This is a genomic window from Lysinibacillus sp. NPDC048646, from assembly GCF_050272295.1.
GTDB lineage: Bacteria > Bacillota > Bacilli > Bacillales_A > Planococcaceae > Lysinibacillus.
This window is the reverse complement of the sequence record NZ_JBNNLZ010000013.1, coordinates 10,600-68,270: the sequence shown is the minus strand read 5'-3', so window position 1 is coordinate 68,270 and position 57,671 is coordinate 10,600. Positions and strand designations below refer to the sequence as shown.

General features: G+C 39.2%; 50 protein-coding genes and 1 riboswitch (1 of these 51 running past the window's edge). Of the genes, 1 reads left to right on the top strand and 49 read right to left on the bottom strand.

Annotated elements, in window-relative coordinates; translation table 11 throughout:
* The 35 genes from atpD to ACQKII_RS14580 form a co-directional block, all read right to left on the bottom strand.
* Window positions 1-787 carry the 5' portion of a F0F1 ATP synthase subunit beta gene (gene atpD / locus ACQKII_RS14750; protein ID WP_427460464.1) on the bottom strand. Its footprint begins 629 nt before the window's first position, so the window shows 787 of its 1,416 coding nt (coding positions 1-787); the start codon lies at window positions 785-787; the stop codon falls past the left edge of the window.
* A gap of 168 nt (window positions 788-955) precedes the next feature.
* Entirely contained in the window at window positions 956-1,813 is an 858-nt protein-coding gene (gene atpG / locus ACQKII_RS14745) for an ATP synthase F1 subunit gamma (RefSeq protein WP_427460462.1), read from the bottom strand.
* A 47-nt stretch (window positions 1,814-1,860) separates the two neighbouring features.
* The gene (gene atpA, locus ACQKII_RS14740) at window positions 1,861-3,369 is read right to left on the bottom strand and encodes a F0F1 ATP synthase subunit alpha (protein WP_427460460.1); all 1,509 of its coding nucleotides are present in this window, start codon (window positions 3,367-3,369) and stop codon (window positions 1,861-1,863) included.
* A 28-nt stretch (window positions 3,370-3,397) separates the two neighbouring features.
* Window positions 3,398-3,934 (bottom strand): F0F1 ATP synthase subunit delta, encoded by a 537-nt coding sequence (locus ACQKII_RS14735; RefSeq protein ID WP_427460458.1) that lies wholly within the window; start codon window positions 3,932-3,934, stop codon window positions 3,398-3,400.
* Window positions 3,931-4,446, bottom strand: coding sequence for a F0F1 ATP synthase subunit B (atpF, locus tag ACQKII_RS14730; protein ID WP_427460456.1), 516 nt, complete (start codon window positions 4,444-4,446; stop codon window positions 3,931-3,933). The genes ACQKII_RS14735 and atpF overlap by 4 nt, the downstream gene beginning before the upstream one ends.
* 173 nt (window positions 4,447-4,619) lie before the next feature.
* Window positions 4,620-4,832, bottom strand: coding sequence for a F0F1 ATP synthase subunit C (gene atpE, locus ACQKII_RS14725; protein WP_010857993.1), 213 nt, complete (start codon window positions 4,830-4,832; stop codon window positions 4,620-4,622).
* A gap of 63 nt (window positions 4,833-4,895) precedes the next feature.
* Window positions 4,896-5,609 (bottom strand): F0F1 ATP synthase subunit A, encoded by a 714-nt coding sequence (atpB, locus tag ACQKII_RS14720; protein ID WP_427460454.1) that lies wholly within the window; start codon window positions 5,607-5,609, stop codon window positions 4,896-4,898.
* A gap of 34 nt (window positions 5,610-5,643) precedes the next feature.
* Entirely contained in the window at window positions 5,644-6,015 is a 372-nt protein-coding gene (locus tag ACQKII_RS14715) for an ATP synthase subunit I (protein ID WP_427460452.1), read from the bottom strand.
* 537 nt (window positions 6,016-6,552) lie between these two features.
* Window positions 6,553-7,674: a non-hydrolyzing UDP-N-acetylglucosamine 2-epimerase gene (wecB, locus tag ACQKII_RS14710; protein ID WP_427460449.1), complete on the bottom strand. Its 1,122-nt coding sequence runs from the start codon at window positions 7,672-7,674 to the stop codon at window positions 6,553-6,555.
* Window positions 7,675-7,852: 178 nt separating this feature from the next.
* Window positions 7,853-8,482, bottom strand: a complete 630-nt coding sequence (gene upp, locus ACQKII_RS14705; RefSeq protein ID WP_427460446.1) for a uracil phosphoribosyltransferase — start codon at window positions 8,480-8,482, stop codon at window positions 7,853-7,855.
* Between the two features lie 268 nt (window positions 8,483-8,750).
* Window positions 8,751-10,910: an EAL domain-containing protein gene (locus tag ACQKII_RS14700; protein WP_427460443.1), complete on the bottom strand. Its 2,160-nt coding sequence runs from the start codon at window positions 10,908-10,910 to the stop codon at window positions 8,751-8,753.
* A 296-nt stretch (window positions 10,911-11,206) separates the two neighbouring features.
* Window positions 11,207-12,448, bottom strand: coding sequence for a serine hydroxymethyltransferase (gene glyA / locus ACQKII_RS14695; protein ID WP_427460441.1), 1,242 nt, complete (start codon window positions 12,446-12,448; stop codon window positions 11,207-11,209).
* A 57-nt stretch (window positions 12,449-12,505) separates the two neighbouring features.
* Window positions 12,506-13,048, bottom strand: coding sequence for a TIGR01440 family protein (locus tag ACQKII_RS14690; RefSeq protein ID WP_427460439.1), 543 nt, complete (start codon window positions 13,046-13,048; stop codon window positions 12,506-12,508).
* 109 nt (window positions 13,049-13,157) lie between these two features.
* Window positions 13,158-13,595: a ribose 5-phosphate isomerase B gene (gene rpiB, locus ACQKII_RS14685; RefSeq protein WP_143997221.1), complete on the bottom strand. Its 438-nt coding sequence runs from the start codon at window positions 13,593-13,595 to the stop codon at window positions 13,158-13,160.
* A 360-nt stretch (window positions 13,596-13,955) separates the two neighbouring features.
* Complete coding sequence (locus ACQKII_RS14680) at window positions 13,956-15,239, bottom strand: methyl-accepting chemotaxis protein (protein WP_427460437.1); 1,284 nt, start codon at window positions 15,237-15,239, stop codon at window positions 13,956-13,958.
* Between the two features lie 8 nt (window positions 15,240-15,247).
* A complete protein-coding gene (locus tag ACQKII_RS14675) occupies window positions 15,248-15,688 on the bottom strand; it encodes a low molecular weight protein arginine phosphatase (protein ID WP_427460435.1) in 441 nt (146 codons plus the stop codon).
* A 16-nt stretch (window positions 15,689-15,704) separates the two neighbouring features.
* Entirely contained in the window at window positions 15,705-16,211 is a 507-nt protein-coding gene (locus ACQKII_RS14670) for a manganese efflux pump MntP family protein (protein ID WP_427460433.1), read from the bottom strand.
* Between the two features lie 141 nt (window positions 16,212-16,352).
* Window positions 16,353-17,387 (bottom strand): L-threonylcarbamoyladenylate synthase, encoded by a 1,035-nt coding sequence (locus ACQKII_RS14665; RefSeq protein ID WP_427460431.1) that lies wholly within the window; start codon window positions 17,385-17,387, stop codon window positions 16,353-16,355.
* A gap of 102 nt (window positions 17,388-17,489) precedes the next feature.
* Window positions 17,490-18,071, bottom strand: a complete 582-nt coding sequence (locus ACQKII_RS14660; protein WP_427460429.1) for a stage II sporulation protein R — start codon at window positions 18,069-18,071, stop codon at window positions 17,490-17,492.
* Window positions 18,072-18,115: 44 nt separating this feature from the next.
* The gene (prmC, locus tag ACQKII_RS14655) at window positions 18,116-18,973 is read right to left on the bottom strand and encodes a peptide chain release factor N(5)-glutamine methyltransferase (protein ID WP_427460427.1); all 858 of its coding nucleotides are present in this window, start codon (window positions 18,971-18,973) and stop codon (window positions 18,116-18,118) included.
* Window positions 18,963-20,039, bottom strand: a complete 1,077-nt coding sequence (gene prfA / locus ACQKII_RS14650) for a peptide chain release factor 1 (protein WP_427460425.1) — start codon at window positions 20,037-20,039, stop codon at window positions 18,963-18,965. The genes prmC and prfA overlap by 11 nt, the downstream gene beginning before the upstream one ends.
* A gap of 278 nt (window positions 20,040-20,317) precedes the next feature.
* Window positions 20,318-20,890 carry a thymidine kinase gene (locus tag ACQKII_RS14645; RefSeq protein WP_427460423.1) on the bottom strand — a complete coding sequence of 191 codons (573 nt, stop codon included), beginning with the start codon at window positions 20,888-20,890 and terminating at the stop codon, window positions 20,318-20,320.
* A gap of 312 nt (window positions 20,891-21,202) precedes the next feature.
* Window positions 21,203-21,406, bottom strand: coding sequence for a 50S ribosomal protein L31 (gene rpmE, locus ACQKII_RS14640; protein WP_010857976.1), 204 nt, complete (start codon window positions 21,404-21,406; stop codon window positions 21,203-21,205).
* A 182-nt stretch (window positions 21,407-21,588) separates the two neighbouring features.
* Window positions 21,589-22,638, bottom strand: a complete 1,050-nt coding sequence (locus ACQKII_RS14635; RefSeq protein WP_427460421.1) for an NAD(P)/FAD-dependent oxidoreductase — start codon at window positions 22,636-22,638, stop codon at window positions 21,589-21,591.
* A 497-nt stretch (window positions 22,639-23,135) separates the two neighbouring features.
* Window positions 23,136-24,173 (bottom strand): FecCD family ABC transporter permease, encoded by a 1,038-nt coding sequence (locus ACQKII_RS14630; protein WP_427460418.1) that lies wholly within the window; start codon window positions 24,171-24,173, stop codon window positions 23,136-23,138.
* Window positions 24,170-25,225: a FecCD family ABC transporter permease gene (locus ACQKII_RS14625; RefSeq protein WP_427460416.1), complete on the bottom strand. Its 1,056-nt coding sequence runs from the start codon at window positions 25,223-25,225 to the stop codon at window positions 24,170-24,172. Before ACQKII_RS14625 ends, ACQKII_RS14630 begins: the two co-directional genes overlap by 4 nt.
* Before the next feature lie 202 nt (window positions 25,226-25,427).
* The gene (locus tag ACQKII_RS14620; RefSeq protein WP_427460414.1) at window positions 25,428-26,231 is read right to left on the bottom strand and encodes an ABC transporter ATP-binding protein; all 804 of its coding nucleotides are present in this window, start codon (window positions 26,229-26,231) and stop codon (window positions 25,428-25,430) included.
* A gap of 111 nt (window positions 26,232-26,342) precedes the next feature.
* Window positions 26,343-28,067 (bottom strand): ABC transporter ATP-binding protein, encoded by a 1,725-nt coding sequence (locus tag ACQKII_RS14615; RefSeq protein WP_427460412.1) that lies wholly within the window; start codon window positions 28,065-28,067, stop codon window positions 26,343-26,345.
* A gap of 363 nt (window positions 28,068-28,430) precedes the next feature.
* Window positions 28,431-30,341 (bottom strand): helix-turn-helix domain-containing protein, encoded by a 1,911-nt coding sequence (locus tag ACQKII_RS14610; RefSeq protein WP_427460410.1) that lies wholly within the window; start codon window positions 30,339-30,341, stop codon window positions 28,431-28,433.
* 126 nt (window positions 30,342-30,467) lie between these two features.
* A complete protein-coding gene (gene rho, locus ACQKII_RS14605; RefSeq protein ID WP_427460408.1) occupies window positions 30,468-31,751 on the bottom strand; it encodes a transcription termination factor Rho in 1,284 nt (427 codons plus the stop codon).
* A gap of 332 nt (window positions 31,752-32,083) precedes the next feature.
* A complete protein-coding gene (gene glpX, locus ACQKII_RS14600) occupies window positions 32,084-33,040 on the bottom strand; it encodes a class II fructose-bisphosphatase (protein WP_010857967.1) in 957 nt (318 codons plus the stop codon).
* A 95-nt stretch (window positions 33,041-33,135) separates the two neighbouring features.
* Complete coding sequence (locus tag ACQKII_RS14595; protein WP_427460406.1) at window positions 33,136-34,422, bottom strand: UDP-N-acetylglucosamine 1-carboxyvinyltransferase; 1,287 nt, start codon at window positions 34,420-34,422, stop codon at window positions 33,136-33,138.
* Window positions 34,423-34,482: 60 nt separating this feature from the next.
* On the bottom strand, window positions 34,483-35,133 hold the full coding sequence (fsa, locus tag ACQKII_RS14590; RefSeq protein WP_427460404.1) for a fructose-6-phosphate aldolase: 651 nt from the start codon (window positions 35,131-35,133) through the stop codon (window positions 34,483-34,485).
* Window positions 35,134-35,284: 151 nt separating this feature from the next.
* Complete coding sequence (locus ACQKII_RS14585) at window positions 35,285-36,139, bottom strand: class II fructose-bisphosphate aldolase (RefSeq protein ID WP_427460402.1); 855 nt, start codon at window positions 36,137-36,139, stop codon at window positions 35,285-35,287.
* 335 nt (window positions 36,140-36,474) lie between these two features.
* Window positions 36,475-36,849: a response regulator gene (locus tag ACQKII_RS14580; protein ID WP_427460400.1), complete on the bottom strand. Its 375-nt coding sequence runs from the start codon at window positions 36,847-36,849 to the stop codon at window positions 36,475-36,477.
* Window positions 36,850-37,006: 157 nt separating this feature from the next.
* Here ACQKII_RS14580 and ACQKII_RS14575 point away from each other — a divergent pair, with 157 nt between their 5' ends.
* Window positions 37,007-37,537, top strand: coding sequence for a DUF2529 family protein (locus tag ACQKII_RS14575; RefSeq protein ID WP_427460397.1), 531 nt, complete (start codon window positions 37,007-37,009; stop codon window positions 37,535-37,537).
* Between the two features lie 559 nt (window positions 37,538-38,096).
* On the opposite strand, the gene ACQKII_RS14570 is transcribed toward ACQKII_RS14575, so the two are convergent.
* The 14 genes from ACQKII_RS14570 to ACQKII_RS14505 all read right to left on the bottom strand — a co-directional run.
* Window positions 38,097-39,689, bottom strand: a complete 1,593-nt coding sequence (locus ACQKII_RS14570) for a CTP synthase (protein ID WP_427460395.1) — start codon at window positions 39,687-39,689, stop codon at window positions 38,097-38,099.
* A 643-nt stretch (window positions 39,690-40,332) separates the two neighbouring features.
* A complete protein-coding gene (gene rpoE, locus ACQKII_RS14565; RefSeq protein ID WP_427460393.1) occupies window positions 40,333-40,857 on the bottom strand; it encodes a DNA-directed RNA polymerase subunit delta in 525 nt (174 codons plus the stop codon).
* Window positions 40,858-41,635: 778 nt separating this feature from the next.
* Complete coding sequence (icmF, locus tag ACQKII_RS14560) at window positions 41,636-44,884, bottom strand: fused isobutyryl-CoA mutase/GTPase IcmF (RefSeq protein WP_427460391.1); 3,249 nt, start codon at window positions 44,882-44,884, stop codon at window positions 41,636-41,638.
* A 200-nt stretch (window positions 44,885-45,084) separates the two neighbouring features.
* Window positions 45,085-45,717 (bottom strand): TetR/AcrR family transcriptional regulator, encoded by a 633-nt coding sequence (locus ACQKII_RS14555; protein WP_427460389.1) that lies wholly within the window; start codon window positions 45,715-45,717, stop codon window positions 45,085-45,087.
* A 3-nt stretch (window positions 45,718-45,720) separates the two neighbouring features.
* Window positions 45,721-46,857 carry an acyl-CoA dehydrogenase gene (locus ACQKII_RS14550; RefSeq protein WP_427460387.1) on the bottom strand — a complete coding sequence of 379 codons (1,137 nt, stop codon included), beginning with the start codon at window positions 46,855-46,857 and terminating at the stop codon, window positions 45,721-45,723.
* Window positions 46,858-46,979: 122 nt separating this feature from the next.
* Complete coding sequence (locus ACQKII_RS14545; protein ID WP_427460385.1) at window positions 46,980-48,113, bottom strand: acyl-CoA dehydrogenase; 1,134 nt, start codon at window positions 48,111-48,113, stop codon at window positions 46,980-46,982.
* A gap of 69 nt (window positions 48,114-48,182) precedes the next feature.
* Window positions 48,183-49,034, bottom strand: a complete 852-nt coding sequence (locus ACQKII_RS14540; protein ID WP_427460543.1) for a 3-hydroxybutyryl-CoA dehydrogenase — start codon at window positions 49,032-49,034, stop codon at window positions 48,183-48,185.
* Entirely contained in the window at window positions 49,034-50,239 is a 1,206-nt protein-coding gene (locus tag ACQKII_RS14535) for an acetyl-CoA C-acetyltransferase (protein WP_427460383.1), read from the bottom strand. The genes ACQKII_RS14540 and ACQKII_RS14535 overlap by 1 nt, the downstream gene beginning before the upstream one ends.
* A gap of 231 nt (window positions 50,240-50,470) precedes the next feature.
* Entirely contained in the window at window positions 50,471-52,687 is a 2,217-nt protein-coding gene (locus tag ACQKII_RS14530; RefSeq protein ID WP_427460381.1) for a heterodisulfide reductase-related iron-sulfur binding cluster, read from the bottom strand.
* Window positions 52,688-52,940: 253 nt separating this feature from the next.
* Window positions 52,941-53,504 (bottom strand): cob(I)yrinic acid a,c-diamide adenosyltransferase, encoded by a 564-nt coding sequence (locus tag ACQKII_RS14525; protein ID WP_427460379.1) that lies wholly within the window; start codon window positions 53,502-53,504, stop codon window positions 52,941-52,943.
* 5 nt (window positions 53,505-53,509) lie between these two features.
* Entirely contained in the window at window positions 53,510-54,976 is a 1,467-nt protein-coding gene (locus ACQKII_RS14520) for an adenosylcobinamide amidohydrolase (protein WP_427460377.1), read from the bottom strand.
* Complete coding sequence (locus ACQKII_RS14515; RefSeq protein WP_427460541.1) at window positions 54,973-55,965, bottom strand: FecCD family ABC transporter permease; 993 nt, start codon at window positions 55,963-55,965, stop codon at window positions 54,973-54,975. The genes ACQKII_RS14520 and ACQKII_RS14515 overlap by 4 nt, the downstream gene beginning before the upstream one ends.
* Before the next feature lie 5 nt (window positions 55,966-55,970).
* Window positions 55,971-56,933: an ABC transporter substrate-binding protein gene (locus tag ACQKII_RS14510; RefSeq protein WP_427460375.1), complete on the bottom strand. Its 963-nt coding sequence runs from the start codon at window positions 56,931-56,933 to the stop codon at window positions 55,971-55,973.
* Window positions 56,934-57,164: 231 nt separating this feature from the next.
* A riboswitch (cobalamin riboswitch) is annotated at window positions 57,165-57,347 on the bottom strand.
* A gap of 142 nt (window positions 57,348-57,489) precedes the next feature.
* The coding region (locus ACQKII_RS14505) for a hypothetical protein (protein WP_427460373.1) at window positions 57,490-57,671 on the bottom strand (182 nt) is incomplete at its 5' end.

Here is a 57,671-nt window from a genome sequence, read left to right as displayed (position 1 = left end):
AAACCTCAGAACCTGCTTGTGTGAAACGGAAGATATTGTCGATGAATAAAAGTACGTCAGCACCTTGCTCATCACGGAAGTATTCTGCCATTGTAAGACCAGTTAAAGCTACACGCATACGTGCACCTGGTGGTTCGTTCATTTGACCGAATACCATCGCTGTTTGCTTGATAACGCCTGAATCGCTCATCTCGAAGAATAAGTCGTTCCCTTCACGAGTACGCTCACCTACACCGGCGAATACAGAGATACCTGAGTGCTCTTGTGCGATGTTATTGATTAATTCTTGGATTAATACTGTTTTACCTACACCAGCACCACCGAATAGACCGATTTTACCACCTTTGATATATGGTGCTAATAAGTCTACTACTTTGATACCTGTTTCAAGAATTTCAACTGTTGTTGAAAGTTCATCGAAAGATGGTGCTTCGCGGTGAATTGAATCACGACGAACGTCAGCAGGAATCTCTTCACCTAAGTCGATTACTTCTCCTAGTACGTTGAATACGCGACCAAGAGTAACTTCACCAACTGGTACTGAGATAGCTTTTCCTGAGTCTGTTACTTCTGCCCCACGTTGTAAGCCATCAGTAGATGACATTGCAATTGTACGAACAGAATCATCACCTAAATGAAGTGCAACTTCTAATGCAAGAATTGTTGGTTCTTCATTAGGACGTTCAATCTTAACTGTTAATGAGTTATAGATTGCTGGTAATTGGCCGTTTTCGAATTTTACGTCAACAACCGGACCCATTACTTGAATAACATGTCCTTTATTCATTACTGTGTACCCTCCTATCGATTGGTGTCTAGCTTTGCGCGTAGCCCGCTCGAGGTTGCTTCGGCTCAGCACCCACATGTAAGCACGCTTTGCTGATTCCAAGCACTTGTCGCGTCTATACGAACGCACTCAGCTTTTCTAACCTTATACGACATTGGTGAACCGAGCCTATTCTAAGGCTGCAGCTCCACCAACGATTTCTGTAATTTCTTGTGTAATTGCTGCTTGACGTGCACGGTTATATTGCAACGAAAGATCTGCAATAAGATCAGATGCATTATCAGTTGCATTTTTCATAGCAGTCATACGAGAAGCATGTTCACTTGCTTTTCCATCTAATAATGCGCCATAAACTAAGCTTTCCGCGTATTGTGGAAGTAATACTTCAAGAATTGCTTCACCAGATGGTTCAAATTCATAAGAAGCCTTACTGTTTACAGGTGCAATATCTGTTAATGGAAGAAGTTTTTTCTCTGTCACTTCGTTAGCAATTGCGCTGACAAAGTGATTGTAGTACATATAAAGTTCATCATACGTACCGTCAATGAACATACCAACAGCATTACGAGCGATTTCTTTAATATCAGCGAATACTGGTTGGTCAGGAAGAGCAACAACACTGCTGATGACATTATGATCACGTTTCACAAAGTAATCACGAACAACACGACCTACTGCTAAAATCACGTATTCGTCTTTTGATTTATGACGCTCGTTGATTGTACGTTGTACTTGACGTAGGATACTTGAGTTGTAAGCACCTGCAAGACCACGGTCAGAACCAATGACTAAGTAAGCTGTTTTCTTTACAGGACGAGCAGTTAACATTGGGTGTCCACTGTCTTTTGTACCTGCTGCGATTGCGCCTACTACGTCCTGGATTTTTTCCATGTAAGGAACGTAAGCTTTAGCATTTTGCTCTGCACGACGTAACTTTGAAGAAGAAACCATCTGCATCGCTTTCGTAATTTGTTTCGTACTCTTTGTAGAATTAATACGACCTTTTATTTCGCGTAAGTTTACCACTGGTATTTCACCACCTTTTGTTTTTTAGTCAAGTGACTATCTCGAGCTTATTCAGATTTAGCGAAAGTTTTTTTGAATGCAGTTAATGCTGCTTCATACTCAGCGTCTGATGCAAGTTCTTTTGTAGTACGAACATGATCTAAAACGTTAGTGTGGTTTGAATCTAACCAGCTTAAGAATTCGTTTTCGAAACGAACGATATCTTGTACTGGAATATCATCTAAATGACCTTTAGTTAATGCATAAAGGATCGCAACTTGTTTTTCAACTTTAAGTGGTTTGTTTAGGTCTTGTTTAAGCACTTCAACCGTACGTTTACCACGCTCAAGTTTAGCAAGTGTAATTTTATCTAAATCTGAACCGAATTGAGCAAATGATTCAAGCTCACGGAATGCAGCTAAGTCAAGACGTAGTGTACCCGCAACTTTTTTCATTGCTTTAATTTGAGCTGATCCACCTACACGTGATACAGAAAGACCTGCGTTGATCGCTGGACGTACACCTGAGTTGAATAAGTCAGATTGTAAGAAGATTTGACCATCAGTAATTGAGATTACGTTAGTTGGGATGTATGCAGAGATATCCCCAGCTTGTGTCTCTACGAATGGAAGAGCTGTGATAGAACCACAGTTGTAAGTTTCATTTAACTTCGCAGCACGTTCAAGTAAGCGGCTGTGTAAGTAGAATACGTCACCAGGGTATGCTTCACGACCTGGAGGACGGCGTAGAAGAAGTGAAAGTTCACGGTAAGCTGATGCTTGTTTAGAAAGATCATCATACACGATTAAAACGTGCTTACCTTGTAACATGAATTCTTCTGCCATAGAAACACCAGCAAATGGTGCTAAGTATAATAATGGAGCAGGTTGAGATGCTGCTGCAGTTACAACGATTGTGTAATCTAATGCACCGTGTTTACGGAAAGTTTCAACTACACCACGTACAGTAGATTCTTTTTGACCGATTGCAACATAGATACAAATCATGTTTTCACCATTTTGGTTTAAGATTGTATCGATTGCTACAGATGTTTTACCTACTTGACGGTCACCAATGATTAACTCACGTTGTCCACGACCGATTGGTACTAAAGCGTCAATCGCTTTGATACCAGTTTGTAATGGTTCATGTACTGATTTACGAGCCATTACACCGAAAGCTGGGCTTTCGATTGGACGAGATTTTGTAGTGTTGATAGGACCTTGTCCATCCACTGGTTGACCAAGTGGGTTTACAACACGGCCAATTAGTTCTTCACCAACTGGTACTTCCATAATACGACCTGTACGACGAACTTCATCGCCTTCTTTGATGTCTGTGTATGGACCTAAGATTACGATACCAACGTTACCTTCTTCTAGGTTTTGAGCCATACCCATAACACCGTTAGAGAACTCTAAAAGTTCTCCAGCCATGGCGTTGTCGAGGCCATGAGCAAGAGCGATACCGTCACCAATACGGATAACTGTACCAACTTCGCTTACTTTAAGTTCAGATTCATAATTCTCAATCTGTTGTTTAATCAGACTGCTTATTTCTTCAGCCTTGATGCCCATGTATGTCACCTCTCACATTTCTAAATTATTAACCGATTAATTCACGTTTTAGACGCTCAAGCTTGTTCACTACTGAGCTATCATAAATATGGTTACCGATTTGAACACGAATACCACCTAATAATGATGGATCGATTTCGTTTGTAATGTTTAATGATTGTTTTCCAACAAGTTTTGCAAACGTTGCAGAAATTTTAGCGCTTTCTTCTGTAGAAAGTGCACGAGTTGAGAATACAGTTGCGTCTGCAGAACCTTGTGCTTGTGCAGCAAGTTCAGCATAAGCGTCTGCAATTAGCGTTACTTCGTTTACACGTTTTTTCTCAACAAGAAGTTGAATTGTGTGTAAAAATTCAGGTGTTGCACCTGCAAAGATAGTAGCTACCAATTGTTTCTTACGTTCGATAGAGAACTTAGGTGCGCTTAAAAGCGTTAAGAAATCTGGCGATTCTTTTACGACTTTTGTTAGCTCGCTTAAGTCTGAACCAACTTCTGCAAGAATACTCTTTTGCTGTGCTAATTCAAAAAGCGCTTGAGCATAACGTTTTGCTACAGTTGAATTACTCATTGAGCTTCCCCTGCCTTCGCAATCGTCTCTTCAATCAGAGCACGGTTGTCTGCCTCAGAAATCTCTTTGCTAAGGACTTTAGATGCTGCAAGTACAGATAATGAAACGACTTCATCACGTACAGCTGCGATAGCTTTTTCTTTTTCAGACTCAATTTCACGTAAAGCCGATTCTTTTAAGCGGTTAGCTTCATTGCGAGCTGCAGTAAGAATATCTTCTTTTTGCATTTCGCCTTGCTTCTTAGCGCCCTCAACAATCGATTGTGCTTCTGTGCGAGCTTCTTTAAGAAGGCTCTTTTGTTCTTCTAAAAATTTGTGCGAATCCTTGCGCGCTTTTTCAGCTGCTTCAATCTCACTAGCTACTAATTCTTCACGTTGTTGCATGATGCCCATAAGTGGACCCCAAGCGAACTTTTTAAGTAGAAGCATTAATACTAAGAAAATCGCTAATGTTGCAACGATGTCACCGCCGTTAAAAGCGCCTGCACCTAGTACAAGATTATCTAAAAACACGATTGTTTCACTCCCTTCAAGAGCTTTGACTTCAACATAATAATTTGTTTCGAAAACTTACCTATTTTAAAAAGCTATATTTGCACATAGCTTTAATCAGTTCCAAAATGAAGGGCGAAGTTTCATCTGGAGAATCCTGCTTCGCCACTACTAAAATTCAGTAGACAACTGAATTATTTGTTCATTACGATGAATGCTACTACTACTGCGATGATCGGAAGGGCTTCAACTAATGCAACCCCGATGAACATTGTTGTTTGAAGAACGCCACGTGCTTCTGGTTGGCGAGCGATACCTTCTACTGTTTTTGAAACGATAAGACCGTTACCGATACCTGCACCAAGTGCACCTAAACCGATTGCGATTGCTGCTGCTAATAAACCCATTTGAAAATTTCCTCCTTGGAATTGTATGTTTTTTTGTTTTAAGCATAAAAATTATGCTTTATATTAATGGTCATCGCTCACTTTATGAGCCATGTAAACCATTGTTAACATTGTGAAGATAAAGGCTTGGATTAAGCCAATGAAAATAGAGAAACCTTGCCATGCCATCATTGGTACGATCGCACCAATTGCACCGACAAATCCAGATGTTGCTAAACCTGCGATTAATGTAAGTAAAATTTCACCCGCATAAATGTTACCGTAAAGACGCAGACCTAGTGTTAATGTGTTTGCAAACTCTTCAATGATTTTAAGTGGGAACATGAATGACATCGGTTTGAAGAATGTACCAACATAATGGCCTGTCCCCTTCATTTTGATACCATAGTATTGCGTTAATACTAAAATCATTGCTGCAAGTGTCATAGTAACAGTTGGGTCAGCTGTTGGTGATTTCCACCAAAGTTTATGGTCATAGACGATAGAGAATGGAAGACCTAATAAGTTAGATACTGCGATAAACATAATAAGTGTGATACCTAAAATATGAAAACGTCCACCTGTTTTCCAGTCCATGTTGCTTTTAATGATATTCTTTACGAAATCCATAATCCATTCCATAAAGTTTTGCATACCGGTTGGTTTCAACTTTAAGCTTCTAGTTGAGATAACTGCGATTAAGAATACGACTGTTGCTGCAACTAGTAGCATCATAACTGTAGATAAGTTAAAAGTTAAGAAACTGACTGGTGTCCATAACGGAGCTTCATGATTCATTGTTATTTTTCACCTCTCTTTCTAATAAAGCACATTAGTGGTTCCTTACATGAGATACAATTCTCTCGACAAAGAGAAAAACGTACGGAATCATTAGCCCTATGACCGTGCTAATTAAGTGAAAATAGTCTGGCAACGAAATGGCTATAGCGACTGCCGCCACACCTGATCCGAAGCGAAGTGCTGAACCAAGCGAGCCTATTTTCTTCCCTTCACTAATGGAACGATCAAACTTCTCCATACGGCGAACTAAAATCCAAAAATTATACGTACCAAAAAATGCTCCGATTGCGATACCCGCAAAAACAGATTGATAGGACGTCAAGCCCCAGCCTAATGCGCAAAGTGCGAGCAAAAAAAATAACGCTCTCTTCTGCACAGCAAAAATGTGATGCAAATCTAGCATTGGTTTGTAGTCTCCTGAATCATTTTTTCGAGTAAAGAAAACGTTTGCTGACCACTTTGTGAAATCAGAAAAGAGCAGTGAAAAACACTACTCACAGCGGAATAGTAATGGGAGCGTTATCATGAAATTACAGGTGTAAATCCCTAATAATGCCTTACACCCCTTACTTACTCGGTGTTAAACCGAAACGCACAAAACGTTGCAAATCGACAGCGTTTGTTTTAACTGTCAATTCAGTAGAAACTTGATATAACAAGTGTTTCAACGTCTATTAACGATTAGAAACCCTTATCATTCTTACCCTTTGTAAGCATACAATAGGTGATATTTGAAGTCAATTAGTAAAGGAGAAAAACTTCACAGCCTCTATACTCTTGTCAAATTGTTGACAAATTTGTGTATGAAATATCATATACTGTGAAATATTTTTCGCATTTATGCATAAAAAAGCTAATTTACGACATAAATATGCTCGTAAATTAGCCTCACAGTTAAAAAAGGTACATTTGACTTATTTTTTGTTTTGAAAATAGTATATTATTTGCTTTTATGCAAAAATTCTAAGAGAACCTTTACTATACGTTCTGAAGCATGTCCATCCCCATAAGGATTCGATGCTTTTGCCATTTCTTCATATACATTTGTATCTACTAATAATTGTTTTGCTAGCGAATAAATCGTTTCCTCTTCAGTTCCTGCTAGCTTTAGAGTTCCTGCCGCAATGCCTTCTGGACGCTCCGTCGTATCACGTAGGACAAGCACTGGCTTCCCTAGTGAAGGTGCTTCCTCCTGAACGCCACCCGAATCAGTTAGAATCATGTACGAGTTTGCCGCAAAGTTATGGAAATCAAATACTTCGAGCGGTTCAATTAAATGCACGCGCTCATTATCTCCTAAAATTTCATTAGCAATTTCTCGAACAGCTGGATTCATATGCACAGGATAGACAACTTGTACATCCTCATGCTCTGATAAAATACGCGTAATCGCTTGGAACATATGGCGCATTGGCTCCCCTAAATTTTCACGTCTATGAGCTGTCAATAAAATCATGCGATCATTGCCTATTTTGTCTAATACAGGATGCGTATAGTTCTCACTAACTGTCGTTGCTAATGCATCTATAGCCGTGTTACCTGTCACAAAAATAGTGTCTTGATTTTTGTTTTCATCTAAAAGATTCTTCTTAGATACTTCCGTTGGTGCGAAGTGAAGATCAGCCATCACGCCCGTTAACTGACGGTTCATCTCTTCGGGGTAAGGTGAATATTTATTCCATGTACGAAGACCCGCTTCCACATGTCCAATTGCAATTTGGTTATAAAACGCGGCTAAACTCGCAATAAAAGTTGTTGCGGTATCACCATGTACTAAAACAATATCAGGCTTTGCTTCCTTCATGACTTTGTCTAAGCCTTGCAAAGCGTTAGTTGTCACGTCAATTAAAGTTTGACGATCCTTCATAATATTTAAATCATAGTCTGGTGTAATTTTAAATGTTTCCAATACTTGATCGAGCATTTGGCGATGTTGTGCCGTTACTGTCACAATCGCTTCTACTTGCTCAGGATGTTTTTGTAATTCCAATACAAGTGGAGCCATTTTAATCGCCTCTGGTCTCGTACCGAATATCGTCATCACTTTCCATTTTTTCGTCAAAACGATTTGCACCGTCCTTTGTTATATTGTACAAAAAAGTTCAATTACGACTATTTCTCCGTTGGTGGCGTAATTGCCTAGATATACTATGAAACGTCCTTCAATTAAGAAGGACGCTTTCAAGAGTTATAAAGTTGCTTTACAAGTCAAACATAGCTATTCGTTTACAAATTACTTCTTACTTTGTACCGAATAGACGGTCTCCTGCATCACCTAAGCCAGGTACAATATAACCATGGTCATCCAACTTTTCATCAAGTGCAGCAATATAGATGTCTACATCTGGATGCTCTTCTTGAATTACTTTTACACCCTCTGGCGCAGCAATTAAGCACATAAATTTAATGCTTTTCGCACCACGTTTTTTCAATGAGTTGATCGCCTCTACTGCTGAACCACCTGTTGCAAGCATTGGGTCTACAATGATGAAATCACGTTCTTCTACGTCTGCTGGCAGTTTTGCATAATACTCTACAGGTTTTAATGTTTCTGGGTCACGATAAAGACCGATATGACCAACTTTCGCTGCTGGAATTAGCTTTAAAACACCGTCTACCATGCCGATACCTGCACGTAAAATCGGTACGATAGCAAGTTTTTTACCAGAAAGAACTTTTGTTTTTGCAACTGTAACCGGTGTCTCAATTTCAATCTCTTCTATTGGCATATCACGTGTGATTTCAAATGCCATTAATGTTGCGACCTCGTCTACTAGCTCACGGAATTCTTTTGTTCCTGTTTTCTTATCACGAATATAAGTTAACTTATGTTGGATTAGTGGATGATCAAATACGTATACTTTGCTCAAAGGGGTTCTCTCCTAACAGTTCGGATTTCATTTTTATCCCGTACTAACGGATGCTAAAACACCACCTCAAAATGAAGTCTAAGCAAGAAGTTTCAGTGGGGATTAAGCATCTGTAAGTACCCGATTTATTTCAACTAATAATCGATGGAATACCCCATCGATTAAAGTTTCATTTTATCTCAACTAGTATAACAGAAAAAAGGAGCCGTCTCAAAATTTAATTCAAGACGGTTCCTTTTCCAGAATGTTAGCTACATGTAAATGCGATTTATACATCTAATATGGCATCAAGTTGCTCAATCGGCATTGGTTTATAATAGAAGTAACCTTGTCCAACCGTACAACCAAGTGCACGTAATATTTCAACCTGTTCCTCGTTTTCTATACCCTCAGCTACGGATGTCATTCCTAGATTTAAAGCAAGTTGAATAATCGAACGGACAATAGCAAGTGTAGCCGCATCATTAATATCGCTAATAAAGCTTCGGTCAATTTTCAATTCAGTAAATGGCAGTCTTTGCAGATAGCTTAGGGAAGAAAAGCCCGTCCCAAAGTCATCCACGGACGTTTTAAAACCATAACTCTTTAGTTCTTGAATAATAGCTAGTGCTGTTTGGAAATCTACTAAACCAATATTTTCAGTTACTTCTAATATAATATAGCTTGGATCAATATTGTATTTTTGGACTAACTGCAATATATCCTGCACAAACTGAGGGTAGTAAAAATGGTCAGGTGAAATATTCACTGCAACCTTCACCAATTTTTTTCCCAATCCTTGCCGTTCCGCTAGCCACGCAAGAACCTGTTCTAATATTTGCGTATCAATTTCTCGCACTTTTCCCGCATTCTCCGCAACTGGTATAAATGCAGCAGGTGATACAAAGCCAAGCGTCGGTGAAATCCAACGAGCGAGTGCTTCAATACTTTGAATCTCCCCTGTTCGTAAATCTACTTTTGGTTGTAGATTCACGGAAATCTCTTTGTTCTTGAGCGCATGGGATAAATGATTCAAAACCTGCATTTGCTGCTCTAATACATCATTTCGTTCCTTTGTAAACACTTCCATATGAGTTCCAGATTTATTGACCGCATAGGATAAAGCGTTATCTGCAAAGCGTATGGCGTCAGCAATTTTAATATCCTTATCGAATGAAGCAATTCCGGTTTTTAACGTAATGTATATTTGCTTACCAACTATCGTGAATGGCTGGCGTATTAATTCTTTTATACGTCTATCATAATTCGTCAAATCTTCATGGGGAGTCATATACGAAATAATGAGACTAGAGCTTGTAAATCGAGCGATATATTCATTATGCTCATTTTTATTTTCATTGAGTCGTTTTGCAATTTGTCTTAATAGCTCGTCCCCAGCTTCTCGACCATATAATTCTACAACTTGATGAAATTCACTAGGCTTTAAGATTTTTATAAAGCCACGTTGTCCCTGCTCTTTCTCATTTTCTATCCTATTTACAAAACTATGGCGATTGGGCAATCCAGTCGTGATATCCATATATGCTAAATCCCATATTTTTTTCTGCGTTTTTGCATAAGCATACGCTAACGCTACAAGTGATCCGATCTTTCCAAACACATTCACAACGAATGTAGGATCACTCGGATAGTGGTTATGGAATATCGCAAACAAGCCTATCACTTGTTGTTGTTGATTGCGAATTGGAACGAAACAGCCTGATCGCTTATTGAATGAAGTGGCAAACTTTTTATGTGCTAGTGGAAGCTCAATTTCTTCTAAATTTTCAGCTAAAATAAATGCTTCTTCCTGCATAGCTCTATGATAAAATTCATTGCAATCACTTATCTCAGATAATTCACTACTGTTACAATTAGCCGTGAAAACCCGAAATTGATTTGCTTCCGTTTTTATAAGTATCATGCTGTTCACATATGGCATAAAAAATTCATTTATAGACTTACAGACAATACCCATTTTTTTATCAAAGGGATTGTCCTTTTCAATTGCCTCATACATCGCTTTCTCAAGACAGATTAAAAATTCCTCAGTATGGTAATACGTAACATCCTTTACAAGTAATAATACAAATAATGTTTCATCCTCATTATTTTGAAAAGGAAGCGCCTGTATTTCCGCCCAAAAAGGAGGCTTTTCAAAGCAATTATGGTGAAGTTTTGCTTTTACCATTGCTCCGTTATGTACTTTTTCCTTAATCATTTCAATTGTTGTCATTTGCATTTTACTAGGAAGCATTGAAAAATAATCTTTGTTTAGTATTTGTGAACTTGTAGCGTTCGTAAGTTTACAAAAAGAATCATTCCAATCTATGATGCTATAATTCTTTTTCGCATCAAATATCACGTAACTCTCTTCAGAGTTATCACCTAATTTACGAATAGTAGTTAATAAAATATTATTTTGTAAGTCTCTCGCTTTAGCAATCATCCAACCCCTCCCGTCTGTAACACATTAACCACCATGTCATTTATATTGTACATAAAAATTCAATATTTTGTCACTTTTATAAAAAATTCTTCTCTATCAGGTCATTATTTGTCCTTCAACCACTTAAATATTTCCTTTCTTATTTATTTTATGTAAAAAAAATCAAAAATAGGATTATTTTACTTAGGTAATTGAATAATTTATACTCTTTATCGTTTTACCTGCTTTTCAAAAAAAAAGAAAGGCTGTGCCTGAAGTGAAATAATACACTTTAGGCACAGCCTTATTGATAATAATTATACGTATAATGGATGTTTGTCAGTTAAAGCTATTACGCGATCTTTAGCTTCTGCTTTCACTGCTTCATCTTCTGGGTTTTTAAGTACCGTAGCGATAATCGCACCAACTTCTTTCATGTCTTCTTCTTTAAAGCCACGAGAAGTAACTGCAGGTGTGCCAATACGGATACCAGAAGTAACGAATGGAGATTCAGTATCGTAAGGGATTGTATTTTTATTTGTTGTGATACCTACTGCATCTAGCGCGTGCTCTGCTACCTTACCAGTTAAGCCAAGAGATTTTACGTTAAGAAGTAATAAGTGGTTATCTGTCCCACCAGAAACGATTTCAACACCTTCTGCAATTAACACTTCTGCTAATGCTTTCGCATTTGCTTTAATCTGTTTTGCGTAGTCTTTGAATTCTGGCAGTAATACTTCGCCGAATGCTACAGCTTTTGCCGCGATTACATGCATTAATGGACCACCTTGTATACCAGGGAAAACAGATTTATTTAACTTTTGTTCCCAATCTTTAGAAGCAAGAATTAAACCACCGCGTGGACCACGTAATGTTTTATGCGTTGTAGAAGTAACAAAATCAGCATATGGTACTGGTGATTGATGCTCACCCGCAGCTACAAGACCTGCAATGTGTGCCATATCTACCATAAAATATGCGCCTACTTCATCAGCAATTTCACGGAATTTAGAGAAGTCAATTTCACGTGGGTAAGCAGATGCACCTGCAACGATTAGTTTTGGTTTATGTTCTAATGCTTTTTGACGTACATCTTCATAGTCGATAACCTGTGTATCTTTTGTTACACCGTATTCCACGAAGTTATAAAGAATACCTGAGAAGTTTACTGGTGAACCATGAGTTAAGTGACCGCCATGAGACAGGTTCATACCAAGAACTGTATCACCTGGTTCTAAGATTGTATGGTATACTGCCATATTTGCTTGTGCACCAGAATGAGGTTGTACGTTTGCATATTCTGCGCCGAAAATTTCTTTTACACGGTCACGTGCGATATCTTCCACAACATCTACGTGTTCACAGCCACCATAGTAGCGTTTGCCAGGGTAGCCTTCCGCATATTTATTTGTAAGAACTGAACCTTGTGCTTCCATAACTGCTTCAGATACAAAGTTTTCTGATGCGATTAACTCAATATTCGCTTGTTGACGTTTTTTTTCTGCTAAAATCCCATCTAATACTGCTTTGTCTTGTACTGCTAATTTTTCGAATGTCATGTTTGAAAAAGCCTCCTAAGTAATGGTTTTTTAATGTACTTCTTAAAAGAAGTAGTGTTACTTATATACAGCACGCTCGCCGCCTATTCGCTTCGGACGTGTTGTTGCAATTGTGACAACAGCTTCTCCCACAGTTCGGACAGTTGTTCGAACAGGAACAGCTACTGCCTTTAAATGCATGCCAATTAGTGTTTGACCAATGTCGATACCTGCATTCGCAAGCACTGTCTCTACTACAACAGGCTTTACAAACTGTGTATACGCATAAGCTGACATGGATCCACCTGCTGTACGGACAGGGACAACAGCTACTGGTTCATAGCCAAATTGTTCTGCTATTGTTGCTTCTATAGTGATAGCGCGATTAATATGCTCACAGCCTTGGAACGCTAAATGCAACTGATGCTTCTTTGCAAATGCCAATAATGGCTCAAAAATTGCCTCTGCGGTTTCAAGTGCGCCTGCTGTGCCAATTTTCTGACCAATCACTTCAGACGTAGAGCAGCCTACGACAAAAATAGTATTCGGTCGTAAGGTTACCTGCTCTTCGAATTCACTGAGTAACTGAGTCAATTGCGTTTGTATTTGCTGTACAATCACTAAGCTCAGCCCCTTATTTAGACGTCTTGGCATTTACGTCACACGCAGAAATCGCCTGACCATATTCAGCCAGCGATTGTCACATGTTAATGATCGTAAATGCTAGTTCTTATTGTTCTAATTCAGCGATTTTTTCTACGCGACGTGTATGACGGCCGCCTTCAAAATCTGTTTCAAGCCATGTTTTGGCGATTTCACGTGCAAGACCAGGGCCAATAACGCGTTCACCCATCGCTAAAATATTCGAATCATTATGGCAACGCGTTGCCTTTGCACTAAATACATCGTGTACTAAAGCACAACGAATTCCTTTTACTTTGTTTGCTGCGATGGACATGCCAATCCCTGTGCCACAAATTAAAATACCTTTATCAAATTCCCCGTTCGCAACACCCTCAGATACTGGCTTTGCATAATCAGGATAGTCTACTGAATCCGCAGATTGTGGACCAAAATCTTCGTAGCTAATATTTAGCTCATCTAACAGTTGCATAATCTCACGTCGTAAGTTATTGCCTCCGTGATCAGAAGAAATTGCTATTCTCACTGGGTTCCCTCATTTCGAATTATAGTCAACACTAGTTTACCACTTCTCTCTCAATAATAACACGATTATTCTTGCATTTTTATGCTGATTTCTCCTGAAAGACGAACATTTCTTGTTATTACATAAAAAAACGTTCATTTTTTAGTTGATTTATCTGTGGATAATGTGAATATCATGTTGATAAATTCGGTTTATGGTCTTTTGTTTTAATATTCCATCTTCTGAAGGTTTTCTACTTTTCTAGCTACAATGGACATACTATTTCAATATTTTTTACAAAAAACTAATTATAGTGAATTTATAACGAGAGCGAAAAAAAAAACGAACTCACTAGTTTATCTAATGAATTCGTTTTTCAAGCTAAGCTTGTCTATCAAATTGTTGAATCATTTTATGAAGTTCTTCGGATTGTTTTTTCAAGTCCTGTGCTAGTTGCTCAACCTGCTCTATTGCATACGCTTGTTCCTCTGCAGCACTGCGAACTTCCTGAGCACCAGCCGAGGTTTCCTGAGCAATTGCTGCTACTTCCTGTGATTGTCTAGCCGTTGTTTCAATATTGTACATTTGTTGTTCTATTAATGAAGAAATTTCCACAATTGACGTCGCCATCTCGTGTACACTTGAGGACATACCCTCTACAGCGGACGTCGTTTCTGAGACACGCGCAGCCTCTTTTGTGGCAAAGGATACCTGTTGATTCATTTGTTTAACGACAACACCAACATTTTGCTGCATTGTTTGGATAAGAGATGTTATTCCTTGTACGGCTTTTGCACTTTCATCCGCTAAGCCACGTACTTCTTCAGCGACAACTGCAAAGCCTTTTCCGTGCTCCCCAGCTCGCGCTGCTTCGATAGATGCATTTAACGCTAGTAAATTTGTTTGTGATGCGATGTCGCCAACCAAGCTAATAATACGTTCTACCTGCACAGCATTATCTTCTAGCGCGCGAATACTTACTAATGCCTCATTGTTGCCAGCCGCAATTTGCTGAATACTATTGACCAATGTTTCAATAGCTTTCGTTGTTGTCGTTAAATTATGTAAAATTTCTTTTGTTTGCGTTGCTGACTGTTCCGCTCTACTATTCACTTTAGTTGCAAGCGCTCGGACATCTTCAATTGCCTCGGCTGTATCCTGTACTGCCGTAGCTGATGCCTCTGCACCAGTGGAAATATGCTTCACTGTAGACGCTATTCCTTCTGCTTTTTTTGTTGCAACCCCTGCTTCGTCAGATAACTGGATAATCGATTGGTTCGTTTGTTGGAAGTTTTGATCGATACTTTCCACCATTTGTCGTAAATTTAGCACCATTTGTTGGAATGCCTCTGCAACCGAGTGAATCTCATCATTCGTTTTCGGCATTTTTACATCCTGTCCAATTTTTCCTTGTGCTACGCGAGAAGCCGAATATTCAAGTTGTTGTAAAGGTTTGATTAATATAACACTGAATATTCCTGCGAGGATACTTGACCAAGCAATCCCTAATATATAAGTAAACACTTCAAACAGCCTACGATTGATTTCTGGGAAAAAGGTAGGTTGTACATATTCAATGAATATAAAACTGATACTATATGTGATTAGCGCAAGAATGCCGACAAATAATATAAGTTTAAGTCGTAAGCCAAACTTTTTTTTCATAGTGCTCCTCAATTCTTTTTAAGTTTTTTTACTAATCGATCTACCAATTCCTTTAACTCTGTAAATGTTTCTTCATAGATTGCTTTACTGCCACCATACGGATCTACAACATTTTCTAAACTACCTACACTTGTATATTCTTTAAGTGTAAAGACCTTCCCTTCTGCATAAGGAAAATTAGCGATGACTGCATCTCTATGAGCTGCTGTCATTGTTAAAATTAAATCTGCCCAGTTCATTTCAGTTCCCGATAATTGCGTTGCTAAATGCTGGTGTGTCATATTCGCTTCATTCAGTATTTGTTGCGCATGTGCAGACATTTCAGCGTTAGGCATAGCATAAATACCTGCTGAACGAACCTCAATATTGTCAATTTGTTTATGTTTCAAAATTACTTCTGCCATTGGACTGCGACAAGTATTTCCTGTGCACACAAATAGTATATTCACACTTATCACCCTCCTACTAATTAACATTTTGCTGGATAGCTAGAATACTCATAATGATAAAAATAATGCCTGCAATAATTTGAATATTCTTTCCCAAAAAAACCTGACTCCTACGGGCAATGACTAACGCCCCATAAGAACAAATAAGAGCACTCATTCCTGCACTAATGATAAAAATCGTTTTCTCTAAATTTAGCATACCAAAAGAAACACTTACTGAAAAGGTATCAAGGCTGGCAGTCACGGCTAAAAGGACAGGTGAAATCGTTACTTTTTCATCTTTATGTGAAACTAATAGTAAATGCAGGCCAATACTAAACAATAAAATACTTGAAATCCATTGCCCCCATTCTAACAAGAAGCGCACTAAATAATTCCCTAATTCAAATCCTAACAATGGGAAAAGCATATGCAATGCCGCCGTCCACACTGACAATAATAATCGATATCTAATATTTGGTATTAATACATATAAACCAATTACATCAACTGACGTTAAAATACCTGCAAGAATTCCCTGCAAGAACGCACTCCCTCGCTACCTAATATTTTATCATTTTATGCTAGAAAATACAGTATTATCATAATTTCCGGCATACATTTATTAAATCTATTGGTAACTAAAAAACTCACCTATTTATTGTAAAATAGATGAGTTTTTATTTTATTTCGCATACCATTTTCCACCAGCTGCTTTTTCAAGTCTATTCATAATGGCTGCACCGACACCTTCAGTCGATGTTGTCGTCGCTAATATCAATGAGGCTTGCGTTTTATCACAAGCACGTAATGCATGGTACAACGCCGCACCCATCTCTTCTTTAATACCCGCTTCGCCAATCGAGAAATAATAATCTGTCTTGATAATACCAAAACTTTCTGGTGCAAGTAGCGCGACTTTATGCCCTTCTAATTGAAGGTGCAAAATGGCCTGTGCCACCTTCTCCTTATCACAATCAATTAAGTATACAGGTGCATTCGGAGCATAATGCGTATATTTCATGCCTGGGGCTTTCGGTGTAGACGCCATTTTCTGTTCTATTTTTGTAGGCTGAATAACTGGTCCAATTACTTCCTCAAGCATTTCCTTCGTAATACCACCAGGACGTAAAATGACCGGTGGTTCGTGCGTAACATCAAGCACAGTTGATTCAAGACCAATGCCTGTAGAACCTCCGTCTAAGATATATGGTATATAGCCTTGTAAATCGTCCTTTACATGAATCGCTTCAGTTGGACTTGGCTTTCCACTACGATTTGCACTTGGCGCAGCAAGTGGTTTTTTAATCTGTTGGAGTAATGCTAATGCAACTGGATGATCTGGCATTCGCATTCCGACAGTGTTCAATCCTGCTGTCACACTTTTCGCTAGCACGTTTGGCTTTACCGGCATAACTAGCGTAAGAGGACCCGGCCAGAATATATCCATGCATTTTAATGCAACTTCTGTAATATCTTCTATATAAAGCTTAACTTCTTCTTTTGTACCAATGTGGACAATGAGTGGGTTATCTGAAGGGCGACCTTTTGCCTCAAATATTTTTTTTACAGCACAATCATTTGTTGCAACAGCGCCTAAACCATAAACCGTTTCAGTGGGAAATGCCACAACCTCACCTGCATTTAAGATATCCACAGCCTGTGTATAATTCGTCTGACTATTCACATTACTGTCCACAATCTTACAAACGGTTTCCATGACGAATACCTTCTTTCAATTGTTCGTATTTACTGAATTTATCCACATTTTGTTAATAACTTACTTAAAATTGTGTATAAGTTATCTGAATTTGTGCACAATTTATTCGAATAAGCCTTTAATCCATTCCCAAATAAAGAATGTCACCTGTTCTTGTTCTTCTTCCACTTCATCCTCTTTTTCTGGTTCACAAACGGACGGAAATATGCTACACCACCAGTTGTCACCACGTGCATCACCTATTTTCACGACGATGGAATGGTACATATTTTGTGGATAAAACATCGCATCTTGTCTCTTTGGTGGAAATAAGTTATCCCCAAGTTCAACCTGTGTACGTACTTGTGGATAATTTACTTTTAATTCTTCTTCAATTTGCTGTTTTAATGTTACAAATTGCTCACTATCCACAGCATTAGTAGCAGCTACTAGATTAAAATAAGGTTTCAAATCTTTCACAAGTTGCTCTTTTTCTAATTGATCGCTAGCCGTATTACTATTTGCAATCACTCTTATACGAAAATCGTTCTCTTGCTCACTATTCGTCGTTCCCTGTGCAGCGCCTATTAATGATGGAATATATAAAATACATAATTGTAAAACTATCGCCATTAATACTAGCCTCACAAAAGCTAGTAAGATATTTTGTTTAGGTAATCTAATAATCTTGTATTCATTCAACATAAAAATCCCTCCTTGCTCCACATTGTTGTCAAGAAGGAGATTCTTTATACATGAATCTCACAAAAAATCATTCTAGGTTTTCCATTAATATCTTTTCCTACGGTAACAGTAGCCTGTGGAAAACTATCCTTAAAAAATTTCGCCACCTGTTCCCCTTGCGTATAACCAATTTCAAGACCAATGAGAGATGGCCTGTTCATAAGTGCAGGCAATTGTTCCGCTAATTTACGATACAACATGAGTCCATCTTCTTCAGCAAAGAGCGCGCTATGCGGCTCATGCTCCAAAACTATATTAGACATTTCCTGCGCTTCATCAAATGCTATATATGGAGGATTCGATAGTACAACATCAAATTTCTCCCCTACAAGTGGCTCCGTTAAATCCCCAAGTCGAAAATCAATATCTGCTGCTAACAATCGTGCATTTTTTTGGGCTGTTGATAGGGCTGCAACCGATAAATCTGTTGCCACTACTATTAATTCAGGGCACTCTAGCTTCATAGAAATAGCTATTGCACCACTACCTGTACCGATATCTGCTAGTTTCAATGCTTTATCTTGAAATATTTGACCGATACGATTTACAGTTCCAAGTACTAACTCCTCTGTTTCCGGTCTAGGAATAAGCACCGATTCATCCACTAAAAACGTACGACCATAAAATTCTTCACTACCGACACAATATTGCACAGGACGTCCGTTGGCATGCTCCTCAATTAGCGCTACAAATTGTTCACCTTGCTCAATACTTAATACATCCTGCAAGTGTAGCATGACACCTGAATATGAAGTGCCTAATATGTGCTGCATCACAATGCGTGCTGCTGTTTCTTCACGCCCATTATCCACTAAAAAAGAAGAAGCCCAATCAAGGGCCTCCATCACATTTTTATAAATCATCGTTTAATCGCTCAAGCTTTGATGCCTGCTCTTCTAAAATAAGTGCATCAATGATTTCGTCCAGTCTACCCTCGACGATTTGATCAAGCTTTTGAATCGTTAAACCAATGCGGTGGTCTGTCACGCGGTTTTGTGGATAATTGTATGTGCGTATACGCTCGGAGCGGTCTCCCGAACCTACTGCTGATTTACGTGTTGCATCGACTTCCTTTTGTGCTTCTTGCAAATACTTATCAGCTACACGCGCTCGAAGAATTTTCATTGCTTTTTCACGGTTTTTAATTTGAGAACGCTCATCTTGCATGGATACGACAACACCTGTTGGTAAGTGAGTCATACGAACAGCTGACATCGTTGTATTTACTGACTGACCACCCGCACCAGAAGATGCAAATGTATCAACACGGATATCTTTCTCATGAATTTCAACGTCTACTTCTTCAACCTCAGGTAAGCACGCAACTGTTGCTGTTGATGTATGAATACGGCCTTGTGATTCTGTTGCTGGCACACGTTGTACGCGGTGTGCACCATTTTCAAATTTGAATTTTGAATACGCACCTTGCCCGTTAATCATAACAATAACTTCTTTATAGCCGCCCATTGGGTTTGGCGTTGCTTCCATAATGTCAATTTTCCAGCCCTGTGTTTCTGCATAACGCGAATACATGCGGAATAAATCCCCTGCAAAAATATTCGCCTCGTCACCACCAGCTGCACCACGAATCTCCATAATAACGTTTTTATTATCATTTGGATCTTTCGGGATTAGTAACACACGTAAGCGTTCTTCTAATTCCTCTTGCTGTTCTTTTAAGGAATTGAACTCTTCCTTCACCATCTCGTGCATGTCAGGATCTTTTTCGTTATCTAACATTTCACGTGCATCTGCTAATTGCGCTTTTACTTCTTTATATTCACGATAGGCATCTACTGTTTCCTGAATATCAGACTGTTCTTTTGAATAATCACGTAATTTTTTATTGTCGTTCACAATATCAGGGTCACTTAAAAGCTCATTCAGCCTTTCATAGCGATCCTCTACGGCTTGCAGTCGATCAAACATGGGGTTTCACCTCTATTTAGTTATTTAGTTTTATTCAGCGGACGACAATTACGCCCTAACGTAATTGAAGTATAGTAATTTTCATTAATTCCACTACTTAGTATAAGAAAAATTTCGCATGTATGCTACTTTTTCTTATTTAGTTAAAGCGTTACCTTCTTTTAAGTCGCTACAACCAATACATACAAAGTCGGGCTCACATTTACCGCAACACTTGCTGTTTTGTAACTGTTGCTATAGCAATGCGACAACAGGCAATTGGCATTTTCACACTTTCTTTATAGTGATGGATGTGCGTGACATTTGCGACATACAGGAAAGTAGGAATCATTGCCGCCAATTTGAATTTGGTCACCTGTGTAGACAGGATGCCCATTTTCATCAACCCGTAAATTCATTGTCGCTTTTTTATGACAGAACCAACAAATTGTTTTCATTTCTTCAATTTTATCTGCATATGTAAGCATATACTGACTGCCTTCAAACAGCTCATTTTGAAAATCATTTTTCAAACCAAAGCCCATCACTGGAATATCCAGCTCGTCCACAATATTCGCTAATTGCAACACATGCGCTTTTTTTAAAAACTGTACTTCATCGACAAGTACACAATATGGTTTCATGACATTATTTTTCACAAGTTCATAAATATTTGTATCTTCATAGACAGGGGTGGCTTGTTGTCGTAACCCCACTCGACTTGAGACATATCCTACCTCATCTCGCGTATCAAGCCCAGATGTAAAGATCATCACTGGCTTTTGTTGTTCCTCATAGTTATGCGCAACTTTTAATATCTCAATTGATTTACCACTATTCATCGCGCCATGCTTAAAGTATAACTGCGCCATTTTGTTTTCTCCCTTTCCTCTATCGATCATGGATTCTCACTTTATGCAGTAGAATTTTCCCATGGTGGTTAGCGACTTTGCTTCATTGACCTGTATCGGTAAAAACGCCACCTTTAGCAATTACAACAAAACGACATCGTGTCGGCTCATATGCATGCTGCTTAAACACTATTCAAAATCCAGACGCCAAATATTTTTGACGTGAAAGCGAAGCGGCAGCAGGCGTAATTGAACAAAAAGACCGTACACACACTCACTATTTACTGAAAAAAATACCTGCCAAGCACATGCTTGGCAGGTATTAAACTAACATTAGTTTTTAAGACCGTATTTTTTGTTGAAACGATCCACGCGACCATCAGCAGACGCGAATTTTTGACGGCCAGTGTAGAATGGGTGACAGTCGTTGCAGAACTCGACAACGATGTTTTCTTTTACTGAACCAGTTTTGAAAGTGTTACCACAAGAGCAAGTTACTGTTGCTTCTTTGTAGTCTGGATGAATTCCTTGTTTCATATTCGTTTTCTCCTCTCGCCCTGAACCATCTGGAACAGAGTATTATCGAACTGCACCTTACATAGCCCGAATATGTCGGCTACATATGTACACGTTACATACTTTAGAAGTATAACATAAATAATTTCTTTATATCAAGAAAGAAAATCGATAAAAAGGTGCTTTAAATGTCAATCTTATACTTATCCGCGAACTTCACGATAATCATGATCTTCTAATCCGATTTTTTTATTACGTTCCTTGAAACGAATGTTATGCGACGAAACATACGCTACTTTTGGTGCATCAGGCTCTAGATATAGTTTTGCACTATTTAATGCTAATACACCATCCGTAAATGCCCCAGCTATTAACCTTACTTTACTAGGATGATCTATAAAGTCACCCGCTCCAAAGAGGCCATCAATATTTGTTTCTCGCTTTTCATTTACAATGGCAACACCGTCTTGTATGTTGATGTCCCATTTTTCTAGTGCTCCATAGTCACATTTTAATCCATGATTAACAATGACTGCATCAACCTTAATACGCTCCATTACGCCCGTTTCTTTATGCTGTATCGAGACGTATTTAATCAAATCTTCATCGCCATGTAACTGAACTACTTCATATGGTGTCCTTACATTTACTGTGGATTCACGCATTCTTAAAACATTCTTTTCATGGCCACCGAACTCATCACGGCGATGGACAATTGTTACACTTGCCGCAATTTGCTCTAACTCATTTGCCCAATCAACAGCTGAATTGCCACCACCAGAAATGAGGACATGTTTGTTACGGAAGACTTCTAATTCTTGTACAGTGTAATGTAAATTGGTTACTTCAAAGCGATCTGCGCCTTCAATCTCTAGTTTTTGCATAGCCAGAACACCATAACCAACGGCTAGAATCACTGTCTTTGAATAATGTTTCTCACCAGTCGATGATGTCAAAACAAATGTACCATCTGCTTGCTTTTCTAAATTTTCAACCTTTTGGTTCAACACAATTGCTGGATCAAATGTTTTCGCCTGTTGAACTAATTGTTCGATTAATTGTCCGCCTAATATAGGTGTTACACCACCTACATCCCAAATCATTTTTTCAGGGTAGATTAACATTCGACCACCTAATTGCGAGCTGTATTCAATAATTTTTGTTTTCAGATCTCGCATACCACTATAAAAAGCAGTATATAGCCCTGCTGGACCACCACCGACAATCGTTACATCATACAGTTCTTCCGACATATACTAAATACCTCATTTCATGTTTTTCATATTTGTTAACAGGTTTTTGTACTAAGCACCGCATCTTATTTTTCATTTATTTTCTTTTCAACCAACATATTTGTCACTTCTTCTACTTGTGCAAGAACAGCAATCAGATCATATGGCCAAAATCAATCCGGATTTAAATAGAAGACTTTGTTATTTTTCACTGCGTCGATTGATAACCATAAAGCATCTTCTTTGTTTAATGCGGCACCTTTTGACTCATCTAGAAAAATATAGTCTCCTGCATATTCAGGTAACACTTCATAAGATACTTGTTTATACGTTTCACCGGTATCGATTAATTCCTTTTGAAAGTAGCGTCTTCTTTACTACTACAACCTACAAGAATCAGTACAAGTATAAGAAAAAAACCTACAAAAAATATATTTAGTTTTTTTCATTATTAATCTCCCCTATCATTGATAATAATATTCATTCTCAATAATAGTCACTAAAAAATGCCTCATACCTTATTCCTTAATGCGTGCTAATAAATATAAGAAATATGGTGCTCCTAATACAGCAACTACAATTCCTGCTGGAATTTCCGAAGGCTCTAAAATAGAACGACCAATTGTATCGGCCATTAAGACGAGTAGCCCTCCTACTAATGCTGATGCTGGCAGTAAAAATTGATGTTTTGCCCCAACGAGCTGACGTGCCAAATGGGGTGCAATTAAACCAACAAAGCCTATACCGCCACTTACTGAAACACTTGCTCCAGCTAGACCTACTGATGCCGCTAATAGCCAACGTCTTTCCTTTTCAATGGAAGCGCCTAAGCCAACTGCTGTTAAATCACCTAAATTCAAAATATTTAATACTCGTGATTTTGCATAAACGAATGGGAATAATATCAATAACCAAGGTAACAATGATAAAACAAATTTCCAATTCGAACCCCAAATACTACCAGCTAACCATGTGGCAACAAATTGATAATTTTCAGGTGATAAACGGAGCGTCAATACAATCATTGCTGAACTTATACCTGCTGCCACAGCAATTCCTGTTAATAATAGACGCATTGGTGTAATCCCTTCGTGGCGTTTATAGGAAAGTGTATATATGACAATTGCTGTAAAACCTGCCCCTACAAAGGCTAACACTGGTAGCAAGTAAACTGGAGCTGCTGTTGTAGCTGGGAAGAACGAAATAAACAACATTACCGCTAAACCAGCACCTGCGTTTATCCCTAAAATACCTGGATCCGCTAATGCATTTTTAGAAATCCCTTGTAAAATAGCACCTGAAACAGCTAAACCCATACCAACCAATACAGCGATAATAATACGCGGAAGTCTAAATTCATATAAAATTAGTTGCTGTTGTGCATCCCCCTGACCAAACAGAGTACGTATGACCTCCATCGGTGTTAGCTTAATAACACCTGTATTCATACTAATCACAAACGTAATGACAATTAACACCACTAGTATGCTTAAAATAAAGAAATTTTTCTTCCTAGCCTTTTGTTGACTGGCTGTTAGAAAACTATTATGACTCATAGTTCTTTTCCTCCTTTACGCGCGAGGTATAGGAAGAATGGAACACCGATAAAGGCAATAATTGCGCCAATTGGTGCTTCGTAAGGTGGATTGATGATACGAGCAGCGAGATCCGCTAACACAACAAGTAAAGCTCCATACACTAACGAACAAGAAATAATCCAACGATAATCATGACCTACTATGTATCTCGTTAAATGAGGAATTATTAATCCAACAAAGCCGACTGCTCCTACTACAGAAACAGCTGCTCCTGCTAAAATAAGAACTACAATCATACCCCAAACTTTAATAACTGCTGTGCGCTGTCCTAGCCCAATGGCAATTTCTTCTCCTAAGCTAAGGAGCGTAATGGAACGAGACAGTATGAGCGCACCAATCATAGCGACAAGTATCCAAGGAGACAATATCTGAAGGTGATACCATTTCGTCCCCGACACACCACCTGCATACCAAAAAGCTAAATCCTGTCCAATACGATAATACAGTGCAATCCCCTCACCTAATGCTCCTAGAAGTGCACTAACTGCTGCTCCTGCAAGTACTAAACGCATTGGTGTTAAACCACCTTTTGCTAACGAACCTATACCATAAACAATTAATACCCCTAACCCTGCTCCTACAAATGACCATAAAATCAAAAACATATAGGGTAAACCGGGGAAAAAGGCGAAACATACTGCAAGCATAAATGCTGCTCCTGAGTTTAAACCTAACAAACCTGAGTCTGCTAGCGGGTTGCGCGTCATTCCTTGCATAATAGCGCCCGCCACCGCAAAGCAGCCACCTACTAATGCAGCTCCAAGTACACGTGGCAATCGAATATCACGAATAATTTGATGTGCGGTTAAATCTGATGAAAAATGAAAAACAGCTGCCCATACAGTGCCCAATGAAATATCAGCTGCTCCAAATGAAATGGACAAACCTATAGCAAATAGTAATCCAACAAAACCTACAATGAGTGCCACAACAGCACGTACTGGATGAGAACGTCTTTGTAGCTCTTCTAATGTTCCGAGCCCTTCTACTGCTTCTGCTGACGAAGTCATGCTTTTCCTCCTTAATATCTATCCGTTTAAAACTTTATCCCACTTTTAGCTGGCAATCAGACTACACCACGGAATTCCTGAGTAAAGCCATACATTCACTTACCATAATTCGGTTCAACGGATTGTGGCGGTCTTAATTTGAGTTCCTCTTTCATCATGGGGGAAGAAAGGACTCCCCCCCATGATGAGAAGGGAACTTTAGTTACTCAGCTTCACTTGTTTTTTCGTATAATTGGTAAGATAAGCAAATGGGGTTACTACTATATGGACAAAGAGCCATCGTCGCATCGATCTTAAATACTTTTTGTAAATTTTCCTTTGTCATTACTTCATCTGGTTTACCATTTACCACTAATTGTCCGCTTCTCATCGCAATCATAAATTGAGAAAAACGGGAAGCATGATTTAAGTCGTGCAAGACCATAACAATCGTGCGTCCTTCTTCTACATTTAACTTTTGCAATAATAATAGAATATCTAGCTGATGCGCTAAATCCAAATAGGTCGTTGGTTCGTCAAGAATAAGAATATCTGTGCCTTGGGCTAAAGCCATTGCAATCCACACGCGCTGACGCTGACCTCCCGATAATGCCTCAATTGGACGATCACTAAATTCTCTTAGCCCTGTGACATCTATAGCCCAATGAATATATTCGAAATCCTCCTTACGCAACGTGCCAAAGCCTGTTTGATGTGGAAATCGACCGTAGGATACTAATTCAAAGACTGTCAAACCACCTGGAGCCGTTGCTGTTTGTGGCAGAATCGCCATTCTCTTCGCTACCTCTTTGGTCTTCAGCTGGTGAATTGCTTTTCCATCCAAATATACAGCGCCTTCTTGTGTTCTGAGGACACGTGCCACAGCCTTTAATAATGTAGATTTTCCACAGCCATTCGGACCGATAATTGTAGATATTTGCCCTTTTGGAATCGCTACACTTAAGTCCTCCACAATTAATGTCGATGAGTAACCTATGGCAACATGCTCTAGTTCAAGGACTGTCATATTAAACTCCCTTTCCCTTTTAGGATTAAATTGATTTATAGATAAAGGTGTAGAAAGGTGAAAACATCACCACCATTTCTACACTATGGTTAAACACATTTATTAGTAAAATTAAATTTGCAAACCAAATTGTGCTGTATAAAGACCATAATAAGCATTTTGTATATTCATTAATTCATCATGTGTCCCTTCCTCAATAATGCCCTTCTTCGACACAACAACGATACGATCAGCGTCTTTTATTGTTGCTAAACGGTGTGCAATGACTAATGTTGTACGCCCTATGGATAGTTCATGTAATGCCTGTTGAATTGCCTGCTCTGTTTCTGTATCTAATGCAGAGGTTGCCTCATCCAAAATCAAGATTTTTGGGTTTTTCAGGAAGATACGTGCAATGGATAGTCGTTGCTTTTGACCTCCTGATAGCTTGACTCCACGTTCGCCAATTAAAGTGTCTATGCCCTCTGGTAAGGCATTAATAACTTCCTCTAGCTGTGCACGCCTTGCCGCATGCCAAATATCTTCTTCACTGGCCTCTAAATCACCGTAAGCAATATTTTCTCGAATCGTTCCATCAAACAAGAACACATCTTGCTGTACAATCCCAATATGACCACGAAGAGATTGTAGCTTGAAATCTCGTATATCAATGCCGTCAATCTTAATAGCCCCTTCACTTACCTCGTAAAAACGGGGTAACAGACTACAGATGGTTGATTTACCTGCTCCAGATGGACCAACAAGTGCAACCGTTTCACCTGGGCGCACCTGAAGATTAATATTATTTAAGGTGCGTTCCTTATCGGTATAGCCAAAAGATACATGACTAAATGTGATGTCTCCTTCAATGACCTCAATAGCCTTCGCCTCTGGGCGATCAGCAATTTCTGGTGCTGTTTCAAGGAAATCAATATATCGTTTAAAGCCAGCCATCCCTCTAGGGTAAGTTTCTATAAACATATTAATTTTATTAATAGGCCCTAAAAGGATACCTGATAATAAGATGAAAGCGATAAACTCACCATTTGTTAACTGCCCCTGTAAAACAAAGTACGCACCCACAAAAAGTGTGAATAATGATAAAACCTTTGTTAAAATGCCTGAAATGGCTTCATTCCATGCCATTACTTTATAAGAAAATAGTTTAGTCGCTCTGAATCGATTATTATTGACCTTGAAGCGCTTAATTTCATGTTCTTCATTTGTAAAAGCTTGTACAACACGGATACCACTTACATTGTTTTCTACACGTGCGTTAAAATCTGCAATATCTCCAAACATTTGACGGAATGCTTTTGACATAAGCTTGCCAAAAATTATTGTGAGTAACAGAATGATTGGTACTAGAATAAAAATAAGTAGTGTGAAGGTTGGATCAATGTAAAACATTACGCCGAAAGTACCAATAATCGTCATTGCAGCAATAAACATATCCTCTGGACCATGATGAGCAAGCTCTCCAATATCCATTAAATCGTTTGTTAGTCGTGAGACAAGATGGCCTGTTTTGTTATTATCGAAATATCGAAACGAAAGTTTTTGTACATGACTGAACGATTCCTTTCGCATATCTGTTTCGATATTGATTCCTAACATATGTCCCCAATAGGACACAATAAAATCTAAAATCGAATTGAATATGTATAACAAGAACAACAGCAAACTCGCCATTACAATCCACTTTAATTCACCGTCAGGAAGGATATCATCAATCACCTTATTTAATACCAATGGAAAAGCTAGCTCGATGAGGGCCGCTATTATAGCACAAGAAAAATCTAGTATAAATAGCCCCTTATATGGCCTGTAATAAGAAAAGAAACGTTGTAATAACATTGATGAGACCTCCCATTTTTTAAATACTTATATCAAATAACTGATTATTGTATTCTTACAACGATCGATAATGATTATCATTCTTATTTAAGATATACAATACTTCCTAATATTGCAATCTATTTGAATAACTACAACGAAATTTACGCTATTATTTAATAGTCTAGTAAATGAGCTACCCGACAATACATCAGGTAGCCCATCTCTCGAAATATTTGTTTATTGCTTTGATTTCGCTTTTTCTACAATTGGCAGCCATTGCTTCTCAAAATCTATTGCGGATAATATATCTGATTAAAGAATATTCAATTTTATTACCATTATTATTTTTCTCCACTATATGTAGATTGCTACTGTCATTGTTTATTTATTTTTTTGAGACTCTGTAAATTCTACTATTTTATTAGCCATATCCTCAGCTTGATGTAAACCCGAAAGTGGATCAGAGGCAAAATAATACTCTGGCGCTAAATCAATTATTTTATTATTTTTCACAATATCTAAATTTGTCCATGTTGATGGAAATTCTCCACCCTTATTAAAGAAATTTATGAGAAATACATAATCACCAATGTAGTCACCGACCACTTCATAGGAGATATCATAGCGCCCACCACCAGATTCTTGCGTATCAAACAGTTCTTGCACTTTCTCTTGTGGCTTCATGGTAAGTATTTGGTATAATGCTCGGCCACCTGACACGCTATTATTCCCCACGATTGTGGCATTTTTTTCAAATAGATCAAAAATAGTAAAGGTTGCCCCTTCAGGTATTGCAGCATTTATTTTGTTTTGTGCGTTAGCTATACGATTATCGAAATCTTTTACAAATGCATCTGCCTCTGCTTGTCTGCCAAGATATTCACCCATTGCTTTGATTTCATCGGCTGCTGTTTTATGGGCTGATTCAGAAAACACGATTGTTGGTGCTATTTTTTCGTATTTTTCTACATCTTCTTTATTCCAGGTAATGATTAAATCTGGTTTTAATTCTAAAATCTTCTCCAAAGAAGTATTACCGTCTGTTCCAATATTGTTAATTTCCCCATCTTTATAATAAGGTTTTAAAAACGCAGCATAGTCTAAATTAGCTGTAACTGCTCCTACTGGTACAACATCTAACGCTAGAATCTGACCAAGATACCAATCTGTCACTATTCTTTCTGCTTTTACTGGAATTTCAACTTCTCGGCCACTATCATCTGTGACTGTTCGAATTGTAGATTCTTCAGTCTTAGGCGTACCTTCTTTGTTATCAGCTGTTTGAGACGTATCATCACCACATGCTGCAAGTAATACCATTAGACCCAACAAAAAAGGCATCTTTATGTGTTTCATCATTTTCTTCATCATGAAATCATTTTCCCTACTCTCAAATCGTATTGCTTGCGCGAGCTGATTCTCATTGTATTGAAAACGATTCTCATTTGTAATAGCTAATTCGGACATACCGGATGTATATTTCCGCCTAAAAATACTAGGTGCCATAGTTGTTTCCTTTTTAAAGGCTCGACTAAAATAATATTCATCTTCATAGCCAAGTGATATCGCTATTTCTCTGATGCCATAATGATTGGACAATAGATAGTGCTTGGCACGTTCAATTCGAAGTTGCTGCAAATAAATTTGTGGACCAATACCATAACGCTCCTTAAAAGTACGCAAAAGATGTCGTGTACTAATTTTGAGCGAATCTGCAAGTGTCTGGATAGCAACCGGCTCATGAATATGTTGTTCTAAATAGAGACGTGCCGCTTCTACTTTATCCATTTCATGTGGCTTCCCCAATCCTTCATGCAACTCTTGAAAAATACGATAGATGAGTTCATAAAAAGAAGCCTTTACTGATAGATGGTCCTGGATAGAGCTTGTTTTCCATTTATCGTACATGTCTTGAAGTAACATATGAATGCCTAAAGCATTTGCTGGTACACAGGTGAAATCCGTTTGAAAAGGTTGAAACTGCATGTATAAATGCTGTAAAAAGGCGTCTGCGTAAATAACATCGCCTTTATAGTGCATCATGTAATAGCTGATGCTATCCTTTGCTTTTATATTTAGTGATTGAGACTTTCCAATATGGAAAATACTAAAGCGTTGTATTAGATAAGGTTGATCTCCAATTAAGACCTCTGCCTCGCCCTCTGTGATGACTAGTAATGTGCTATGATTCACTATCGTATTTATTTGTATATCAGTATTATTTATATATTCAAACTGCTTCAGTTTGATATATGTGTTCTCCCAAAGAAGCATATACGCCTCATAATTCATATCTTTCTCCTTTTGAAATGTAATAGTATATCTTCATTATATTGATAACGATTATCAATTTCAATTAGACTTTTAAAACAAAAAAATCACCATTAACTAAATCTAGTCAATGGTGATTCTTAATTGTTATAGTAAACCCTTACCTTTAGTAGCTTTCTTCATATCCTCATTTAACTTCTCGAAAAATTCTTCGTTTGATTTTGTTGTGCGTAACTTTTTCAAGAAACGCTCCGAAAAATCAGAAGAATCCGAGAATGTTTTACGAATTGCCCATAGCTTTTCAAGTTGTTCCGGTTCAAGAAGTAGCTCTTCTTTTCGTGTACCTGAACGACGAATATCAAGCGCAGGGAAAATACGACGCTCTGCTAATTGACGATCTAGGTGAAGCTCTAAATTCCCTGTACCTTTAAATTCTTCATAGATGACTTCGTCCATTCTTGAGCCAGTATCGACTAAAGCCGTAGCTAGAATTGTTAAGCTACCACCTTCTTCAATATTACGGGCAGAACCGAAGAAACGTTTAGGTCTATGGAAAGCAGCAGGGTCAATACCACCTGATAGTGTACGACCACTTGGTGGAATAACTAAGTTATAAGCACGTGCTAAACGAGTAATGGAATCCATTAAAATAATTACGTCACGTTTATGCTCAACTAAACGGCGCGCACGCTCTAAAACTATTTCTGCAACCTTTACGTGATTTTCTGGTACCTCATCGAAAGTAGAACTAACTACATCTGCATTCACAGAACGTTCAATATCTGTTACTTCCTCAGGACGTTCGTCAATAAGTAATACAATTAACTCTGCTTCTGGATAATTCGTCGTAATTGAGTTGGCAATTTCTTTTAGTAACGATGTTTTACCTGCTTTTGGAGGCGCAACAATTAAACCACGCTGTCCAAAACCTACTGGTGCCACTAAATCCATAATACGAGTCGATAAATTTTGCTGTGTTGTTTCAAGCTTGATTTGTCGATCAGGATATAACGGCGTCAAAGCCGGGAAATGGACACGTTCTTTCGCTACTTCTGGATCTTCGCCATTTACAGCATCCACTTGTAGCAGACCGTAATAACGTTCGTTTTCTTTCGGTGGACGCACCTTTCCAGATACCTTGTCCCCGTTACGTAGGTCAAAACGTCTAATCTGAGAAGCCGAAATATAAATATCCTCTTTACTTGGAGAGTAGTTAATTGGACGAAGGAAACCAAAGCCCTCCTGCGATACAATTTCAAGTACTCCCTCCATGAAAAAATAACCCTCTTGTTCTGAACGCGTTTTCAAAATAGCAAAAATTAATTCTTTTTTTGTTAGCTTGCTATAATATGAAATTTTATATTGGCGTGCGAGGGCGTAAAGCTCTTTTAACGTCATGTTTTCTAATTGAGCGATTGTCAATGCAGACATATGCACAACTCCAGTCTTTTTCAAAATATATTGCTTTTGTGGGGGTTATCATTGAAGTTTTTTTACGAAAGGCTATGTTAAAACGGTTGATATCCGTACCTGTAATACGCTCGATTTCCTGGGATAGAGGCTAGCTAAGCCGCTTTGCGCTCCGTGCAAGATCTTAGCTTCACTGCTAATTCCTTAGGAGTTGAGCTACAGTTACTCTCCAATCAACCATACAAAACATTAAAGTATAACATTGCCTTATAAAACTATGGGATGGTTTAAATTAAGAAGAAGTTACCTAGCGCAAAAAAGATGCGCTAGGTATATTTTAGAAGAAATTATTATTAATAGCTAGGTTTTTTCTCAAGAGCGTGACGACCTTCTACAAAACGAACAGTACCTGATTTTGCTCGCATAACTACTGAATGTGTTAATGCATAGGCACCTTTATACTGAACTCCTTTTAAAAGCTCGCAATCTGTTACAGCTGTTGCTGCAAAAATTGCATCGTCCCCTTTTACTAGGTCATCTAAATAAAGAACTTTTTCAACATCTACGCCCATTTTTTTGCAACGCTCCAACTGTTCCTCGTCTTCTGGCACTAGTTTCGCTTGGAAGTCTCCGCCAAGGCATTTTAATGCAACCGCAGAAATAACACCTTCTGGTGCACCGCCCATTCCGAACATAATGTCAATGCCTGTTTCATCGAAAGCGGTGTTAATGGCTGCCCCAACATCGCCATCTTGGATAAATTTAATTCGAGCTCCAGCTTCACGAATTTCATCTACAATTGCTTGATGGCGTGGACGATCTAATAGAGTAGCAACCACGTCTGAAATATCTTTATTTTTTGCCTTTGCTACTTGTAATAAATTATAAGTAACAGATGCATTAATATCAACTTTCCCTGCCGCTTCTGGTCCTACTGCAATTTTCTCCATGTACATATCAGGTGCATTTAATAGATTGCCTTTATCTGCAATAGCAAGTACTGTCATTGCACCATTCGTACCTTTAGCTACAATATTCGTACCTTCTAAAGGGTCAACTGCAATATCTACTTGTGGACCACCATTACGAAGGCCAAGCTCTTCTCCAATATAAAGCATTGGCGCTTCGTCCATTTCACCCTCACCAATTACTACTGTAGCATGCATTGGAATTGTATCGAACATTGAGCGCATTGCTGTCGTTGCTGCATCATCTGCCTCAATTTTCAAACCGCGACCCATCCATTTCCCGGATGCGATTGCTGCTGCCTCTGTTACTCGTACTACTTCCATCGATAAACTACGTTCCATTGTTGTTTTTCCTCCCGTTATCGGCATATTTCATTCGCCGAAACATTCAAATTACCTCTATTGTAACATAATTGGCTCAAAACTTTTACCACACATTATTCCTTTAGCTCTGCTACCCCGACCATTATTGTCTCACGTCGAATATCTGCGCCTAAATCACGTAATTTTTCAATAAGTGAGCTATAGCCTCGTTCAATGTGATAGATATCGTGAATTTCAGTTTCACCTTCAGCTAGTAATCCAGCTAATACTAAAGCTGCACCAGCGCGAAGATCTGTCGCTGTCACATTTGAGCCATGTAATTTATTGGGACCGGAAATAATCGCTGTATTTCCTTCAACACGTGCATTTGCATTCATACGACGAAGTTCATCTATATGCTTAAAACGGGCTGTATATATTGTGTCTGTTACTTTTGAAGAACCGAATGCCTGTGACATCAAAACAGAAAGTGGCTGCTGAATATCTGTAGGGAACCCAGGATACACTAATGTCTTGACATCAACTGCTTGCAATGTTGTAAGGTTGGTTTTCGGAATATAAATACTTTCCTCGCCTATTTCAATCTTCACACCCATTTCACGAAGCTTTGCTGTAATTGCCTCTAGATGTAGTGGAATTACATTATCAATTGTCATGCCATCGCCAACTGCCGCCGCCATAATCATAAAAGTTGCCGCTTCAATACGATCAGGAATAATTGTATGCTCTGTGCCATGAAGCTCATCAACTCCGTCAATACGAATAACACTCGTACCAGCGCCTTTAATATTGGCACCCATGTTTGTTAGAAGTGTTGCAACATCAATGATTTCAGGCTCCTTCGCCGCATTTTCAATAATTGTACGCCCTTTTGCACGTACAGCGGCCAACATAATATTAATTGTTGCCCCAACGCTTGCAACGTCTAAATAAATTTTTGCGCCAATCAATTCATCTGCACGTAAATAGATCGCTCCATGCTCATTTGTAATTTTAGCTCCAAGTGCCTCAAAACCTTTAATATGCTGATCGATTGGTCGTGGTCCTAGGAAACAGCCTCCAGGTAAACCAATCACTGCTTTCTTAAAACGACCAAGCATTGCCCCCATTAAATAATAAGAAGCACGAAGCTTTTTCACGTTACCATTCGGCAATGGCAGTGCAATCATATCGGACGGATCAATAATCATTTTACCGTCTTCAAAAGTCACCTCTCCGCCAATCTCTTCTAATAACGCCTTCAATGTCCAAGCATCTGAAATTTCTGGTATCCCTCCAATAGTCACTGGAGAGTTCGCCAAAATTGATGCTGGAATTAAGGCGACCGCACTATTTTTTGCACCACTAACTTTAATTGTACCTTTAAGACGATTCTCGCCCGTAATTTTGTATACATCCATTTTGCGTTCTCCCTCATGATTGGAAAGTAATTTTTGCGTCTGGCTCACTTTATAATCTTATTATTCGCCTTTTCTCTTATTCCAATCCGCTAAAAATCCTTCAATTCCTTTTTCCGTTAATGGATGGTGGAAAAGCTGCTTTAATACTTTATATGGAGTGGTTGAAATATGCGCCCCAGCAAGTGCTGCTGCCGTTACGTGTTGCGGATGACGAATTGAAGCTGCGATAATTTGCGTGTCGATAGTATGAATTGTGAAAATATCTGCAATAGTCTCAATAAGTTCTACACCATTTTGACCAATATCATCTAAACGACCGATAAATGGTGATACATAGGTAGCACCTGCACGAGCGGCCATTAACGCTTGGTTTGCACTAAAGATTAAAGTTACATTTGTTTTGATGCCTTTGTTTGCAAAGAAACGACATGCTTCTAAGCCAGCTGGTGTCATTGGTAATTTAACTGTGATATTTGGTGCAATCTCAGCCAATTCTAGACCTTCTTTAATCATACCTTCAGCATCTAATGCAATAACTTCCCCACTTACTGAACCATCTACAAGCTCTGCAATCTCGCGTAGACGATCGTGGAATGATACATTTTCTTCTTTAGCAACCAATGAAGGGTTAGTCGTAACACCCGATAAAATACCCCATGCATGTGCTTCTTTAATCTCATCAAAGTTAGCTGTATCAATAAAAAATTTCATATTATTTCCTCCCAAACCCTATTTTCTTAAATTATTAAATATCTGTTAAAAATATGCTATTTCAAAAACAAGAGAAGGTCGACTACAAGCATCAACACTTCTCTTATTATGTGTATTCATCTATGCTTTTGTATCATATTAGTTGCAAAAATTATGCTTTTTGTGCACTGCCGAATTCGCGAATTTTACCAATAACTGTTGTTTTAATCGCCTCACGTGCTGGTGCTAAGAATTTACGAGGGTCATAAACAACTTTATCATTGTCAAGGACTTCGCGGATAACTTTTGTTGCAGCGATTTGATTTTCAGTATTGACGTTAATTTTTGCTGTACCTAATGAAATCGAGCGTTGAATATCTTTTGTTGGGATACCTGTACCACCATGTAATACTAACGGAAGATCTGCTAAATTTGAGATTTCTTCCATTTCTTTGAAGCCTAGGTTAGGTTCACCTTTGTAAGGACCATGTACAGAGCCAAGTGCTGGTGCTAGGCAGTCGATATCAGTTAATTCAACCATTTTACGGCATTCTTCAGGATCAGCATAATTGATACCACCGATTACACCGTCTTCGTCTCCACCAACTGTTCCAAGTTCAGCTTCTACAGAAACTCCTTTGGCATGAGCGTATTCAACTACTTTTGAAGTGATTTCGATGTTTTCTTCGAATGAATGATGTGAAGCATCAATCATAACAGAAGTGAAACCTGCATCAATTGCTTCTTTACACTTATCAAAACTTGAGCCGTGATCAAGATGGATAGCTACAGGAACAGTTGTACCATAAGATTCCATTAAACCTTTTACCATTTGAACTACGGCAATAAAACCGCCCATATATTTACCCGCGCCTTCAGATACGCCTAGGATTACCGGTGATTTCTCTTCTTCTGCTGCTTGTAAAATTGCTTGCGTCCATTCAAGGTTGTTGATGTTGAATTGACCAACTGCATAACCTTCTGCCTTCGCCTTAATTAACATCTCTTTCATCGATACTAATGCCATACTAAAAATCCTCCCTTATAGGACTATTCTTTATACATAAATGTGCTACTCAATCATAGCAAAAATAGAGAACGCTGAAAAGTATTTTCAGCGTTCTCTATTTTCAGCGCGTAAGCGAAGTGGCGACGTAGCGACAGCGCCAATGTTTTCTGGACCGAAAGCGTAGTGCAACGTAGCGGCAGGTACTAACTCAATAGTATTTTCAGCGTTCTCTATTTTCAGCGCGTAAGCGTAGTGCAACGTAGCGACAGCGCCAATGTTTTCTGGACCGAAAGCGCAGTGCAAACGTTGTGTACTGTGTCCATAATGTTATAACATTGAAAAACAGGCGGTGTTCACTGCCTGTTAGTTTGACCCTTTAATGTTTTATTGACCTCGTCACGCACTTCAAAAATATCAAAAGGTTTTGTAAAGTAACGAATTGCTCCTAATTCTAAGGCCTCCTGAACAACATTTAATTCACCATAAGCAGTCATCATAAAGACCGGGATTTGGGGCCACTTTTCTTTTAAATGCTTTAAAATTTCAATGCCATCCATTCCAGGAATCTTCATGTCTAGTAATACACAATCAATTGCTTCCTCTTCTGCATAACGTAGTGCCTCCACGCCATTCGCTGCTAAATATGTAATGTAACCTTCCTTTTTTAACACTTCATTTAAAAGCAAACGAATGCCTTGCTGATCATCGACAATTAGTAATCGTTTCACATTTCATTCCGCCCTTTTTGAATTATTATTCTTGCACAAAAACATCCTATAATATGTATAATTCTCCTTTAAAATCTTAATACCTTCTAGTATTATAAATTATCTACTTTTGCTTTATACTTCTTTCAACCATATAATATTGATTGAGGTGGGAACCATGTCGAAAATTCTAACAACTCAACTAAGTGGACTTCTTCAAAGAATAACACAAAGTGAAGAGGAAGCTATTGAAGAAACAGCAAGATTACTTGCACAAGCTGGTATTGGGGAAGGCAATGTTTATTTTGCTTGCTTTGGTGAAATGCAAGTTGTCGAATTAAATGCACTTCAAGGTGTTGAACATTTTGCTAAGCTACAACCGTGGACCAATAATACTGTCGTGAGTGAAGCTGATCGATTGTGTATCTTTACACGTAATGCACAGGATAAGGATGCATTAGCATTAGCACAAAAATTGAACAATAGCTTTATTCCATTTGCAGCAGTCGCTAGTGAAGTCGCTACTACTGAAAATCTTTTAGCTGATTTAGCGTATACATATATATCCACTCGTATACGCGGTGGCTTACTACCTAATGATTTAGGTGAACGCATTGTTGTACCACATGCAATGGCAGCTCTTTTTATCTATGAGGCTGTGAAAATCGCTTATGATGAAATGCTCGGACTCGATGAAGAGGAGCTTTAAGTGCCTAGTATATGTGGATTGTGGATGAATATCCGTGAAATATAGTTTCTACCCGCAACGTAAGTACAACTACACGCCATAGCTCTAAAAATGAAGGAGCTGTCCCAAAAGTGAAAATAGTATGCTAGGAGTACTCAGTACGCCTAGCATGCTATTTTTGTTATCTAGGTGAAATTCCGCGTAGACGCCTGCGAATCATATTTACGACGAAAGCGTGAGTGAAACGTAGCGACAGGAGCAGGAAGCGTCAAGTGGAACAATGGCTAAAATCGTCACGTCCTGTGACATCTTCGTGACCTACATCCTGTTGCTGACGCTTCGCTTTCGCACATAAAACACCTGTTGCTGTCGCTTCGCTTTCGCATAAAAAGCATCTGTTACCTTGATGCGGCTCGTGCCTTGCCGGCGGAAAATGAAACGGATTTCCACCATATAGGAAACGATTTTTATTGTTTGACGGACTTTTGAGACATCCCCTTTGCTGTTGACGCTACATTGCACTTCTCTTTACAAGAAAGGAGTTGCCTCAAATAATTTTTGAGACAACTCCTTGTGTTTTTTATTTAAATGTTGCACCAATGAAATCACGGAATAATGGTTGTGGTCTGTTTGGACGCGATACAAGTTCTGGGTGGAATTGACAAGCTACGAAGAAATTGTTTTCTGGTAGTTCGATAATCTCCACTAATTTGTCATCTGGGCTTGTACCTGAGAAGACAAGACCTGCCGCTTCCATCGCTTCACGGTATTCATTGTTAAATTCGTAACGGTGACGGTGACGTTCATACACAAGCTCTTTTCCATAGGCAACACTCGCCTTTGAGCCATTTTTTAATTTACATGGATACAAGCCTAAACGTAATGTACCACCAATGTCTACGTTATCGTTTTGATCCGGTAAGAAGTCAATAATTGGATACTGAGTTGCTGCATCAAGCTCTGTTGAGTGAGCACCTTGTAAACCAAGTACGTTACGTGCAAATTCTACAGTTGCTAGTTGCATCCCTAAGCAAATCCCTAAGAACGGAACATTATTTTCACGTGCATATTGCGTTGCTAAAATTTTCCCTTCAACTCCACGATCACCGAAGCCACCAGGTACTAATATAGCATCAGCATCTTTTAATAGCGTCGCTACATTGTCAGCTTCTACATGTTCTGCATTAATCCAGTCGATATCGATATCTGAGTTAAATGCATAGCCTGCATGTTTTAATGCTTCGACAACAGAAATATAAGCATCTTGTAGTTCTACATACTTACCAACTAATGCGATTCTTCTTTTATTTGGCAAGCTCTTCACTTTCGCTACAAGATCACGCCATTCTTCCATATCCGCTTCAGGCGCTTCAATACCAAAATGATCAAGTACGATATCATCGATGTCTTGTGCATGAAGATTTAAAGGAACTTCATATAAATGTTCTGCATCACGAGATTCAATAATTTCATGTGGTTGCACGTCACAGAATAATGCTAATTTTTCTTTCATATCTTGAGGTACTTCTTGCTCTGTACGCACAACAATAATGTTAGGTTGGATGCCTAAAGAACGCAATTCTTTTACAGAGTGCTGTGTCGGTTTAGTTTTTAATTCACCCGCTGCCTTAATGTAAGGAATAAGCGTACAGTGAACATACATTACATTATTATGGCCAAGATTCGTTTTCATTTGGCGAATTGCTTCAAGGAATGGTAGGGACTCGATATCACCAACTGTTCCCCCTACTTCAGTAATGACAACATCAGCATTTGTTTCACGGCCTGCACGTTGAATGCGGTCTTTAATTTCATTCGTAATATGAGGGATCACTTGTACTGTTCCACCATTGTAATCACCACGACGTTCTTTTTGTAAAACAGATTGATAGACACGACCTGAAGTTACTGTTGAGTGTTTCCCTAAATTAATGTCGATGAAACGTTCGTAGTGACCTAAGTCTAAGTCTGCTTCCGCGCCGTCATCTGTTACAAATACCTCACCGTGTTGATAAGGACTCATCGTACCTGGGTCAATATTGATATATGGGTCAAACTTTTGTATTGTTACTTCTAATCCACGGTTTTTAAGTAAGCGTCCTAAAGATGCTGCAACAATCCCTTTACCAAGCGAAGACACAACCCCACCTGTTACAAAAATATACTTAGTCATGAAAAAATTCCTCCTTATATTGTTCTAGAAATTGCTAATAAGAAAAGTGCATTCGCGCCCTTTTGTACCTAACTATTACGGTACAGGGAGAGATGTGCCGCTAATGCTTCACTTTCGTTGGGGGGCTTAAAGCGACCTCCGACGCGTAGCGCGAATGCCTTGACATCGATTAGAAAATTTATACTTGCCTATACCTTAAAATAAGAAAAGCCGAGAATTCCTACATAAAATAAATGTAGTCGATTCGAAGCTGTAATCGTTTCTATCTCTTTTTATACTTTCCTTTATCAAATTCGTCTGGGGTGAATAGCCACCTAAAATTTTAAAGAGTACATGATACAATTCAAGATTTAAAGATATCCATCTGAGACTTTAGCTTTATTCAGTCACCGATTATTATACATAATGAATAGTTAACAACATTTATATTCATCTTTCGCCTATAATCATTAAAGAAATAACTGAAAAAGGTAAAAACAAAAAAACGCCCCTCCTGCATAGGTTTGCAGGGGGAGCGTATTGCATACACGGTCTTTCTCCTCTTTAAAGGAGCCCAAGTAAAAGATTAAACGGAACCGTGAAAGAAGTCAAGATTTTTTACTACTTGCACAAAAGTAAGAAAATTCAAAGAGTAAATAATAAATTACACTTCTTCCTCTTCTTCTTCCTCTAAATCGTCTTCGTCAATGAAGTCTTCATCGATTTCTTCAATTTCTTCGATTTCTTCTTCATCCTCAAATTCAACTTCTTCTTTTTCTTCCTCGGTATCTTCTTCAACAAATTCTTCATAATCTTCATCGAAGTCGATATCTTCTTCATCTAAATCTTCTTCTATTTCATCTTCTTCATCTAGAGTAGCCTTAGATTTTTTCTTATGAGTTTTAACAGATGGAGCTGTTTCTTCTTCAATTTGTTCAACCTTAAACCATTCTCGTAAACCCCAACCAGATTCTTGGTTGTATAAGAAGCGGCCATCTACATTCATGTCAGTGTAAAATTGTAGCAAGCGTGATTTAATATCAGCATCACTAAAACCAGTAAGCTCTTTAATAATTGTTAGCAGGTCATTAAATGACACTGAGGCACGTTTTTCAGTTAAAATTGCATAAGTTAAGTTAATTAACGATTCTTCCGCTAATTGTTCCTTTGTCATTTCACGAAAATTCAATTCGTGCACTTCCTTTCCCTCATCACATACGGATGTATTAAAATTAAAAGATGCTTTATCTACATTCAGCAGAACATGCTCAACTCTATAAGTAGTGAGATGAATGCAAGTGTAGTTTTTCCAAACACTAGCTGAATGAAAATAAAACCTCTGGCGGATGTCACAGATGTTTTGTGCGCGAAAACGTAGCGCTAACGCAGTGACAGCAGCAGATTTTGAAAAGAGTTCATTTAAGATGTTAGCTTAACCTCGTCGCATCCTGCGCCAATTTATCTGCCCGAAAGCGAAGCCGCAGGAGCGACGGCGAACTAACCTTTATCGTGCAGGCCTAAGCATAATTCAAAATCCGGACGCAATTACGCCAAGGCGAAATTGCTTTTCCGAGCGCAACTAAAAAAGGCCGCACAAAAGTAACTTTCCATACCATAAGCATAATACCCATTATATACAAAGTTTTAGTCTCTTTGCTAGCTTCAATTACTGTTTTTTATATCACGGATTATTTTAAACCCAAAGTAAAACAAATAAACAGACAATAATAGTAAAGGAATAGCGCCAATTTGCTTATTATACAGGAAAATGACTCCTAACACTAAAGCTAAAATGATAATGTAGTGAATAACTGATTTCATCCTCTACTGCGCCCCCTTTGTGATTTCTATTATAGCGAAAATAAAAAGAAGTGCCTAATCGAAAGACTAGACACTTAAAACTACAGAAGCATTCCGCACAAAATAGAATAATTTGTAAACAGAAAGCAATAACGCATATTTACTTTTTACATATTGCGACGGAACTGTCCACCTACTTCATATAATGCTTTTGTAATTTGTCCTAAGCTTGCTACTTGTACGGTTTCCATTAACTCCTCAAAAATATTACCGTTGTTCACAGCGACTTCTTGTAAACGAGCAATAGCCGCTTCTGAGTTTCCTTCATGCTGCTGCCAGAAGGTTTGTAAATTACGTATTTGTGTTTCTTTTTCTTCCGTTGAAGCACGCGCAATTTCCATATTGTCAATGGCATCATCTGTAGGTGGATTTGGATTTAAGTAGGTATTTACACCGATAATCGGTAGCTCGCCTGAATGTTTTAGCATTTCATAATGCATGGATTCTTCTTGTATCTTGCCACGTTGATATTGCGTTTCCATCGCACCTAATACACCGCCGCGATCATTAATACGATCAAATTCCTCTAACACAGCTTCTTCTATTAAATCTGTTAATTCTTCAACGATAAATGCACCTTGTAATGGGTTTTCATTTTTCGCTAATCCATGCTCTTTCGTAATGATCATTTGAATTGCCATTGCACGACGTACCGATTCTTCTGTTGGTGTCGTAATCGCTTCATCGTACGCATTTGTATGGAGTGAATTACAGTTATCTTGTAGTGCCATTAGTGCTTGCAATGTTGTTCGAATATCATTAAAGTCAATTTCCTGTGCGTGCAAACTTCGACCAGATGTTTGCACATGGTATTTCAGCTTTTGCGCACGCTCATTCGCACCGTATTTATCACGCATAACAACTGCCCAAATACGACGAGCAACACGACCAATCACTGTATATTCTGGATCTAGCCCATTCGAGAAGAAGAATGATAGATTTGGCGCAAAATCATCAATATTCATTCCACGACTTAAATAGTATTCAACATACGTAAAGCCATTAGCTAGTGTAAATGCTAGCTGTGAGATTGGGTTCGCTCCAGCTTCCGCAATGTGATAACCCGAGATAGATACTGAATAGTAATTTCGCACTTTTTGGTCGATAAAGTACTGCTGAATATCGCCCATCATGCGCAATGCAAATTCCGTTGAGAAAATACATGTATTTTGCCCTTGGTCTTCTTTTAAAATATCTGCTTGCACTGTCCCACGTACGACCTGTAATGTTTTTTCACGTGTCTCCGTGAATTCTTCAACTGTCAAAGTACGACCTAATTCTTCCTCACGCAGCTTCACTTGCTGATCAATTGCTGTATTCATAAACATCGCCAAAATAATTGGAGCAGGTCCATTAATGGTCATAGATACTGAAGTCGATGGCGCACAGAGGTTAAAGCCTGCATAGAGCTTCTTCATATCTTCTAACGTACAAATTGACACTCCTGACTCTCCGACCTTACCGTAAATATCTGGACGATAATCAGGATCTTCGCCGTATAATGTCACTGAATCAAAGGCAGTAGATAAACGCTTTGCATCATCGTCTTTCGATAAATAGTGGAAGCGTTTATTAGTACGTTCTGGCGTGCCCTCGCCAGCAAATTGTCGCTTCGGATCTTCACCTTCACGCTTAAACTGGAACACTCCCGCTGTGTAAGGGAATTCACCAGGTACATTTTCTCTATACACCCAGCGTAAAATTTCACCATAATCAACGAACTTTGGCAGTACAACCTTCGGAATTTTTGTACCTGAAAGACTTGTTGTCGTTAAAATCGTACGAATTTCTTTATCGCGAACTTTGGTCACAAATTCGTCTCCAGCATACGCTTCTTTTAAAGTCTGCCAACTATCTAGAATACGCTTGGACTCAGCTGTTAATTCATCACGGATACCTTCCGCCAAAGAGGTAAGTGATGCCACTAGTGCGTCATCCGGCGCTTTTTCTTTGACTGTAGCAATGGCTCCCTCGAGTTGGAATAAACGGCGTGCAAATGCTACCTGTTGCTCTGTTTTTTTATGATAACCTCGCACTGTGTCGGTAATTTCGCGTAAATAATAACGACGGTCATTTGGAATGATGACATCTTGCTTTTGCGTTTTAGCAAATTGTTCATAGCTTGTTTCCCAATTGCTACCTGTTTTATTATTAATAATGTTTACTAACACCGCAAATAAGGCATTTGTCCCCTTATCATTAAATTGACTGGCAATTGTGCCGTATACAGGCATGCTAGCAATCGGTTCATCCCAAAGCTCACGAGAACGTTGAAGTTGCTTTTGTACTTGACGTAGCGCATCTTCTGAACCTTTGCGTTCAAATTTATTGATAGCAATAACATCCGCAAAATCAATCATGTCAATCTTTTCAAGCTGTGTTGGAGCCCCAAACTCACTTGTCATCACATACATGGATAGATCAGTGTACTTTGTAATTTCCGCATCACCCTGACCAATCCCGCTCGTTTCAACGATGATTAAATCATAGCCTGCAACACGCACAACATCTAAGACATCGCCTATAGAAGCAGTCAATTCTGTACGTGATCCTCGAGTTGCCAGGCTTCGCATGTAGACACGATTATTGAAAATGGCATTCATACGAATGCGATCCCCAAGCAAGGCCCCACCTGTTTTTTGCTTTGTCGGGTCTACTGAAAGAATAGCTACACATTTATCTGGGAATTCCTTCAGGAAGCGGCGGATCAGCTCATCCGTTAAGGATGATTTTCCTGCACCACCAGTTCCTGTAATCCCTAAAATTGGCGTACCTTTCGAACGTTTGCATGCTTCCTCTAACATGGCTTTCGTTTCTTCATCGTCATTCGATTCTGCCGCAGTAATTAAATTCGCCAGCAATTCTGGTGTTTCGGTTGTTAAGACATCTAGCTTTTCTTGATAGTCTCCTGTTGCAGTTGAGAAATCCGTGCCTTTAATTTGCTCGTTGATCATCCCTTGTAGGCCAAGCACTCGCCCATCTTCTGGCGAGAAAATCCCAGAAATACCGTACGAATGCAACTCTTTAATTTCACGTGGTAAAATAACACCACCACCGCCGCCATAAATATTAATATGCGGCGCTCCTTTTTCACGCAGTAAATCATACATATATTTAAAGTACTCCATATGTCCGCCTTGATACGAAGATACAGCAATGCCTTGCGCATCCTCTTGAATGGCAGCATTCACGACTTCCTCAACAGAGCGGTTATGTCCTAAATGGATTACTTCTACACCACTAGATTGCAAAATACGTCGCATAATATTGACTGAAGCATCATGTCCATCAAAAAGACTGGATGCTGTTACAAAACGCACGTGATTTTTTGGACGGTATACTTCTACCTTTGTCATATGAAATCCCCACTTTCTCCCCTTAGTAAATCTTCCTTGAGTGTATGAGTCGCCTAGAACCTATCTAGGAGAAGTTGCGTTTTTTTGTGAGTTACCCTCTCCTCTATACGCAACATATAAGCGCACCCTCATACTACCTCAAGTAAAAATCGGTAATTGCAATGTACAGCTATGCAATTACCGATTACCCCTTAAACTTATTAGAACCCCTTAATGCCTGAAATGAATAAAGTAGTCTGTATCTCAATATACTCGCCAAGTGTATGTTGACGATGAAGCGCCCATTTACGGAACGCCCAGCTTTGACCTTGAACGACTAAGCTATTCGCAGCCAAATGAATCTGCTTATCAGTCATTGAAATTTCACCTGATTCTACACAGCGTTTTAATAATCGCTCAAAAGTAGCCACCATTTCGAATTCCTTACTGAAGACATAACGCTGCGCTTCCCTCGACAATGATTTCGTTTCTTGATACATAATCGTCAGTTCATCGACCATACTATCGATTTGAAAGAAATACTCACGAATCATTGCTCTTAACTCTTCTATCGTACCTGCCTTGATTTCGAAACTTGAAAGCCGCTCCATTGCATGATGATATATACTGTCACATACAAGGTACAGTACATCTTCTTTCGTACGAATGTATTCATACAATGTACCGATACTAAAACCCGCTGCTTTTGCAATTTCTCTCGTCGTGGCACGATGAAAACCTTTTTCTTTAAATAATTTAATAGCACCTTGAATCATTTGCTCTCGACGAATGGCAATCAGATTTTCATCTTTCACAGTTGACTGAACTTGGGGCCTTGTACTTTTTTCTGTCATAAATTACTTTGTCAACATACGCGAAATAACCAGACGTTGAATCTCCTGCGTACCTTCATAAATTTGTGTAATTTTCGCATCACGCATGAAACGCTCCACTGGATAATCCTTTGTATAACCGTAGCCACCGAAAACCTGAACCGCCTCAGTCGTTACACTCATAGCTGTGTCGCCAGCCATTAATTTTGCCATTGCCGATGCCTTACCATAAGGTAGACTATTAGTCTCTAACCAAGCAGCTTGGTATGTAAGTAATCTTGATGCTTCAATTTGTGTTGCCATATCCGCTAGTTTGAAGGATACGCCTTGGTTTGCAGTAATTGGCTTACCAAATTGTACACGCTCTTTTGCATAGTCTACCGCTGCATCTAATGCACCTTGAGCAATCCCTACAGCTTGAGCAGCAATACCGTTACGACCTCCATCTAGTGTAGTCATCGCAATTTTAAAGCCTTCCCCTTCTGTACCAAGTAAGTTTTCTTTTGGCACACGACAGTTGTCAAAAATAATTTCAGTCGTTGGTGATGAACGAATTCCTAATTTTTTCTCTTTTTTACCTACCGAGAAGCCCTTATAGCCTGCTTCAACAATAAATGCAGATGTGCTATTTTTTGCTTCTGGGTCTGTTACAGCAAATACGATATATGTATCTGCTACACCACCGTTTGTGATGAATATTTTAGATCCATTTAAAATATAATCATCACCGTCACGTTTGGCATATGTTTTCATACCGCCTGCATCTGAACCTGCGCCTGGCTCTGTTAAGCCGTATGCACCAATATGTTTGCCTTCTGCCATTGGACGAAGATACTTTTGTTTTTGTTCTTCCGTACCGAATTTATATAGCGGCCATCCTGCAAGTGAAGTGTGTGCAGATAATGTTACCCCTGTTGATGCACATACACGCGATAGTTCTTCTACAGCAATTACATAGGCAAGATAGTCAAAACCTGCACCACCATATTCTTCTGGCCAAGGAATACCTGTTAATCCTAGTTCAGCCATTTTATCGAAAATTGTACGATCAAACTCTTCATTTTCATCGCGCTCTGCTGCTGTTGGTGCTACTTCGTTAATAGCAAAATCGCGAATCATTTCACGTAATTGTTCGTGCTCTTCTGTTAATTGAAAGTTCATTGTCCATTTCCCCTTTTATATGAATGAATTTCGCTTTGACGTCATTTGATTCCGTATGTCTTTGAATGCGAATGGAACTAAAACTAATCGCTTCACTTATTGAGATGGAAATTTCTACTGAATCAAATTAAATGTTTACTAATGACTAGCTTTTGAATTTCACTTGTGCCTTCATAGATTTCAGTCACTTTGGCATCACGGAAATAACGCTCTACTGGGTAATCCTCTGTGTAGCCATAACCACCGAAAATTTGCACAGCTTCAATTGCTGTTTGCACTGCCGTACGAGAAGCAAAGAGTTTAGCCATCGAGGCCTCTGCTCCGCAAGGTAAACCTTTGGCACGTAAATCAGCTGCACGATAGACGAGCAACTTTGCTGCTTCTACCGCAGTCGCCATGTCCGCAAGCTTGAAGCCAACCCCTTGCTGTGCTGAAATTGGTTTACCAAATTGAACACGTTGTTTCGCATAAGCTGTTGCAGCTTCAAGCGCTGCCTCAGCAATACCTAAGGCTTGAGCTGCAATTCCAATACGACCAACATCTAAATTTGCCATCGCAATTTTAAAGCCTTCTCCTTCTTCACCAAGGAGATTTGTCGCTGGTATGCGACAGTTATCGAATGTAAGTTGCACTGTACGGGAGCCATGTAAACCCATTTTGTGCTCATCCTTACCTATTACTAAGCCAGGCGTTCCTTTTTCGACAATAAACGCTGAAATTCCGCGCGTCTTCTCGGCTGGATTGGTAGATGCAAAAACGATATAGACATCTGCTTCGCCACCATTTGTAATAAATACTTTTGATCCGTTGATAACATATTCATCACCATCACGTACCGCTTTCGATTGCAATGAACCAGCATCTGAACCCGCGCTGGGCTCCGTTAAGCAAAATGCTCCTAAATATTCTCCAGAAGCTAATTTCGGTACATAACGCTGCTTTTGCTCATCATCCCCAAAGTAAATTATTGGGTTTGTACCAACTGATGTATGCACTGATAAAATAACACCCATCACTGCACTAACTTTGGATAATTCATTTATGGCTAGTATGTACGATGTAAAATCCATCGCAGATCCACCTAGTTCTTCTGGCGTTGTAATACCCATTAAACCAAGTTCACCCATTTGCACAAGTAACTCTCGCGGAAATTCCCCTACTTCCATACGATCTACCCACGGTGCAATCTTTTCTTGCGCGAAATCTCGCACCATATCACGCATCATTATCTGTTCGTCTGTAAATTGTAAATGCATCTATAATGTCACCTCTCTATGTTGGCACGGAGCATTTCATTTTTGCTGAATCATCCCATCCCCATAGGATTATTCGTAAACGTAAAAGCCTCTTCCTGATTTTTTACCTAGCCATCCTGCTGCAACATATTTGCGTAACAATGGACACGGTCTGTATTTACTATCCCCTAATCCCTCATGTAAAATTTCCATGATCGACAAGCATGTGTCCAAACCGATAAAGTCCGCTAATGTTAATGGCCCCATTGGATGATTCATCCCAAGCTTCATGACATCATCAATTGCTTCTTTCGATGCAACTCCTTCATATAATGCGTAGATAGCCTCATTAATCATTGGTAGTAAGATACGATTCGAAATAAAGCCTGGGAAGTCATTTACTTCCACGGGTGTTTTTGCTAATTTTATGGTCATTTCTTCAACAGCTTTGTACACCTCATCCGATGTTGCTAAGCCTCTAATAATTTCCACAAGCTTCATGACAGGTACTGGGTTCATAAAATGCATACCAATCACTTGCTCAGGACGATTCGTTACTGCTGCTATTTCAGTAATCGGTAAAGATGATGTATTCGTTGCTAAAATGGCATGTGCCGGTGCAATCTTGTCTAATTGCAGAAAGATGGATTGCTTCACTTCCATGTTTTCAACAGCCGCCTCGATAATAATATCTACATCACTCGCATCCTGTAAATCTAGTGACATAGTAATACGAGCAAGAATTGCCGCTTTTTCATCCTCTGTCTTACGACCTTTTTCCACATCACGTGTTAAATTTTTTGTAATAACACCGCATCCACGCTCAAAAAATTCTTGCTTCATGTCATTAAGTTTGACCTCATAGCCCGCTTGGGCACAGACCTGTGCAATACCTGAGCCCATTTGACCAGCACCTATGACCATTACCTTTTGAATTCCCATCATTCATGTCCCCCTGTTTTTGGTACTTCAATCATGATGGCATCGCCTTGCCCTCCCCCAGAGCAAATGGCAGCAATGCCAATACCGCCACCTCGGCGTTTTAATTCATGTGCGAGTGTTAAAATAATGCGTGCTCCGGAAGCACCGATTGGATGACCTAACGCAACTGCACCACCGTTGACATTGACCTTCTCCGCATCGAGTTCCGCAAGTTGATTGCTGACAAGCGCTACAGCAGCAAAAGCTTCATTAATTTCGATCAGATCAATGTCTGCTATTGTTTTCTCTGTTTTTTTAAGTAGTTTATTGATAACTAACCCCGGTGTTTGCGGGAAGTTTTCTGGCTCAATCGCGAGCTCCTCATGGCCGATGATAATGGCAAGTGGTTGTCTACCTTCACGCGCTGCACGTTCCTCATTCATTACTACAAGTGCACATGCGCCATCGTTCACTCCAGGTGCATTACCTGCTGTAATCGTACCATCCTTATCAAAGGCAGGCTTTAGCTTAGCAAGCGCTTCCATTGATGTACCAGCTCTTGGTGCCTCGTCGGTATTCACTAAGAGTGGTTCACCTTTACGCTGTGGTATTTCCACAGGTACGATTTCCTCTGCGAAGTAACCTTTTTCAATTGCCATAAGTGCACGTTCATGACTGCGTACAGACCAGGCATCTTGTTCCTCACGACTTAACGAGAACGTAGTCGCTGTCGCATTACCATAACTACCCATATGCGGTCTTGCTTTATCGAAGGCACATGTTAAACCGTCATACACCATACCGTCTATCATTGTAGAATCGCCCATGCGTAACCCTGTACGACCATTCATTAGATAGTACGGTGCATTTGACATAGACTCCATACCGCCGGCAACAATGACTTCTTCGTCCCCTAAACGAATCAGCTGATCTGCTAATGTTACTGCGCGCATCCCCGACGCACAAACTTTATTAATCGTTTCTGTTTTCACCGCAGTTGGTAAATTTGCTTTTAGCGCTGCCTGTCTTGATGGAATTTGTCCCTGACCACCTTGTAAAACTGTGCCTAAAATCACTTCATCCACTTCAGTTGGCACAATATTCGCTTTCTCAAGTGCTCCTTTAACTGCGATTGCCCCCAGATCACTTGCATTGAGTGTGGATAGTGATCCACCAAATTTACCAAATGCCGTTCTAGCTCCTGCTAAAATTACTGCTCTATTCAAGTAAAACACCCCTTTTGTTTTACGTACTCGATGAAGGAATCGATAGTTCCCTTTCAAAAACACCTTAGTTGACTGAACGCTCGCTCGACTCTTCTCGATGAAAAATGGGAGTTTGTTAAGGACTCCCATTTCCATTTAATCTTATTCTACAAAACAATTAATTATTGTGCAATTTATATTTTTCAGATAACAAAAATATCTCTACAACAATTATCTTTTTTCTTCGTTTAGTTATTGTTTCTCATCTTTTTCGATAAAATCAACGGAAGCTACTACTTCTTCAAGCAACTCTTCCGTCGCTTCTTCTATTGCTGCTTCAACAACTTTCACTTTTTCACCGAATACAGAACGCTCTAATAATTCTGCAACGTCGAATGTACTAATTGTATCTTCAACCTCTTTTGCCTTTGTACCATCCTCGAGCATCGTTAAGCAATATGGACATCCAGAAGAAATCACTGATGCATTTGTTGCTAAAGCTTGCTCTGTTCTTGCCACGTTTATACGATTTCCAACATGCTCTTCCATCCACATTAAACCGCCACCTGCGCCACAGCACATCGCTGTCTCACGATTACGTTCCATTTCTACAAGCTTAACGCCTGGAATACCTCGAAGAATTTCACGCGGTGCGTCATATACATCATTATAACGACCTAAATAGCAAGAATCGTGGAAGACAATTGTCTCATCAACTTCGTAATTCATAGCGAGACGATTTTCTTCAATCAATTGATTGAGTAGCTCTGTATGATGATAGACTTCACCCTTCCAGCCGAAATCTTGGTATTCATTTTTGAAGATATTGTATGCATGCGGGTCAATCGTAACAATTTTCTTCACATCATTTTTCTCAAATTCATCAATATTCGCTGTCGCTAGCTCTTGGAATAAAAACTCATTTCCTAGACGACGCGGTGTATCTCCTGAATTTTTTTCTTTATTTCCTAAAATCGCAAACTTCACGCCAGCCTCATTTAAGAGACGACAGAAGGCTAACGCAATTTTTTGTGAACGATTATCAAATGCACCCATAGAGCCTACCCAGAATAGATACTCCATTTCCTCGCCTGATTTTTTCAATTCTTTCACTGTTGGAATATTGACAGTTGGATCAAGATCACGCCAGTTTTCTTTTTCTTTACGGTTTAGTCCCCAAGGATTGCCCTGACGTTCGATGTTTGTCATCGCGCGCTGTGCATCTGGATTTACTTTACCTTCAGTCATCGTTAGATAACGACGTAGGTCAATAATTTTATCGACATGCTCATTCATTACTGGACATTGGTCTTCACAGTTACGGCAAGTCGTACATGCCCAAATCTCTTCTTCCGTAATCACCTCGCCTATTAACGACGGGCTATAAATATCTTCAATGTTTGCGCCCTCAGCACCAGCTGCTATTGCTAGCTGATTGCCCTGTGTATTGGCAAAGAATTGATAAGGTACCCATGGTTTTTGTTTTGTGACAACCGCACCTGTAAATGTTAAATGATCACGAAGCTTGATGATTAAGTCCATCGGAGACAGCATCTTTCCTGTTCCTGTTGCCGGACACATATTTGTACAACGACCACATTCTACACAAGAATATAAATCGAGCATCTGCTTTTGCGTAAAGTCCTGAATTCGTCCTACCCCTATTGCTGGAATATCATCTTCACTTTCCGCATTTTCACCTGCTTCTTCAAGCGCCTCGAAGTCAATTGGTGTTAACGTCCCCGTACGATCCAAACGATTCATGTACACATTAAGTGGACTAACGATTAAGTGGAAGTGCTTCGATTGTGGTACATAAATTAGGAATGTTAATAGAATCAATAAATGTGCCCACCACATGACATAGAAAATACCTACTGCTACAGATGCTGGTAAGAAGCCAAAAATCGCAGCGATTCCAGATGCTACAGGTTCAGTATAAGTTAAGCCTTCCCCATGCCAGATTAAGCCCATACCGTTTGCAAGTAATGTTGATACCATTAATCCGCCAATGAAAATTAATACTAGACCATTTTTCCAACCGCGTTTTAGACGCACTAGCTTTTCAACGTATCGACGGTAAAATGCCCACACTACCGCTACTAAAATCATTAACACTACTAACTCTTGGAAGAATGTGAATACACCATAGAAAATCCCTAGTGGTAAATGGGAATTTGGTGCTAATCCCTTCCAAATTAAATCAATGGCACCTAACTGTACCATCAAGAAGCCATAAAAGAACATAACGTGAATGAGTCCACTTTTTGGATCCTTTAATAGCTTATTTTGACCAAATACATTGACCATTAAATAACGTACACGTTCTTGAACACTTTCATCAAACTCAACCTTTTTCCCCAGTTGTACAAACTTGTAGCGTGTTTTTAACAGATAGAAGAATAATCCTACTGCGTAAAGCACAACCACGACTGTTAAGACAATGTTTGCAATTAGTAATGGATTCATGGTTGGTCCCCCCCTTAGCTTGTCGTAATTTCTCTCTTCGTGTCAAATTTGCTAGCTCATGCGTAAAAGTACGCAATTATGTTACTATATTCATATTCTAATAAATGAGTGAGCATTCAGTCAACACAAATCGGAAATATTTCTGATAATTTTATATTCTTACACTTTATAAGAAAAAAAGCCACCCTGAAATTTTCAAAGTGGCTCTTAAACTTTATTCAGCAGATATTTGTTGGCGGTTGTCACGAAAAATCTATTTTTTAAAAACTTTGCCGCTACGAATATATTCAATGTCCGCTACGTTTAAACGTGCATTAACAACACGTGCAGCGGCAAATAAATAATCCGATAAGCGATTTAAATATTTTTGTACAATTGTTGGTACATCTGGAATTGCTTTCATCAACGTTACCATTTGACGCTCTGCCCGACGTGCAATTGTCCGCGCAATGTGTAACGTTGCTGCTGCTGGTGCACCACCTGGCAAAATAAAGCGTTCTAACGGAGGCGCTTCATCGGACAATGCATCAATACGCGCTTCCAATACTTCAATCGGTTCTTCTGCAAGTTTATAATGGCGTTCCTTCATGACATTTGCTAGATCACCGCCTGCATCGAAAAGTTCATGCTGAATCGTTTCTAAATCAACTAAAATGTCTTTGAATAATTCACGATCTAATTCACTGACAGCCTTCCCGATAAATGAATTTAATTCATCAATAGCGCCATATGTTTCCACACGTAAGCTATCTTTGTCGACACGTCCACCTATAAGACTTGTTTTACCTGTATCGCCTGTTTTTGTGTAAAGTTTCATTCAACTCAGCTCCTATGCTTAATTTTATAATTTTGAATTGCCTGCACCGTCGTTTCAAAAACACCTTTACCAATAATCTTTCCTACATCTGTAATTGGACCACCATATGACATTTCCTCACCCTTTTGAGTAGCGGCAATTAATAGACTATCTGTTGCGGTACCTGTGGCAATCGTATCTGTTCGTTCATCACGAATATTTTCTGACTGTAATGCCTTTGTTTTCGCCTCATTCGCAGTCATCATCGCTTGGAAGAACGCCTCTTCCGATAAGCACCCATTAATCACAACCCATGTGTTAATAGTACCAATATATGGTTTATCATGCCTTTCATGCGTACGTGACACATCAACAGCTTTTCCAACACCTGCAGTTACGACGACAAACACGCTACCAAAGGAAGTTTTATATTCATTCAGTGCAACGAGCTCTGTTGAAACAGCTGTTAACATTACCACTGTACTTGTCAATGAAAAGTGTTCCCTTTGTAAAAACTCTGCGACCTCGTGCTTCACATCTTTAATGACATAATCACCAGCAACAGAACGATTTAATAGACAGTCATACCACCCGATACCCGGATTATGTACAGCGGAGGAGACTGTTTTTAAAGGAATGTTTGATTTCAGTTGAATATAATCTGTTGTTACCTTGAAATTTTCTTTGACGATAACAGCTCGTTGCAGACGCTCACTAGCTGCTGGCATCATTGTAATTTGAGGCTTTGGAATTTCTGGGTGTGCGTAAGTCGCAACTTTCGCTTGATACACTTCCTCAATTTGTGAGGCAATCAATACTTCATGCGGCGCACCAAATGCTCGCATACATCCACTTTCCATTAACAATAATTCATCACAATAGAGCGAGGCTAAATTCATATCATGCAATACCATAATAACCGTTAAGCCACATTCTAGTGCTTCTTTTCGTACCATATCTAAAATTTGGCGTTGATGGGCAATATCTAAGTGATTCGTCGGCTCATCTAGGAGTAGTATTTCCGCTGTTTGTGCTAAAGCCTGTGCTACAAATACACGCTGTTGCTCACCCCCCGATAAAATTTCCATCGGTGTATACTCATATCGTGTGACGCCTGTTTGCGCCATCGCATATTGAACAGCACGCTCATCCACCTCTGACCAGCTGGAAAAGAATCCTGTTTGATGGGGATAACGCCCAAGTGATACTGCCTCACGCACTGTATTTGAAAATGCATTGGCATGTAGTTGTGGTAGTACCGCCATCTTCTTCGCTAATGTACGGGCATTATATGATTTTATATCTTTCCCGTCTAACTGAATAGTGCCTGAAGTTGCTGGTAGAATCCCACTGATTACCTTCAGCAATGTCGATTTGCCACTACCATTTGGTCCTAAAATGCCGAGTATTTTCCCCTTTTCAACTGTAAAGCTCACATCTTTAACAATCGGTATGTCTTCATAACCGCCTGATAAATGTTCAACGATAATCATACGCGTACCCCCTTACTTCTTCGTTGCTTATAGAAAATATACGAAAAAACAGGTGCGCCGATAAATGCGGTAATAACGCCAATCGGCAACTCACGCGGCATGATAATCGTCCGTGCCACCAAATCACATATAATCAGCAAGGTTGCTCCATTTAAAAAAGATAACGGCAGTAAATGACGGTGATCTGAGCCCCAAATCATTCGTGTCATATGCGGTACAACTAGACCAACAAACCCAATTGTTCCAGAAACTGCAACTGCTGCACCAGTCAGCATTGAACCTCCTGTCAAAATCAGATATTTACTACGTTTTACATTGACACCTAAATGTTTTGCGCGCTCTTCTCCATATAATAGAACATTTAACTCTCTTCTTTGCGTCCATAACATCGTCGAGCCAATCACAACAAACGGTGCAATCATTTGCACATATGGCCATCCACGCATTGATACCGAACCAAGCAGCCAACCGATAATTTGTCGTAACTCCTCACCAGTTAAAGCGATCATTAACGAAATAAGAGAACCTAAAAATGAACTAAAAATAACGCCAGTTAAAATGAGTGTTTCCATTTTCAATGAACGGTCTACTACCCTTGCAAAAGTCATAACAGCTACCATGGTTAACACCGCACCAATCATACTAAATATTGGCAATGTATATAGACCTACAACTGGAATAGAAATACCAAAAAACAATGTCATAACTGCCCCTACAGATGCGCCAGAAGAAACACCCAGTGTATATGGATCAGCTAGAGGATTTTTTAATAGACCTTGGAAGGCTGCCCCCGCAATCGCAAGGGATGCCCCAACGAGTCCTGCCAACATGACACGTGGCATGCGAATTTTCCACAAAATATTAGCAGCTGTTTCATCAGCCGCCTTATTCCATAATACTTCTAGTGGAATATGAACTGAGCCTATTGAAACGCCACACCAGATGCTAATGATTAGAAGCGTTATCGCTGTTCCATAAGCTAATACTATTCTACTCACTCGAAAACCTCTGGATAGATGGCTTTCGCTAATTCTTCAAGACCATCTGCTAAGCGCGGTCCCTGACGACTCGTCATATTTTCATCTACTTGCACAATTGCTTCATTTTTTACTGCATTGATGGTATCAAAGCCTGCACGTTGAGGAATTTTTGTTAAAATATTTGGTTCATAATTATACGTCACCACAATGACATCTGGATTTTTTTCTATGATTTGTTCCGCATTGATAATAAACCAGCCGTTCGTATCAGCCGCGATATTTTCTGCGTGAATCAAATCAAGCATTTCCTGCATAAATGTATTCTTACCAGGGGTATAAATTAATGGTTCATCCGACGTTTCTACAAAAACCTTTTTCGGTTTTACGTCTTCAAGTTTTGTCTCAACCGCCTTAACTTTTGCTTTCATGTTTACAATCATTTTTTTAGCTTCTGATAATTTCCCTGTTGCATGTCCTAGCTGCTCAATTGTTGTATATGTTTCATTAAAGTCATCTGCATTTGCGACAACATATACCTTCACACCAGCAGCTTCTAATTGCTCTAATGCTCCGTCCAAAGACGCAATACCAGATTCATGTGCAAATACGATATCCGGTGTAAGCGCAATAATTTGTTCAATATTAAATTCTGTACTGCCTACTTTTTCTTTATTAGCCGCTTCTGTTGGATAATCATCATAATCATTCACTCCAACGATTTCATCATTTAAGCCAAGTCCAAACAAAATTTCCGTATTACTTGGTATCAGTGAAATAATTCTCTCTGGTGGTGCTTCTAATGTAATATCCTTGCCAGTAACATCTGTCATCGTAATCGGGAATGTTGCCTCATCTACTTGCGGAGTTGCCTGTTGCTCTGATGCAAGCTTGTCATTTTTTGTTTCCTCTCCATTACATGCCGCGAGCAAACCAATTGCTAGCAATGCTGACAATCCTATTTTCCAATACTTTTTCACTGTGAATCCTCCCTAGTTAACCTGCCTGTGCGCATTTTATCGCTCTGTTTTCTTGATTTATCGATACACTTTCGTATCTCATCGCCCAACTTTGAGCATCCATCGCCCACAATCTTTTAATATATCAAGAAACCTTATAAAACTGAAAACACCCCTCATCACAAAAGATGAGGGGCATGTTTGCACATAAATACATACGCAAAATCCACCACCCTATCCTCGTAGGCTGTAACGTGTTGCTCTATAAAGGCAGGTCTCCTGGCTCGTGCAATTTGTTTTTTCATGCCTTCCCGAAAAATTTTCAGTGGCGTAGATTGGAAAAACTCACACTTACAGTGGCGGGACCGCGTCGGAATTACACCGATTTCCCTTTTCACTTTACTTTAGTAAAGAACCTTTATAATATTCAATTGATTTCATTATACATGAAAATAAAATGGTATAACGATAAAAATGAAGGTTGTGCAAAAAGTAAAAATCAGCGTAGACTCTAGAGAATCGTATCTACGACGAAAGCAGGAGTGCAACGTAGCCACAGTAGCACACGCCTTTGTGATCAACACCCTGTTGCTGTTGCTGTTGCTGTCGCTGTCGCACATAAAACATCTGTTGCTGTCGCTTCGCTTTCGCACATAAAACACCTGTTGCTGTCGCTTCGCTTTCGCACATAAAACACCTGTTGCTGTCGCTTCGCTTTCGCACATAAAACACCTGTTGCTGTCGCTTCGCTTTCGCACA

What these genes read in the sequence shown, in the direction of transcription:
- ACQKII_RS14630 (WP_427460418.1), bottom strand. Translation starts at nt 24,173, where the DNA reads ATGAGTCATAATAGTTTTCTAACAGCCAGTCAACAAAAGGCTAGGAAG.
- prfA (WP_427460425.1), bottom strand. Translation starts at nt 20,039, where the DNA reads ATGTTTGATCGACTGCAAGCCGTAGAGGATCGCTATGAAAGGCTGAAT.
- ACQKII_RS14550 (WP_427460387.1), bottom strand. Translation starts at nt 46,857, where the DNA reads ATGAACTTTCAATTAACAGAAGAGCACGAACAATTACGTGAAATGATT.
- ACQKII_RS14715 (WP_427460452.1), bottom strand. Translation starts at nt 6,015, where the DNA reads ATGCTAGATTTGCATCACATTTTTGCTGTGCAGAAGAGAGCGTTATTT.
- fsa (WP_427460404.1), bottom strand. Translation starts at nt 35,133, where the DNA reads ATGAAATTTTTTATTGATACAGCTAACTTTGATGAGATTAAAGAAGCA.
- ACQKII_RS14575 (WP_427460397.1), top strand. Translation starts at nt 37,007, where the DNA reads ATGTCGAAAATTCTAACAACTCAACTAAGTGGACTTCTTCAAAGAATA.
- ACQKII_RS14520 (WP_427460377.1), bottom strand. Translation starts at nt 54,976, where the DNA reads ATGATTATCGTTGAACATTTATCAGGCGGTTATGAAGACATACCGATT.
- ACQKII_RS14545 (WP_427460385.1), bottom strand. Translation starts at nt 48,113, where the DNA reads ATGCATTTACAATTTACAGACGAACAGATAATGATGCGTGATATGGTG.
- glpX (WP_010857967.1), bottom strand. Translation starts at nt 33,040, where the DNA reads ATGGAACGTAGTTTATCGATGGAAGTAGTACGAGTAACAGAGGCAGCA.
- ACQKII_RS14625 (WP_427460416.1), bottom strand. Translation starts at nt 25,225, where the DNA reads ATGACTTCGTCAGCAGAAGCAGTAGAAGGGCTCGGAACATTAGAAGAG.
- ACQKII_RS14570 (WP_427460395.1), bottom strand. Translation starts at nt 39,689, where the DNA reads ATGACTAAGTATATTTTTGTAACAGGTGGGGTTGTGTCTTCGCTTGGT.
- ACQKII_RS14585 (WP_427460402.1), bottom strand. Translation starts at nt 36,139, where the DNA reads ATGGCATTAGTATCGATGAAAGAGATGTTAATTAAGGCGAAGGCAGAA.
- atpB (WP_427460454.1), bottom strand. Translation starts at nt 5,609, where the DNA reads ATGAATCATGAAGCTCCGTTATGGACACCAGTCAGTTTCTTAACTTTT.
- ACQKII_RS14595 (WP_427460406.1), bottom strand. Translation starts at nt 34,422, where the DNA reads ATGGATGTATACAAAATTACGGGCGAGAATCGTCTTAAAGGTACAATT.
- ACQKII_RS14620 (WP_427460414.1), bottom strand. Translation starts at nt 26,231, where the DNA reads ATGACAGTCCTTGAACTAGAGCATGTTGCCATAGGTTACTCATCGACA.
- icmF (WP_427460391.1), bottom strand. Translation starts at nt 44,884, where the DNA reads ATGACAAAGGTAGAAGTATACCGTCCAAAAAATCACGTGCGTTTTGTA.
- ACQKII_RS14735 (WP_427460458.1), bottom strand. Translation starts at nt 3,934, where the DNA reads ATGAGTAATTCAACTGTAGCAAAACGTTATGCTCAAGCGCTTTTTGAA.
- ACQKII_RS14615 (WP_427460412.1), bottom strand. Translation starts at nt 28,067, where the DNA reads ATGTTATTACAACGTTTCTTTTCTTATTACAGGCCATATAAGGGGCTA.
- ACQKII_RS14525 (WP_427460379.1), bottom strand. Translation starts at nt 53,504, where the DNA reads ATGAAACTTTACACAAAAACAGGCGATACAGGTAAAACAAGTCTTATA.
- ACQKII_RS14540 (WP_427460543.1), bottom strand. Translation starts at nt 49,034, where the DNA reads ATGGGAATTCAAAAGGTAATGGTCATAGGTGCTGGTCAAATGGGCTCA.
- rpmE (WP_010857976.1), bottom strand. Translation starts at nt 21,406, where the DNA reads ATGAAACAAGGAATTCATCCAGACTACAAAGAAGCAACAGTAACTTGC.
- ACQKII_RS14680 (WP_427460437.1), bottom strand. Translation starts at nt 15,239, where the DNA reads ATGAAAAAAAAGTTTGGCTTACGACTTAAACTTATATTATTTGTCGGC.
- atpE (WP_010857993.1), bottom strand. Translation starts at nt 4,832, where the DNA reads ATGGGTTTATTAGCAGCAGCAATCGCAATCGGTTTAGGTGCACTTGGT.
- ACQKII_RS14530 (WP_427460381.1), bottom strand. Translation starts at nt 52,687, where the DNA reads ATGAATCCATTACTAATTGCAAACATTGTCTTAACAGTCGTGGTTGTG.
- ACQKII_RS14645 (WP_427460423.1), bottom strand. Translation starts at nt 20,890, where the DNA reads ATGGCGCAGTTATACTTTAAGCATGGCGCGATGAATAGTGGTAAATCA.
- ACQKII_RS14700 (WP_427460443.1), bottom strand. Translation starts at nt 10,910, where the DNA reads ATGATTGCTAAAGCGAGAGACTTACAAAATAATATTTTATTAACTACT.
- ACQKII_RS14610 (WP_427460410.1), bottom strand. Translation starts at nt 30,341, where the DNA reads ATGAATTATGAGGCGTATATGCTTCTTTGGGAGAACACATATATCAAA.
- ACQKII_RS14660 (WP_427460429.1), bottom strand. Translation starts at nt 18,071, where the DNA reads ATGTTGAATGAATACAAGATTATTAGATTACCTAAACAAAATATCTTA.
- ACQKII_RS14665 (WP_427460431.1), bottom strand. Translation starts at nt 17,387, where the DNA reads ATGGAAACCGTTTGTAAGATTGTGGACAGTAATGTGAATAGTCAGACG.
- rho (WP_427460408.1), bottom strand. Translation starts at nt 31,751, where the DNA reads ATGTCTGCATTGACAATCGCTCAATTAGAAAACATGACGTTAAAAGAG.
- glyA (WP_427460441.1), bottom strand. Translation starts at nt 12,448, where the DNA reads ATGACATTCGAAAAATTAGCAGTACAAGACAAAGCAGTATTAGATGGG.
- ACQKII_RS14635 (WP_427460421.1), bottom strand. Translation starts at nt 22,638, where the DNA reads ATGTCGGAAGAACTGTATGATGTAACGATTGTCGGTGGTGGTCCAGCA.
- ACQKII_RS14555 (WP_427460389.1), bottom strand. Translation starts at nt 45,717, where the DNA reads ATGACAGAAAAAAGTACAAGGCCCCAAGTTCAGTCAACTGTGAAAGAT.
- atpA (WP_427460460.1), bottom strand. Translation starts at nt 3,369, where the DNA reads ATGGGCATCAAGGCTGAAGAAATAAGCAGTCTGATTAAACAACAGATT.
- prmC (WP_427460427.1), bottom strand. Translation starts at nt 18,973, where the DNA reads ATGATTTATAAAAATGTGATGGAGGCCCTTGATTGGGCTTCTTCTTTT.